At 67.4% G+C, this 56717-nt stretch carries 55 protein-coding genes and 1 pseudogene (2 of these 56 only partly in view); 41 read left to right on the forward strand and 15 right to left on the reverse strand.

Translation table 11 applies throughout. The features are described 5' to 3' along the window. The 4 genes from efp to MJO58_RS10950 form a co-directional block, all read left to right on the forward strand. Window positions 1-537: the 3' portion of an elongation factor P gene (efp, locus tag MJO58_RS10935; protein ID WP_036468528.1), read on the forward strand. Its footprint begins 27 nt before the window's first position; 537 of the gene's 564 nt are visible here — the last part of the coding sequence; its start codon lies beyond the left edge, outside the window; it ends in the stop codon at window positions 535-537. A 2-nt stretch (window positions 538-539) separates the two neighbouring features. Further along, window positions 540-1064 carry a transcription antitermination factor NusB gene (gene nusB / locus MJO58_RS10940; RefSeq protein WP_239722833.1) on the forward strand — a complete coding sequence of 175 codons (525 nt, stop codon included), beginning with the start codon at window positions 540-542 and terminating at the stop codon, window positions 1062-1064. Further along, window positions 1061-1417, forward strand: a complete 357-nt coding sequence (locus MJO58_RS10945; protein WP_090601520.1) for an antitermination protein NusB — start codon at window positions 1061-1063, stop codon at window positions 1415-1417. Before nusB ends, MJO58_RS10945 begins: the two co-directional genes overlap by 4 nt. Before the next feature lie 158 nt (window positions 1418-1575). Further along, window positions 1576-4416: an aminotransferase class I/II-fold pyridoxal phosphate-dependent enzyme gene (locus MJO58_RS10950; protein WP_090601521.1), complete on the forward strand. Its 2841-nt coding sequence runs from the start codon at window positions 1576-1578 to the stop codon at window positions 4414-4416. Window positions 4417-4444: 28 nt separating this feature from the next. Here the strand turns inward: MJO58_RS10950 and MJO58_RS10955 are convergent, their stop codons facing one another. Then, window positions 4445-4777, reverse strand: coding sequence for a hypothetical protein (locus tag MJO58_RS10955; protein ID WP_090601522.1), 333 nt, complete (start codon window positions 4775-4777; stop codon window positions 4445-4447). Between the two features lie 274 nt (window positions 4778-5051). Here MJO58_RS10955 and MJO58_RS10960 point away from each other — a divergent pair, with 274 nt between their 5' ends. The 6 genes from MJO58_RS10960 to MJO58_RS10985 are packed head-to-tail and all read left to right on the forward strand — an operon-like array spanning window position 5052 to window position 11762. Then, the gene (locus MJO58_RS10960) at window positions 5052-5804 is read left to right on the forward strand and encodes a GntR family transcriptional regulator (RefSeq protein ID WP_090601523.1); all 753 of its coding nucleotides are present in this window, start codon (window positions 5052-5054) and stop codon (window positions 5802-5804) included. Next, on the forward strand, window positions 5801-6031 hold the full coding sequence (locus MJO58_RS10965) for a 4Fe-4S dicluster domain-containing protein (RefSeq protein ID WP_090601524.1): 231 nt from the start codon (window positions 5801-5803) through the stop codon (window positions 6029-6031). Before MJO58_RS10960 ends, MJO58_RS10965 begins: the two co-directional genes overlap by 4 nt. Window positions 6032-6056: 25 nt before the next feature. Then, on the forward strand, window positions 6057-7445 hold the full coding sequence (locus MJO58_RS10970) for an ABC transporter substrate-binding protein (RefSeq protein WP_239722834.1): 1389 nt from the start codon (window positions 6057-6059) through the stop codon (window positions 7443-7445). Beyond that, complete coding sequence (locus MJO58_RS10975) at window positions 7442-8317, forward strand: ABC transporter permease (RefSeq protein ID WP_090601526.1); 876 nt, start codon at window positions 7442-7444, stop codon at window positions 8315-8317. Before MJO58_RS10970 ends, MJO58_RS10975 begins: the two co-directional genes overlap by 4 nt. Next, window positions 8314-9066: an ABC transporter ATP-binding protein gene (locus MJO58_RS10980; protein WP_239722835.1), complete on the forward strand. Its 753-nt coding sequence runs from the start codon at window positions 8314-8316 to the stop codon at window positions 9064-9066. Before MJO58_RS10975 ends, MJO58_RS10980 begins: the two co-directional genes overlap by 4 nt. Next, on the forward strand, window positions 9063-11762 hold the full coding sequence (locus MJO58_RS10985; protein WP_239722836.1) for a fumarate reductase/succinate dehydrogenase flavoprotein subunit: 2700 nt from the start codon (window positions 9063-9065) through the stop codon (window positions 11760-11762). Before MJO58_RS10980 ends, MJO58_RS10985 begins: the two co-directional genes overlap by 4 nt. Window positions 11763-11779: 17 nt before the next feature. Here MJO58_RS10985 and MJO58_RS10990 read toward each other — a convergent pair whose 3' ends face one another. The 3 genes from MJO58_RS10990 to MJO58_RS11000 form a co-directional block, all read right to left on the reverse strand. Continuing rightward, window positions 11780-12319, reverse strand: coding sequence for a GNAT family N-acetyltransferase (locus MJO58_RS10990; protein WP_239722837.1), 540 nt, complete (start codon window positions 12317-12319; stop codon window positions 11780-11782). A 4-nt stretch (window positions 12320-12323) separates the two neighbouring features. Next, the gene (locus MJO58_RS10995; RefSeq protein WP_090601530.1) at window positions 12324-13529 is read right to left on the reverse strand and encodes a serine hydrolase domain-containing protein; all 1206 of its coding nucleotides are present in this window, start codon (window positions 13527-13529) and stop codon (window positions 12324-12326) included. 285 nt (window positions 13530-13814) lie between these two features. Then, window positions 13815-14606, reverse strand: a complete 792-nt coding sequence (locus tag MJO58_RS11000; protein WP_090601531.1) for a DUF6065 family protein — start codon at window positions 14604-14606, stop codon at window positions 13815-13817. A 160-nt stretch (window positions 14607-14766) separates the two neighbouring features. On the opposite strand from MJO58_RS11000, the gene MJO58_RS11005 reads away from it, so the two are divergent. Next, window positions 14767-15201: a cellulose-binding domain-containing protein gene (locus tag MJO58_RS11005; RefSeq protein WP_239722839.1), complete on the forward strand. Its 435-nt coding sequence runs from the start codon at window positions 14767-14769 to the stop codon at window positions 15199-15201. A 10-nt stretch (window positions 15202-15211) separates the two neighbouring features. On the opposite strand, the gene MJO58_RS11010 is transcribed toward MJO58_RS11005, so the two are convergent. The 3 genes from MJO58_RS11010 to MJO58_RS11020 are packed head-to-tail and all read right to left on the reverse strand — an operon-like array spanning window position 15212 to window position 19312. After that, window positions 15212-18082: an MMPL/RND family transporter gene (locus tag MJO58_RS11010; protein ID WP_239722840.1), complete on the reverse strand. Its 2871-nt coding sequence runs from the start codon at window positions 18080-18082 to the stop codon at window positions 15212-15214. Continuing rightward, window positions 18079-18507 (reverse strand): MmpS family transport accessory protein, encoded by a 429-nt coding sequence (locus tag MJO58_RS11015; RefSeq protein ID WP_090601534.1) that lies wholly within the window; start codon window positions 18505-18507, stop codon window positions 18079-18081. Before MJO58_RS11015 ends, MJO58_RS11010 begins: the two co-directional genes overlap by 4 nt. Before the next feature lie 7 nt (window positions 18508-18514). Continuing rightward, window positions 18515-19312, reverse strand: a complete 798-nt coding sequence (locus tag MJO58_RS11020; RefSeq protein WP_239722842.1) for a hypothetical protein — start codon at window positions 19310-19312, stop codon at window positions 18515-18517. 622 nt (window positions 19313-19934) lie between these two features. Here MJO58_RS11020 and pyrR point away from each other — a divergent pair. The 12 genes from pyrR to metK all read left to right on the forward strand — a co-directional run bounded on the left by pyrR (window position 19935) and on the right by metK (window position 33185). Continuing rightward, window positions 19935-20507: a bifunctional pyr operon transcriptional regulator/uracil phosphoribosyltransferase PyrR gene (pyrR, locus tag MJO58_RS11025; protein ID WP_239722844.1), complete on the forward strand. Its 573-nt coding sequence runs from the start codon at window positions 19935-19937 to the stop codon at window positions 20505-20507. A gap of 10 nt (window positions 20508-20517) precedes the next feature. After that, window positions 20518-21483 (forward strand): aspartate carbamoyltransferase catalytic subunit, encoded by a 966-nt coding sequence (locus tag MJO58_RS11030; RefSeq protein WP_239722845.1) that lies wholly within the window; start codon window positions 20518-20520, stop codon window positions 21481-21483. Next, the gene (locus MJO58_RS11035) at window positions 21480-22784 is read left to right on the forward strand and encodes a dihydroorotase (protein ID WP_239722847.1); all 1305 of its coding nucleotides are present in this window, start codon (window positions 21480-21482) and stop codon (window positions 22782-22784) included. The genes MJO58_RS11030 and MJO58_RS11035 overlap by 4 nt, the downstream gene beginning before the upstream one ends. Continuing rightward, entirely contained in the window at window positions 22781-23278 is a 498-nt protein-coding gene (locus tag MJO58_RS11040) for a PH-like domain-containing protein (RefSeq protein WP_239722848.1), read from the forward strand. The genes MJO58_RS11035 and MJO58_RS11040 overlap by 4 nt, the downstream gene beginning before the upstream one ends. Further along, window positions 23275-24411 carry a glutamine-hydrolyzing carbamoyl-phosphate synthase small subunit gene (gene carA / locus MJO58_RS11045; RefSeq protein ID WP_090601540.1) on the forward strand — a complete coding sequence of 379 codons (1137 nt, stop codon included), beginning with the start codon at window positions 23275-23277 and terminating at the stop codon, window positions 24409-24411. Before MJO58_RS11040 ends, carA begins: the two co-directional genes overlap by 4 nt. Then, window positions 24411-27776, forward strand: coding sequence for a carbamoyl-phosphate synthase large subunit (carB, locus tag MJO58_RS11050; protein ID WP_090601541.1), 3366 nt, complete (start codon window positions 24411-24413; stop codon window positions 27774-27776). Before carA ends, carB begins: the two co-directional genes overlap by 1 nt. Then, window positions 27773-28600: an orotidine-5'-phosphate decarboxylase gene (gene pyrF, locus MJO58_RS11055; RefSeq protein WP_239722849.1), complete on the forward strand. Its 828-nt coding sequence runs from the start codon at window positions 27773-27775 to the stop codon at window positions 28598-28600. The genes carB and pyrF overlap by 4 nt, the downstream gene beginning before the upstream one ends. Window positions 28601-29053: 453 nt before the next feature. Continuing rightward, the gene (mihF, locus tag MJO58_RS11060; protein WP_003407240.1) at window positions 29054-29371 is read left to right on the forward strand and encodes an integration host factor, actinobacterial type; all 318 of its coding nucleotides are present in this window, start codon (window positions 29054-29056) and stop codon (window positions 29369-29371) included. 112 nt (window positions 29372-29483) lie between these two features. Further along, on the forward strand, window positions 29484-30110 hold the full coding sequence (gene gmk / locus MJO58_RS11065; RefSeq protein ID WP_239723225.1) for a guanylate kinase: 627 nt from the start codon (window positions 29484-29486) through the stop codon (window positions 30108-30110). An 88-nt stretch (window positions 30111-30198) separates the two neighbouring features. Further along, on the forward strand, window positions 30199-30522 hold the full coding sequence (gene rpoZ / locus MJO58_RS11070) for a DNA-directed RNA polymerase subunit omega (protein ID WP_239722851.1): 324 nt from the start codon (window positions 30199-30201) through the stop codon (window positions 30520-30522). 73 nt (window positions 30523-30595) lie between these two features. After that, window positions 30596-31846, forward strand: a complete 1251-nt coding sequence (coaBC, locus tag MJO58_RS11075) for a bifunctional phosphopantothenoylcysteine decarboxylase/phosphopantothenate--cysteine ligase CoaBC (protein WP_090608793.1) — start codon at window positions 30596-30598, stop codon at window positions 31844-31846. Window positions 31847-31973: 127 nt separating this feature from the next. Further along, window positions 31974-33185, forward strand: coding sequence for a methionine adenosyltransferase (gene metK, locus MJO58_RS11080; RefSeq protein WP_090601544.1), 1212 nt, complete (start codon window positions 31974-31976; stop codon window positions 33183-33185). Here metK and MJO58_RS11085 read toward each other — a convergent pair. The 4 genes and pseudogenes from MJO58_RS11085 to MJO58_RS11100 form a co-directional block, all read right to left on the reverse strand. Then, entirely contained in the window at window positions 33182-33745 is a 564-nt protein-coding gene (locus MJO58_RS11085) for a pyridoxamine 5'-phosphate oxidase family protein (protein ID WP_090601545.1), read from the reverse strand. The genes metK and MJO58_RS11085 overlap by 4 nt on opposite strands. 90 nt (window positions 33746-33835) lie before the next feature. Next, window positions 33836-34066 (reverse strand): annotated as a pseudogene (locus MJO58_RS11090) (FAD-dependent oxidoreductase); the annotation flags it as partial. A 3-nt stretch (window positions 34067-34069) separates the two neighbouring features. After that, complete coding sequence (locus MJO58_RS11095) at window positions 34070-35029, reverse strand: alpha/beta hydrolase (RefSeq protein ID WP_090601546.1); 960 nt, start codon at window positions 35027-35029, stop codon at window positions 34070-34072. A 22-nt stretch (window positions 35030-35051) separates the two neighbouring features. Continuing rightward, window positions 35052-36011 (reverse strand): alpha/beta hydrolase, encoded by a 960-nt coding sequence (locus MJO58_RS11100; RefSeq protein WP_239722852.1) that lies wholly within the window; start codon window positions 36009-36011, stop codon window positions 35052-35054. On the opposite strand from MJO58_RS11100, the gene MJO58_RS11105 reads away from it, so the two are divergent. The 3 genes from MJO58_RS11105 (at window position 36010) to MJO58_RS11115 (ending at window position 39458) form a co-directional block, all read left to right on the forward strand. Further along, window positions 36010-36753 (forward strand): lysoplasmalogenase, encoded by a 744-nt coding sequence (locus MJO58_RS11105; RefSeq protein ID WP_090601547.1) that lies wholly within the window; start codon window positions 36010-36012, stop codon window positions 36751-36753. The genes MJO58_RS11100 and MJO58_RS11105 overlap by 2 nt on opposite strands. Before the next feature lie 134 nt (window positions 36754-36887). Further along, the gene (locus MJO58_RS11110) at window positions 36888-38843 is read left to right on the forward strand and encodes a primosomal protein N' (RefSeq protein ID WP_239723226.1); all 1956 of its coding nucleotides are present in this window, start codon (window positions 36888-36890) and stop codon (window positions 38841-38843) included. A gap of 132 nt (window positions 38844-38975) precedes the next feature. Beyond that, a complete protein-coding gene (locus MJO58_RS11115; protein WP_090601548.1) occupies window positions 38976-39458 on the forward strand; it encodes a MarR family transcriptional regulator in 483 nt (160 codons plus the stop codon). Here MJO58_RS11115 and MJO58_RS11120 read toward each other — a convergent pair. Beyond that, window positions 39453-40283: a class I SAM-dependent methyltransferase gene (locus tag MJO58_RS11120; protein ID WP_090601549.1), complete on the reverse strand. Its 831-nt coding sequence runs from the start codon at window positions 40281-40283 to the stop codon at window positions 39453-39455. The two genes, MJO58_RS11115 and MJO58_RS11120, sit on opposite strands and share 6 nt — an antisense overlap. A gap of 152 nt (window positions 40284-40435) precedes the next feature. Between MJO58_RS11120 and fmt the strand changes: the two genes are divergently transcribed. The 4 genes from fmt to ribD all read left to right on the forward strand — a co-directional run bounded on the left by fmt (window position 40436) and on the right by ribD (window position 44616). After that, window positions 40436-41368 (forward strand): methionyl-tRNA formyltransferase, encoded by a 933-nt coding sequence (gene fmt / locus MJO58_RS11125; protein ID WP_239722854.1) that lies wholly within the window; start codon window positions 40436-40438, stop codon window positions 41366-41368. Next, complete coding sequence (locus tag MJO58_RS11130) at window positions 41365-42765, forward strand: RsmB/NOP family class I SAM-dependent RNA methyltransferase (protein WP_239722855.1); 1401 nt, start codon at window positions 41365-41367, stop codon at window positions 42763-42765. Before fmt ends, MJO58_RS11130 begins: the two co-directional genes overlap by 4 nt. Before the next feature lie 121 nt (window positions 42766-42886). Next, window positions 42887-43594, forward strand: a complete 708-nt coding sequence (gene rpe / locus MJO58_RS11135; RefSeq protein WP_239723227.1) for a ribulose-phosphate 3-epimerase — start codon at window positions 42887-42889, stop codon at window positions 43592-43594. A gap of 32 nt (window positions 43595-43626) precedes the next feature. Then, window positions 43627-44616, forward strand: a complete 990-nt coding sequence (gene ribD / locus MJO58_RS11140; protein WP_420845419.1) for a bifunctional diaminohydroxyphosphoribosylaminopyrimidine deaminase/5-amino-6-(5-phosphoribosylamino)uracil reductase RibD — start codon at window positions 43627-43629, stop codon at window positions 44614-44616. On the opposite strand, the gene MJO58_RS11145 is transcribed toward ribD, so the two are convergent. Both MJO58_RS11145 and MJO58_RS11150 read right to left on the reverse strand, forming a co-directional pair. Further along, complete coding sequence (locus MJO58_RS11145; protein ID WP_239723228.1) at window positions 44613-46160, reverse strand: MFS transporter; 1548 nt, start codon at window positions 46158-46160, stop codon at window positions 44613-44615. The genes ribD and MJO58_RS11145 overlap by 4 nt on opposite strands. 5 nt (window positions 46161-46165) lie before the next feature. Continuing rightward, a complete protein-coding gene (locus MJO58_RS11150) occupies window positions 46166-46870 on the reverse strand; it encodes an LppX_LprAFG lipoprotein (RefSeq protein WP_090608802.1) in 705 nt (234 codons plus the stop codon). Window positions 46871-47001: 131 nt separating this feature from the next. On the opposite strand from MJO58_RS11150, the gene MJO58_RS11155 reads away from it, so the two are divergent. The 7 genes from MJO58_RS11155 (at window position 47002) to MJO58_RS11185 (ending at window position 51922) form a co-directional block, all read left to right on the forward strand. Then, window positions 47002-47610 carry a riboflavin synthase gene (locus MJO58_RS11155; RefSeq protein WP_090601554.1) on the forward strand — a complete coding sequence of 203 codons (609 nt, stop codon included), beginning with the start codon at window positions 47002-47004 and terminating at the stop codon, window positions 47608-47610. Beyond that, the gene (locus MJO58_RS11160) at window positions 47607-47876 is read left to right on the forward strand and encodes a hypothetical protein (protein WP_090601555.1); all 270 of its coding nucleotides are present in this window, start codon (window positions 47607-47609) and stop codon (window positions 47874-47876) included. Before MJO58_RS11155 ends, MJO58_RS11160 begins: the two co-directional genes overlap by 4 nt. Before the next feature lie 292 nt (window positions 47877-48168). After that, entirely contained in the window at window positions 48169-48531 is a 363-nt protein-coding gene (locus MJO58_RS11165) for a hypothetical protein (protein ID WP_090601556.1), read from the forward strand. A gap of 460 nt (window positions 48532-48991) precedes the next feature. Continuing rightward, window positions 48992-50269, forward strand: a complete 1278-nt coding sequence (locus tag MJO58_RS11170) for a bifunctional 3,4-dihydroxy-2-butanone-4-phosphate synthase/GTP cyclohydrolase II (RefSeq protein ID WP_090601557.1) — start codon at window positions 48992-48994, stop codon at window positions 50267-50269. Continuing rightward, window positions 50266-50745 (forward strand): 6,7-dimethyl-8-ribityllumazine synthase, encoded by a 480-nt coding sequence (ribH, locus tag MJO58_RS11175; protein ID WP_090601558.1) that lies wholly within the window; start codon window positions 50266-50268, stop codon window positions 50743-50745. The genes MJO58_RS11170 and ribH overlap by 4 nt, the downstream gene beginning before the upstream one ends. A gap of 5 nt (window positions 50746-50750) precedes the next feature. Then, window positions 50751-51212, forward strand: a complete 462-nt coding sequence (locus MJO58_RS11180) for a PH domain-containing protein (RefSeq protein ID WP_239723229.1) — start codon at window positions 50751-50753, stop codon at window positions 51210-51212. Window positions 51213-51244: 32 nt separating this feature from the next. Further along, on the forward strand, window positions 51245-51922 hold the full coding sequence (locus MJO58_RS11185; protein ID WP_239722856.1) for a hypothetical protein: 678 nt from the start codon (window positions 51245-51247) through the stop codon (window positions 51920-51922). Between the two features lie 8 nt (window positions 51923-51930). Here the strand turns inward: MJO58_RS11185 and MJO58_RS11190 are convergent, their stop codons facing one another. Further along, on the reverse strand, window positions 51931-52269 hold the full coding sequence (locus MJO58_RS11190) for a hemophore-related protein (RefSeq protein ID WP_090601560.1): 339 nt from the start codon (window positions 52267-52269) through the stop codon (window positions 51931-51933). A 177-nt stretch (window positions 52270-52446) separates the two neighbouring features. Here MJO58_RS11190 and uvrC point away from each other — a divergent pair, with 177 nt between their 5' ends. The 4 genes in view from uvrC to whiA are tightly spaced (each overlapping or abutting the next) and all read left to right on the forward strand, a layout consistent with a single transcriptional unit that may run on beyond the window. Continuing rightward, the gene (gene uvrC / locus MJO58_RS11195) at window positions 52447-54411 is read left to right on the forward strand and encodes an excinuclease ABC subunit UvrC (protein WP_239722860.1); all 1965 of its coding nucleotides are present in this window, start codon (window positions 52447-52449) and stop codon (window positions 54409-54411) included. Next, complete coding sequence (gene rapZ, locus MJO58_RS11200) at window positions 54408-55340, forward strand: RNase adapter RapZ (RefSeq protein WP_239722861.1); 933 nt, start codon at window positions 54408-54410, stop codon at window positions 55338-55340. Before uvrC ends, rapZ begins: the two co-directional genes overlap by 4 nt. After that, entirely contained in the window at window positions 55337-56413 is a 1077-nt protein-coding gene (locus MJO58_RS11205) for a YvcK family protein (RefSeq protein WP_239722862.1), read from the forward strand. Before rapZ ends, MJO58_RS11205 begins: the two co-directional genes overlap by 4 nt. After that, window positions 56410-56717: the beginning of a DNA-binding protein WhiA gene (gene whiA / locus MJO58_RS11210; protein WP_090608811.1), read on the forward strand. It continues 670 nt past the right edge of the window; 308 of the gene's 978 nt are visible here — the first part of the coding sequence; it begins with the start codon at window positions 56410-56412; its stop codon lies beyond the right edge, outside the window. The genes MJO58_RS11205 and whiA overlap by 4 nt, the downstream gene beginning before the upstream one ends.

Genomic DNA, 56717 nt, shown 5'->3' on the forward strand with positions numbered 1-56717 from the left:
GGACTGGTGCTGGTGATCGACGGCCAGCTGTGGCAGATCATCGAGTTTCAGCACGTCAAGCCGGGCAAAGGCCCGGCCTTCGTCCGCACCAAGCTGAAGAACGTGCTCTCGGGCAAGGTCGTCGACAAGACCTACAACGCCGGCGTGAAGGTGGACACCGCCACGGTCGACCGCCGCGACGCCACCTACCTGTACCGCGACGGCTCGGACTTCGTGTTCATGGACAGCCAGGACTACGAACAGCACCCGCTGCCGGAATCGCTGGTGGGCGACGCCGCCCGGTTCCTATTGGAGGGCCTGCCGGTGCAGGTGGCCTTCCACAACGGCGCACCGCTGTACCTTGAGCTGCCGGTGTCGGTCGAACTCGTCGTCACCCACACCGAACCGGGCCTGCAGGGCGACCGGTCCAGCGCCGGCACCAAGCCCGCGACCGTGGAGACCGGTGCGGAACTCCAGGTGCCGTTGTTCATCAACACCGGCGACAAGCTGAAGGTGGATTCGCGCGACGGCAGCTACCTGGGTCGGGTCAACGCCTGACCATGCCGGACGCGAAATCGCCGAGGCCCAGCAAAGGACGCCACCATGCGCGTAAGCGCGCGGTGGACTTGCTGTTCGAAGCCGAGGCTCGTGGCCTGAGCCCGGTCGAGGCGGCCGACGTGCGGGTCGCGCTGGCGGAATCCAACCCCGACGTCAAGGCACTGCACCCGTACACCGTCGCGGTGGCGCACGGCGTCGGCGACCAGTTCGCCCACATCGACGACCTGATCAGCACCCACCTGCAGGGCTGGACCCTGGACCGGCTGCCCGCGGTCGACCGCGCGATCCTGCGAGTCGCGGTGTGGGAGCTGCTCTACGCCGAGGACGTGCCGGAACCGGTCGCGGTCGACGAGGCCGTGCAGCTGGCCAAGGAGTTGTCCACCGACGACTCACCGGGCTTCGTCAACGGCGTCCTGGGCCAGGTCATGCTGGTGACGCCGCAGATCCGGGCCGCCGCGAAGGCCCTGCGAGGAGCCGCCGCAGCGGCTGCGGCCACCACACCGGAGACCCCCGACCCACCGTCATGACCCGCCTGGAATTCCGCGTCTTCGTCGCCGCCTTGCTGGCTGCGACCGTGGTGCTGGGTGCGGTGATCTGTGCAGCGTATGGGTGGACCATCGTCGCCTCGGTGCTCGCGATCTACGCGCTGGGCGTGGGTGCCTGGCTGCATCACTCGATCGAGCGCCTGATCGTCGCCCGCCGCATCAGCACGGTGCGGACGGCGGCCAAGCCGCTGCAGCCGTTGTTGCCGGTGATGGCCGCGATCATGGGGCTCACTCAGGCGGTGGTGCGCTCGCTCAGCGACGTCGGCGACCTGCCGGCGCGACGGTGGGAGTTGCCTCGCCGGCGAGTCGTGGACAGCGACGAGACCGACCGCTGACGCGACACCGGCGATCCTGAGCGAAAAGATCGCGCACGCAGGCCAGACCGGATAACAATGAGGACGAGCGCTGATTCGTACGAGTCGTTTAGGTCGGTGTCGGGAAATATTCACTGCGGTAGCCGAGTATCGGACACCATCACAGAACAGGTGACGACATGAATCCCTACAGTGCCTACACGCGACGGCTGCGGGTCTCCGCGCTGGCGGCAGTGGCCAATCCGTCGTATACCCGCATCGACACCTGGAACCTGCTCGACGACGCATGCCGTCACCTCGCCGAGGTCGACCTGGCCGGGCTGGACAAGACGCACGAAGTGGCGAAGGTCCGGCGGCTGCTGGACCGCCTCGGCGCCTACGAGCGGTACTGGTTGTATCCCGGGGCCGGCAACCTGGCGACCTACCGCGCTCACCTCGACGGCCTGTCCACGGTGCGGCTGGCCGAGGAGGTGTCGCTGGCGGTGCGCCTGCTCAGCGAATACGGCGACCGCACAGCACTTTTCGACACGTCCGCCCCGCTGGCCGACCAGGAGTTGGTGGCCCAGGCCAAGCAGCAGCAGTTCTACACCGTACTGCTCGCCGACGACTCGCCGAATACCGGACCCGACTGCCTGGCCGAAGCCCTGCGGGCACTGCGCTGCCCGTCCGACGACGTGCAGTTCGAGCTGCTGGTGGTGCCCAGCGTCGAGGACGCCATCACCGCCGTCGCGTTGAACGGCGAGATTCAGGCCGCGATCATCCGCCACGACGTGGCGTTGCGGTCCCGTGACCGAGTGCCGTTGATGAACACCCTGCTGGGCGCCACCGACGACGCGGTCGGACGCGACAGCGGCAGCGACTGCATCGAATGCGGCGACTGGATCCGTGAATTGCGGCCGCACATCGACCTTTATCTGCTCACCGACGAGTCGATCGCGGCGGGCAATGACGAGGAAAACGACGTCTACGACCGGACGTTCTACCGGCTCAACGACGTCACCGATCTGCACAGCACGGTGCTAGCCGGTCTCCGAAATCGTTTCGCCACACCGTTTTTCGACGCCTTGCGAGCGTACGCGGATTCGCCGGTCGGGCAATTCCATGCGCTGCCCGTCGCGCGCGGCGCCAGCATCTTCAACTCCCGTTCACTGCAGGATATGGGGGAGTTCTACGGCCGCAACATCTTCATGGCCGAGACCTCGACCACATCGGGCGGCCTGGACTCGCTGCTGGACCCGCACGGCAACATCAAGAAGGCGATGGACAAGGCCGCGCGCACCTGGCACTCCAACCAGACGTACTTCGTCACCAACGGGACGTCGACGGCCAACAAGATCGTCGTGCAGTCACTGACCCGGCCGGGCGACATCGTGCTGATCGACCGCAACTGCCACAAGTCGCACCACTACGGTCTGGTGCTGGCCGGCGCCTACCCGCTGTACCTGGACGCATATCCGTTGCCGCAGTTCGCAATCTACGGGGCGGTCTCGCTGCAGACCATCAAGAAGGCATTGCTGGACCTGGAGGCGGCGGGTCAGCTGGACAAGGTGCGCATGCTGTTGCTGACCAACTGCATCTTCGACGGCGTCGTGTACAACCCGCTGCGGGTGATGGAGGAAGTGCTGGCGATCAAGCCGGACATCTGCTTCCTGTGGGACGAGGCGTGGTACGCGTTCGCGACGGCCGTTCCATGGGCCCGGCAGCGCACCGCGATGGTGGCCGCGGACCGCTTGGAGCAGATGCTGGCGTCGCCGGAATACGCTGCGGAATACCGTGATTGGACCGCTTCGATGGAGGGGATCCCCCGGTCGGAGTGGGTCAACCACCGGCTGCTGCCCGACCCCGGCAAGGCGCGGGTGCGGGTATACGCGACGCACTCCACCCACAAGTCGCTGTCGGCGTTCCGGCAGGCGTCGATGATTCACGTGCGCGACCGCGATTTCAATTCGCGTGCCCGCGACGCGTTCGGTGAGGCGTTCTTGACGCACACCTCGACGTCGCCGAACCAGCAACTGCTGGCCTCCTTGGACCTGGCGCGCCGGCAGGTCGACATCGAGGGGTTCCAGTTGGTTCGGCAGACCTACGACATGGCACTGGTGTTTCGGCACCGCGTCCGCAAGGACCGGTTGATCAGCAAGTGGTTCCGCATCCTCGACGAAGCCGACCTGGTGCCCGAGGAGTTCCGGGCGTCGGCGGTCAGTTCGTATCGCGAAGTCCGGCAGGGCGCGTTGGCCGAGTGGAACGAAGCCTGGCGGTCGGATCAGTTCGTGCTGGACCCGACGCGCGTCACCCTGTTCCTCGGCAACACCGGGATGAACGGGTACGACTTCCGCGAGAAGATCCTGATGGACCGGTTCGGGATCCAGATCAACAAGACGTCGATCAACAGCGTGCTGCTGATCTTCACGATCGGCGTCACCTGGTCGAGCGTGCACCACCTGCTCGACGTGCTGCGCCGGGTCGCCACCGACCTCGATCGGGAGCGGGAGTTGGCCAGTGTGGCCGACTGGACGCTGCACCAGCGCCGCGTCGAGGAGATCACCGAGGATCTGCCGCACCTACCCGACTTCAGCGAATTCGACATCGCGTTCCGCCCGGTGGACGCTTGCGCGTTCGGTGATATGCGCGCGGCGTTCTACGCCGGCTACGAGGAGTCCGACCGCGAGTACGTGCAGATCGGCAGCGCCGGTCGCCGGATCGCCGAGGGCCGCAAGCTGGTATCCACCACGTTCGTGGTGCCCTACCCGCCCGGTTTCCCCGTGCTGGTCCCGGGGCAGGTCGTCTCGAAGGAGATCCTGTATTTCCTGGCGCAGCTCGACGTGAAGGAAATCCACGGCTACAACCCGGATCTCGGATTGTCGGTGTTCACCGTGGAGGCGCTGGACCGCCTGGAGGCCCAGCGCAGCGCGGCGACCGCCGCGGTAGGCACCGCGTACCCGTCGTTCGAACTGCCCCCGGATGCGTCCGTCCTGAACGGCGGGCGCAACGGCGACCGCGTCAAGCAGACCGAGGACGTCTGACGTTCGTTGCGGCTTACGGTCGCCGGGGCTACGCGGTCAAGGACTTGACGATTTGCCCGCCTCCGAGCGACTTTGCGCGTGCGCGTAGTGCGAGCACGCGTTGATGGATTCGATGCTCTGTGCCGCGCGGCATCCAGCCGGGCCCATAACGGCCGCGGGCCAATCGCACTACTCGTACATAGCGGATCTCCCAACGCAGCGCGTCGGAGATCGACTTCGACGGACGCTCGCCGGCGTCAAAGTTGTGGTACGCCAGCGCTCGGATCAAATCGGGGATCGTCGCAGCACCGTGCAGGGCCAGCTGCCACGTGAGCACGTAGCGGAGTTCAATTCCGCGGAGTCGTAACGAGTTGGTTGTCATCCTCCGAACTGTCCCATTGCACTCCGACATCCTCGAGGTTGTCGCTCGGAGGCGGGCAAAACGTCGTGTCCCGCGCGCGACACACCAGCACCGCCTACCGTTCGGCTCATCGGGATCGCAAAGGCTGCGATTTTCCTTAGGTGGCGCAATCGTCGACGGGCCCTGGGTTTTGGCTGTTCGTAGCCGAATGTGAACCGGCGCAATACGCGCGGCCGCCCCTCAGGCCCGGATCGGCGCCCCCGAAAATGCCCTTGAGCTGAATTAGCGTGGCGGCGTGGCCGAGGCGATACCCATTCGCGGACCCCGGGCCGACCGTGCCCGCCGGGTCGCCGACGTGTTGCGCCAGCAGATTCACGCCGCGGCCTATCCGGACGGTCTGCCCGCCGAAAGCGAACTGGCAGCCGAATTCACCGTGTCCCGCAACACCATCCGCGAGGCACTGGGCATCCTCAAGCACGAGGGCCTGATCGACCGTGGACCCAAGGTCGGCACCCATGTCGCGCAACGCAAGTACGACCACCGGATCGACTCCCTGCTCGGCCTGAAGGAAACCTTCAAGCACATCGGCGAAGTCCGCAACGAGGTGCGCGCCGCCATGCCGGTGGTGGCTCCGCCGGCGGTGGCCCGCCGGCTGCGACTTGAGCCCGGGCAGCAGGCGGTGTTCATCGAGCGGTTGCGCTACCTCGGTGACCTGCCGCTGAGCCTCGACCTGACCTACCTGGCCCCGGATATCGGAACCCAGATCCTGGACCATCCGCTGGAGACCAATGACTTGTTCGCGCTGATCGAGCAAGTGAGCGGACACCGGCTGGGCGAGGCATCGCTGGCGCTGGAGGCGATCCCCGCGGATGTCCATTCGGCGGCCACCCTGCAGGTGCCCGACGGATCGGCGCTGCTGATGCTCGAGCGTCTCACCAGTCTCGACGATGGCAGGCCCGTCGACCTCGAGTACATCCGGATGCGCGGCGATCGAATCACCATGCGCGGCTCGCTATTGCGAGCCGAGCCGATAAGGAGCAAGCCATGACGCTGGTCAACAACAACCGAGTCGACGTGCCGGTCACGATCGACGAGTCGCTGTGTATCGACGGCTGTACCCTCTGCGTCGACGTCTGTCCGCTCGACGCGCTGGCCATCAACCCCGACACCGGCAAGGCGTACATGCACGTCGACGAATGCTGGTACTGCGGCCCTTGCGCCGCCCGCTGCCCGACCGGTGCCGTCACGGTCAACATGCCGTATCTACTTCGCTGAAATAACCTACAGCCCAGGATCTTTCATGAAACGACACGCCACTGCGCTGTTGTCGGTCGCCGCCGTGATCATCGCGGCCGTGTCCGGCTGCTCGCTGGAATCACTGTCGGCGTCCTCCGGTGTGGTCAACGTCGTCATCGGTTACCAGTCCAAGACCATCAACACCGTGACCGCCGGGACGCTGCTGCGCGCCCAGGGCTACCTGGAACACCGGCTCGCCGACATCACTACCCGCACCGGCACCAAATACGCGGTCCGGTGGCAGGATTACGACACCGGCGCCCCGATCACCGCGCAGATGCTGGCCGAGAAGATCGACATCGGCTCGATGGGGGATTACCCCATGCTGATCAACGGCTCCAAGACGCAGAGCAATCCGCTGGCGAAGACCGAAATCGTTTCGATTACCGGGTATAACCCGAGGGGTGCGCTGAACATGGTGGTGGTGGCGCCCGGTTCGTCGGCCGCCACGTTGAACGACCTGGCCGGTTCGAAGGTCTCGGCCAGCGTCGGATCAGCCGGCCACGGCACGCTGATGCGGGCCCTGGACAGGGGCGGCATCAAGGGCGTCGAGGTGCTCAACCAGCAGCCGCAGATCGGCGCATCTGCACTGGAATCTGGTCAGGTACAAGGCCTTTCGCAGTTCGTTGCATGGCCAGGGTTGTTGGTGTTTCAGGGCAAGGCCAAACTGCTGTACGACGGCGCCGAGCTGAACCTGCCCACCCTGCACGGTGTGGTGGTCCGCCGGTCATATGCGGCGTCGCATCCGGAGGTGTTGGGCGCGTTCCTGCAAGCTCAACTGGACGCCACCGACTTCCTCAACCAGAAACCGCTGGAGGCGGCCCGCATCGTCGCCCAGGCCAGCGGGCTGCCGCAGGAAGTGGTGTACCTCTATAACGGCCCCGGCGGCACGTCATTCGACACCACGCTCAAACCCTCACTGGTCGAGGCGCTGAAAAACGATGTGCCGTACCTGAAGTCGATCGGCGACTTCGCCGACCTCGACGTGACTTCCTTCGTCCAGGACGCTCCGCTGCGCGCTGTGTTCGGCGCCCGAGGCCGTAACTACGACACCACCCGGGCCGCGACCGCCAACCCGTCGCTGCTCAGTGGAGACCCCGCGCAGGCTAGCGAACTCTGGCTGGACGGAACCGATTCCACGCAGACCGTCGCCAATCCGACCAGCCTGCTGCGGGCGGTGCGGGACGCGACCGCCCACGGTGCCAAAGTCCGTGCCGCCTATGTCCCCGACGCCGAGCTGGGCACCCGATGGTTCGCCGATAGGGCGGTCTGGGTGCAAGACGGCCGGAACTACCTGCCGTTCGGAACCCCGGCCGGCGCGCATCGTTATCTCGCCGCCCACCCCGGCGGCACCATCGTGAACTACCAACAGGCCCTTGGAGGTTCGGTATGACTGCTTTCCTGACCGGCGATCCGGCGGCCCCGGTCACCGGCCACGTGGTCGAGGCGGTCCCGGCGGCCGGCACACCGCGGCGAGTCACCTCGCCTTGGCAGTGGCGGCTGCTGCGGCTCGCGTCGGTCGCCGCCGCGGTCGGCTTGTGGCAGGTGCTCACCGCCGATAAGGTGCGCCTGCTGCTGCGATTCGACACACTGCCGACCGTCACCGAGATCGTCCACGCGCTGGGGCGCCGGCTGGGAACTTACGAGTATTGGCTTGACCTGGCGCAGTCGTTGATTCGCATTCTCACCGGCTTCGGGCTGGCCGCGGTGATCGGCGTCGCTACGGGGGTGCTGCTGGGCCGTTCCCGGTTGTTCGCCAACACCTTTGGTCCACTGGCCGAATTGACCAGGCCCATCCCGGCGATCGCGATGGTTCCGGTCGCGATCCTGCTGTTCCCGACCGACGAGGCCGGCATCGTGTTCATCACCTTCCTCGCGGCCTACTTCCCGATCATGGTCAGCACCCGGCATGCGGTCCGGGCGTTGCCCACGCTGTGGGAAGACTCGGTGCGCACCCTCGGTGGCAACCGGTGGGACGTACTGAAACAGGTGGTGTTGCCGGGCATCCTGCCGGGTGTGTTCGGCGGCTTGTCGGTCGGCATGGGGGTGGCGTGGATCTGCGTGATCTCCGCCGAGATGATCTCGGGTCGCCTCGGCATCGGCTATCGCACCTGGCAGGACTACACCGTGCTGGCCTACCCGCAAGTGTTCGTCGGCATCATCACGATCGGTGTGCTCGGATTCGTAACAGCCGCGGCCGTCGAAGTCATCGGCCGCCGGGTCACCAACTGGCTGCCGCGTGCCCAGGAGGAGAGCAGGCGATGACCCTAGAAAATGTCGGTATGAGTCTCGAATTGGATCGAGTTCGGTTGTCCTACACCGGAGATCCGGTGATCGACGGGCTGAGCCTGTCCGTGCGCCCGGGCGAGATCCTGGTGCTGACCGGTCCCTCGGGCTGCGGCAAGTCGACGGTGCTGCGTGCCCTCGCGGGCCTGCTGCGCCCCGATGGCGGCCGCGTGCTGGCCGACGGTGCCGACGTGACCACCACGTCGGGGGACCGGGGCATGGTTTTCCAGGACAACGCCTTGCTGCCGTGGCGCACCGTGCGATCCAACATCGAGTTGGCCCTGCGGCTTCGAGGTGTGCCGCGATCCGGGCGCCGCGCGGAGGCCGACCGCTGGATCGCCGAACTCGGTCTCATCGGCTTCGGCGACTACCTGCCCAAGAGCCTGTCCGGCGGCATGCGCCAGCGGGTCCAGCTGGCCCGCGGCCTGGCGGGGGCGCCGCGCGCGGTGATGATGGACGAGCCGTTCGGCGCGCTGGACACCCAAACCCGCACGGCCATGCAGCGGTTGCTGATCGACACCTGGAGTGCTCATCCGACCACGATCGTCTTCGTGACCCACGACGTCGACGAGGCGCTGCTGCTGGGTGACCGGATCGCGGTGCTGGGCAAGGCCGGCCAGCCGTTGCGTGCCCTGATCGACGTGCCGGAGCCGCGCGTCGATCAGCAGCGGTCCGCGCTTCGCGCTGAAGTCATTGCGGCCCTGGACCATTCGGCGGTGGCCGCATGATGGTGATTCCAGATATGACGCCGGTGCGCCTGGACTGTGACGTGCTGGTCATCGGCGGTGGAACCGCGGGAACGATGGCGGCACTGTCGGCCGCCGAAAGCGGCGCACAGGTCCTGCTGCTGGAGAAGGCCCACGTGCGACATTCCGGTGCGCTGGCGATGGGCATGGACGGGGTCAACAACGCCGTCATCCCGGGCAAAGCGGAGCCGGAGGACTACGTCGCGGAGATCACGCGCGCCAACGACGGAATCGTCAACCAGCGCACCATCTATCAGACGGCCAGCCGCGGATTCGCGATGGTGCAGCGACTGGAACGTTACGGGGTGAAGTTCGAGAAGGACGAGCACGGCGAGTACGCGGTGCGCCGGGTGCACCGTTCGGGTTCCTACGTGTTGCCGATGCCCGAGGGCAAGGACGTCAAGAAGGCGCTGTACCGGGTGCTGCGGCAACGGTCGATGCGGGAGAAGATCCAGATCGAGAACCGGCTGATGCCGGTGCGGGTGCTGGTGGACGACTGTTCAGGGCAGCGTCGTGCCGTCGGGGCCGCGGCATTGAACACGCGCACCGGCGAATTCGTCGCGATCGGCGCCAAGGCGGTGATCCTGTCGACCGGGGCGTGCGGGCGGCTCGGGCTGCCCGCGTCCGGCTACCTGTACGGCACCTACGAGAACCCGACCAACGCCGGCGACGGGTACGCCATGGCCTACCACGCGGGCGCGGAACTGTCCGGCATCGAGTGTTTTCAGGTCAACCCGTTGATCAAGGACTACAACGGCCCCGCCTGTGCGTATGTGGCGAACCCGTTCGGTGGCTACCAGGTCAATGCGGACGGCGAGCGGTTCGTCGACTCCGATTACTGGTCGGGGCAGATGATGTCCGAGGTCAAGAGCGAAATCGACTCCGCGCGCGGGCCGATCTATCTCAAGGTGTCCCACCTGCCGGACGAGACGCTCACCGCGCTGGAAAACATTCTGCACACCACCGAGCGACCCACCCGGGGCACCTTCCACGCCAACCGCGGCCACGACTATCGCACCCACGATATCGAGATGCACATCTCCGAAATCGGCTTGTGCAGTGGACATTCCGCGTCCGGAGTCTGGGTCGACGAACACGCCCGGACCACGGTGCCGGGGCTGTACGCCGCGGGCGACCTGGCGTGTGTCCCGCACAACTACATGATCGGGGCCTTCGTGTTCGGCGACCTCGCCGGCACGCACGCCGCCTCGACACGCTCGGAAGTGGCTGCGCCACAGCAACTCCCGGAGGATCAACTCGCCGACGCGCACGAGCTGATATACCGGCCACTGCGACACCCGGACGGGCCGCCGCAGCCGCAGGTCGAGTACAAGCTGCGACGGTTCGTCAACGACTATGTGGCCCCGCCGAAGACGGCGGCCAAGCTGTCGATCGCGGTGCGCACTTTCGACCGGATGCAAGACGAGATCGCCGCGATGGGGGCCCGTAATCCGCACGAGCTGATGCGCGCCGTCGAGGTGTCGTTCATCCGGGACTGCGCCGAGATGGCCGCGCGATCGTCGCTGACCCGTACCGAATCACGCTGGGGCCTTTACCACGAACGCGCCGATCTGCCGGTCCGCGACGACAGCGAGTGGGGCTATCACCTGAACCTGCGCAAGGGACCCGACGGCGAGATGGCATTCCTCAAGCGCCCCGTGGCCCCGTACCTGGTGTCGGTCCCTGAGCTGGACGCTCTGCCACCGGTGGACCAGACGGTGCGCGAGGTGCAGCAGCCGCCGCTGGTCGGCGGCAAGGCCCCGACCACCGCGGGCTCGCGAATCGCTTCGGCGGCAACCACATTCGAGCCGCCGTCACCGCGGATCGCCGAGGTGCTCGCCCTCGAGGAGCCGACGATCACCGAGCTGCAACCGTATCTGGCCGACGCCGATCCCGGGGTGCGCCGCACCGCCGTCGCGACACTCACCGAATGCATTCCCGACGGCTATGCTCCCGCGCTGTTCGCCGCGCTCGACGATGCCGATCCCGGGGTGCGGCGCACCAGCGCCGAGGGGATCCGCGAACTGGTCGAGGTGCTGCCCGACCCGGCCGGTGTCGAGCCGTATCTGCGGTCTCACGACACGGTGGTGCGGGCGGCCGCGGTCTACCTGCTGTCCGCGCGCCGGGCCGGTGCGATCGACCAATATCGCCGCGCGCTCGACGATTCCGACCATCGGGTGCGGATCGAGGCGGTGCGCGCGCTGGTCTCGGTCGACGACGTCGACGGAGTAGAGGTGGCCACCCGCGACGAGAGCCGGGAGGTCCGGATCGCCGCAGCCGCCGGCCTGGCCACGCTGCGCTCCGGCGTCGCGGCCGTCAGCGCGTTGATCGCCGATTCCGATCCGTTGGTGCGCGCCGCCGCACTCGCGGCCCTCGGTGAATTAGGGTGCAGCCAAGAGGATTTCGCTGCCGTCGAGCGCGCGTTGCGGGCGCCGGCGTGGCAGATCCGCGAGGGCGCGGCTCGTGCGCTCAAGGGCGCCGCGACTGAACTGGCGGTGCCGAGACTGGCCGATGCGCTGTGCGATGCACACCTCGACGTGCGCAAGGCGGCCGTGCTCAGCCTGACCCGCTGGGCCGATCAAGCGGCGGCCCGTGACGCGCTCGGCATCGCGCTCAAGGACAGCGACGCCGACGTGCGGGCCTATGCGCGCCGGGCGTTGGACGTGCAGAACGCGTAGTCGCCGACGCCGCGCACTCAGCGCAGGGCCATGCCGTAGAGCAGGGCGTCGCGCGGCTCGGGTCCGATCGTGGGGTAGACGGCGTGGTGATCCAGCCGGGCCTCCAGCACAAACCCGGCTCGCTCCAGCAAGCGCGCGGACCGTACGTTGTCGACCGCGCAGGTCGCCCAGACGCGCAGCAGCTCGGGGTTGGCACGCAGCTCGGTCAGCAGCAGGTCCAGCACCTCGGACATCAGACCCTTGCCCCACCATTTCCGGCCGATGCAGTAACCGATCTCGACCGAGTCGGGTGCCGAGCGCCGGCAGCTGGTCAGTCCGATGACGTCGCCGCTGTGCCGCAGCTCGACGGCCCAGGTTCGCTCTTCGGCACTGGCATTGAGCTTCTCGGCGATCACCCGCCGCGTGGTAGCCACGTCGGGATGCGGGGACCACAGCAGATATTTCGTGACTGCACGATCTCGGGCGACCCGTTGGTACAGCGCACCGGCATCCGCGAGGGTGGGCAGCCGCAGGACGAGCCGCGGGCCGACGATGCGATCGGGCGGGTGGTCGGCCACGGCGCTAAAGGTCGAGCGCCTGATAGGTGCGACGGACGAATTTCGGTTGTACCGCTTGTAGTTTCGCGAGCGTGGTGTTGCCGGCTACGGCCGCCGCTACGTCCGCGGACATGTCCGGCATGTTCTGGACCAGATACAGCAGAACCAGATCCGCGGCCGGGTCGGCCTGCCACCACGTTCCGTAGGCGCCGGGCCAGCTGAAGGTCCCGAGCCCGCCCGGCCCGAACAGCGGGGCGCTCTTGGCCGGATCGGTCACCACCGACAGGTTGAGCCCGAATCCGCGGCCGACCCAATACGGCGCGCCCAGGAAGTCGTGCCGCTTGTGCTCGTCGGTGAGCCGGTCGGTCCGCATGAGGCGCACCGATTCGGGGGACAGGACCCGCACACCGTCGATCGTCCCGTCGCCGAGCAGCATCCGCACGAACCGCAGGTAGTCGTCCGCCGTCGACAACAATCCGCCGCCGGCGTTGGGGAAGCTGGGCGGCGTGATGTGCGGCGGCCCCATCACGTCATGATGCAGTCGGCTCTGTCCGTCGAGCCGGTACATGGTCGCCGCGCGACGGCGGCCTTCCGGGGACACGCAGAACCCCGTGTCGGGCATACCGATCGGGCCCAGCACCCGTTCGTCGAGGACCTGGTCGAACGGCTTGCCCTCGATGCGCGCCGCGATGACGCCCAGCAGGTCGATGGAATGGCTGTAGGTCATCCGTTCGCCGGGTTGATGCACCAGCGGGAGCTTGGCCAGCTCGCTGACCCACGCGTCCGGGCCCTGGTTGAACGGCAGCCGCAGGTAGGCCCGCGAGATCGGCCCCGATACCGAGAATCCGTAGGCCAGGCCGCTGGTATGGGTCAGCAGATCCTCGATCAGGATCGCCCGGTTGACGGGGTGCGTGCGGTCCAGCGGACCGTGCCGGTCGTCGAGCACCCGCAGGTCGGCCAGCTCCGGTACCCAGTGCGTGATCGGGTCTTTGAGCGTCAGCTTGCCCTCGTCGACCATGCTCATGATCGCGGCCACGACGACCGGTTTGGTCATCGACGCGATGCGAAACAGCGTGTCTCGCTGCATCGGCAAGCCAGCGCCGACATCCCGGTAACCGATCTCGTTGACCTGCAGGACTTCTCCGTGCTGCCATACCAGCGTCACCGCACCGGCGAGCAGGCCGGCGTCGCACGCCTCGCGGATGGAGGCCTGATTGCCATCGAGATTCACCCGGTCAGGGTAGCCCGTGCCCGGTTAGCCGTTTTGCGCGCGTAGTCCGCGGACCCCTGCCGGTGCCGGAACAATCGGGGGTGCGTTGTCACGGGTCGTGAATCCGATCAACGGACGGGGCGTGCCGTTGGGCGTGTCACTCACTCCCGCCAGATTAAGAGGGCAACCTGGGAATTCCCCAAAACCGGCGCTACGCCTGGTCATCGAGGGACAACATCAGGTGTCAGCCCATTTCGCCGATGGTAATCCGATGCAAAATCGCTGTGCGCCTTGGCTGTCCGCGGGCTACTGCTGCTTCTCGTCGGGTGGCTGAGCAAATGGACGAAGGCGGCGACGAGTCTGGTGATCCGGTGCCCCGGCCTCGCCGTCCCGGTGTTTGCCTCGGGTGTAGTCGCCCTGCCAGTCCACTCGTTCGCCGGCGGCTACCCGCGCCAATTGCTCGGCATGCTTTGTCGCGTCGCGTTCGCGAAGGAACAGCTGGTGTTTGCGCTGCAACTCTTCATCGGCCGCGATGGGCCTGATTTCGGGCGCGAACTCTTCGAGCTCGCCGCGGCGCTGCGGGACGATCATGCAGATCGGCTCGTCGACTTCGAATCGGACCGGCATGGATTTGCGGGTGATCTTCCAATTGATACTGAAACTCGCGCTTGCCCAGTCGGTTTCGACGACGCCCTCCAACGCGCACACGCCGTCTTTCGGATAGTTTGCCGGTCCGCGGACCAACAGGTTGTAGCCCGGGGGAGTGCGAAAAAGCATCGGCAGCCGCCAGGTGAAGATGCCGTTGCCGAAATGGCTGGCGGGCAGGAACTGATCGGCGACGTAACGATCGGGTTCGATCATGACGTCCATACCCTCTTGGGCTATCCAGGTGGCGGTGAAGGCGCACGGATTGCGCAGCTCCCAGCCGCTTTGGTTGGCGATGAGCATCGGCAGACACCGGCTGGGCCAACCCTTGTCCGCCTCTGACTGCGCCGTCATCCACGCCCGGCTCGCCGGTGCCGGGGTGATCGGCGGCGCGTTGTCGCCGGTGATGAACCCGATCAGCGGGCGGACTGGCCCGTCGGCGTTGTCACTCACGCGAGTCAGATTAGCTGCGAACCCATTGCCGTGCCCACGGCGCATGGGGCCGACGCACTGCAGGCCTGAGATTTCATAACGGTTTCGGTTGAGCAAAGTTGCTGCAGCTTACCCGCGATGCACGGACCAATATTTCCTGTCCGGCTATAGCGTTGGTCCTATGGCCGGACTTGTCAGAGATGTGAAGCGCTGTCGCACAGCGCTTCACGTAGCCGTGTCGGTATCGGTGGCTGCCGTCCTCGCGCTCGCCACCACCCCGGTGGCTCATGCGGCCGCGGCCATGGCGACGTTGCAGGTGGAACATACGTGGCAGACCGGTTTCATCGCCCACTTCAGCGTCACCAACCCGAACATGGCGCCGATGGCCGACTGGAGGATTGACTTCGATATGCCGGTCGGGCAATCCGTCCTGCACGCGTGGAATAGCACCGTTACCCAATCCGGCACGCACTTTGTGGTCACCCCCGCGAACTGGGATCGCGAGATCGCGCCCGGCGGTACGGCCACGGGTGGTTTCCGGGGCGCGCTGAGCGGTACCTATACGCCGCCGTCGAACTGTGTGGTCAACGAGCAATATCCCTGCACCGTGGGGTAGCCGCCGAACGTCATTCGGCGGTGGGTGCACTCGACGCGTACTCGGCGGCCGGACGCTGATCGACCGCGGATGGGCGAGGGGGCCGCGACGCGGCGTGGGTGCGGACCTGGCGGGGCCACCAGAACCAGCGTCCCAGCAGTGTCGCCGCGGCCGGCATCATGAACGAGCGCACGATCAGGGTGTCGAACAACAACCCGATCATGATCGTGGTGCCGATTTGGCCGACGACGCGCAGATCGCTGGTCCCCATCGCACCCATCGTGAACGCGAACACCAGGCCGGCGGTGGTGACGACGCCGCCGGTGCTCCCCATCGACCGGATCATTCCCGTCTTGAGTCCGGCGCCGATTTCTTCCCGGAACCGCGCGGCCAGCAGCAGGTTGTAGTCCGACCCGACGGCCAGCATCACGATGATGGCCATCGCAAGCACCAGCCAGTGCAGCGGCATGTGCAGCAGGTGCTGCCAGATCAGCACCGATAGGCCGAACGACGACCCCAACGAGATCGTGACCGTTCCCACGATCACGGCGGAGGCGACCACACTTCCGGTGATCGCCAGCATGATCATGAAGATCAGGCAGAGTGACGCGACCGCGGCGATCATCAGGTCATACATAGACCCGTCGCGCTCGTCCTTGTCGGTGGACGCCGTGCCGGTGAGATAGATGTTGGCGGCCGCCAGCGGAGTGCCCTTGACGGCCTCGTCCGCCGCCTGCCGGATGCCGTCGATATGTGAAATCCCCTCGGCCGTCGCGGGATCGCCCTTGTGCGTGATGAAGAACCGCGCCGAGCTGCCATCGGGGGACAGGAACATGCTCAGTCCCCGCTTGAAGTCCGGATTTTCGAACGCCTCGGGCGGAAGGTAGAAGAAATCGTCATTCTTCGCGCCGTCGAAGGCCTGTCCCATCACGGTCGCGTTGCGAGTCAAGGCGTCCATCTGCGTGATTAACCCGGAGAAGGTGCTGGTCGCCGTTTGAGCGAGGTCCTTGACGGTCTGCATCGCCGCGATCAGCGGAGGCATCTGCGCCAGCATCTGCGGCATGATCTCGTCGAGTTGATCGGTGTGGTGTGCCAGGTTGCCGACATCCTCGCTGAGCCGGTCGATGCCGTCGACCCCGTCGAACAACGACCGCAGCGACCAGCACAGCGGAATGTCGAAACAGTGTCGCTCCCAATAGAAATAGCTTCGGACCGGCCGCCACACGTCTTCGAAATCGGACAGGTGATCGCGCAATTCACCGGTCGTGTCCTGCATCTGCCTGGTATCGCCCGCCATGCCATGCGTCACGTTCGCCAGGCGGCGCGTCAAGTCCTGGATATGCAATGAGACATCGATCATGTGTTGCAGCTCGTTGGTCATCCGGGACATGTCGGCCACCCGATTCCGCAGATTCTTGAGGTTCTCGATCGTGACGGCACTTTGCGCGCTGATCTGGAACGGGATCGAGGCATGGTCGATCGGCGAGCCCAGCGGCCGGGTAATGCCTTGCACCCGTGCGATACCGGGTGTGTGGAAGATGCTGCGGGCAATCCGGTCCAGGACAAGCATGTCCGTCGGATTGCGCAGGTCGTGATCGGCCTCGATCATCAGCAGCTCGGGCTCCATGCGGGCCGCTGCGAAGTGCCGGTCCGACGCCTGGAAGCCGATATTCGACGGGGTGTCGGCCGGCAGGTAATAGCGCCCGTTGTAGCCGGTCTGATAGCTGGGCAGGGCGATCAGACCGATCAGCGATACTAGGATCGACGCGACCAGCACCGGGCCCGGCCACCGCACGACGATGGTGCCGATCCGGCGCCAACGCCGGGTGCTCACATTGCGTTTGGGGTCGAATGCCCCGAAGCGGCTGGCGACGGCGATGACGGCGGGCGCCAGTGTCAGCGACGCCGCGATCACCACCAGAACCGAGATCGAACACGGCCACCCGAGCGTATTGAAGACCGGAAGGCGGGTGAAGCTAAGGCAGTACATCGCCCCGGCGACGGTCAACCCGGAAGCCAGGATCACGTGGGCCGTTCCGTGAAACATGTCGTAGTAGGCGGCCGCTCGGTCCATTCCGGCCGAGCGAGCCTCCTGGTAGCGGCCGATCAAAAAGATCGCGTAGTCCGTAGACGCCGCTATCGCCAGTGCCACAAGCACATTCACGGCGAAGGTAGATAGCGCGATGACGTCGTTGTTGGCCAGCGTAGCGATGACGCCCTCGGCGGTGAGCAACTCAACGCCCACCGTCAGCAGCACCAACAGCACGGTGGTCAGCGAGCGATACGCGATGAACAGCATCAGCGCGATCACGACGACGGTGATCAGGGTGATTTTTTCCAGGCTGCGGTCGCCATAGGTATGGGTATCGCCATTGAGCGGACCCGGACCGGTCACGTACGCCTTGATCCCGGGCGGCGGCGGCACGCCGTCCACGATGCGTTCGACGGCGACGACGGATTCGTTTGCCACCGAGCTGCTTTGATCGCCGGTGAGGTACAGCTGGACGTAGGCGGCTTTACCGTCGGCGCTCTGCGATCCCGCCGCGGTCAGGCTGTCGCCCCAGAAGTTCTCGACATGCTCGACGTGGGCCTTGTCCTCGGAGAGTTTGGCGATCAGCGTGTCGTAAAACCGATGTGCACTATCGCCCAGCTTGTCTCGGCCCTCCAGCACCACCATCGCCGTGGTGTCCGAATTGAACTGCTGAAAGTTCTTCCCGATGCGCTTCATGGCGATCAGGGACGGCGCATCGTGGGCGCTGTACGAGACGGCGTGTGTTCCGGCGACTTCGGACAGCACCGGCGTCGCCGTGTTCAGCACGGCGCACAGTGCCACCCAGAACAGGATGATCGGCAGCGCCAGCCACCGGATCGTCCGGCCGGTCGTAATCGCGCGCCCGCTCATGCCGACTTCACTAGGCAGCTGGTCGCAGCATTGTGTGAGCTCACGGTAAGTTCGTCGCGCACAACACCATTGACGGTGATGCGGCATCCAAGGCTGGCGCTGTCGCCCTGCGCTACCACATTGGCCACCACGGCACTGAGCGTGGTATCGATGCGCAGCGTCCACGGCACCGTTGCGTTTTCGACCTCTCGCGGCTGCGCGTCGGCATCCAGATAGTGGATGCTTGCCGTTGCGCCGGGCGGGCCGAAGATCTCGTAGACGACGTGTTTGGGATTGAACGCGACGATCGCGTCGGCATTGCTCTTGTCTGAAACATGTTGCTGTGAGCCGAAAACCCCGTGCAGCCGGGAAACGACGATGGTACCGACCACCACGACGATGACCATGACGATCGGTACCCAGATGCGTCGGAGAATGCCGGTCATAGAGCCTTCATCGAGCCAGTCGTGCGCGCAGGGCCCGCACGAATCCGGTGGCGAGGTCCGCCAGGTCGCCGTGAACCCACACCACCAGGGCATCGCCCTCAGCGAAGCCGGGGTTGAGTTCGGTGTAGAACTGCACGTCGGGTTCGTGATCGAGCCGGCGCAGGCGCGACACATCGCGCGGCACCCCGACACCCTGTACCACCCAGGGGTCCTCGCCCATCGGGACGTAATGCCGGCGTGCTCCCAGCGCACGTACCAACGCTTCGACATGGGCAGGCGTCGGGGTCGTGCGGCTCGGGTACAACCGGGGCATCGTCAGCGCGAATCGGCGGTAGACCGCCGCGGTGGTGCACCGGGTCATGTACGCCACCCGCAGGCGTGGATTACGCAATTTGGTGATCAGTCCCTCGCGGAGCAGAAAGAGCGCGCCCGAGGCTCCACCGTGATACCCCGGGCGGAAGAACATGCCCCCGCACAACGCCGCGTGGATGCGACCGCAGTGTTCGATCTTCTCGGTGCTGGCGTAGCAGAATCCCGCGAGCTCATCGTGCGCGCCGTAAAAGAGCGCGAGGCGAACTTCGCCGGCACCGAAGACCGCCAGCCGCTCGAATTCGTCACTCGTGCAGCCGCGCATCGTTTCGGAGTAGATGGCGTAGAGCCGATCGACCAGCGCGGCCCGCTGTCCGGGCTGCAGCGATTGCGATCGCAGGTACTGTCTGCGCACGATCGCTTTGGCCGCGGCGGGGCGCGGCGAAGCGCTGGCGGTGATGACCTGTGCGCAATCGATCGGACCGAGCGATGCCACGGCACACGACTCATTAGCATGCGAACGCGCGCTGCGCATGGAAACTCCTATATCGGATTTAAAATTGCGGACAAGTGAGGGGTTTGCCCGCCCGCGCTAGGAATCTTTGCATTAGGTGGGAAGGTTCGCAACTGATAATTCTTGATGAATTCACGCAGTCGCGTTAATGAAGTCGGCTGCGAAATCCGCTCGCATCGGCCTTCGTCATGGCCGCGGTCACTACGGTGTCAAAACCCGTTATTGCCAGCTAAACCCGGATATCCGACGAGATCGTGACCCGGCCGGCGATATGCTTGGGCTCGATGATTAGCCCGCTTAAACTACTTGTCGGTCGTTGGTAACCGGGTATTCCCCTGGCATTGCCCTGAGTGGTTGTGAATTCTCGCCATTATACGTAGATTCAACAGGTTCGCTATTGATGTGCATTCCGCGATATTGCGATAATTCTCTGAACTGCGGATAGCCATTTTTGTTTCGGCGAAGTAGCGCGGTCATCACAGGCCGCTCGGACCGGCGGGCGCGTCCCCCGTCGTCGGGCGAGCCGCGAAATGCTACGCTGCCCGACAGTCGACATCCTTTAACGATCCGTCCGGAGAGGCGGAGAAGGAGGTCAGGGTTTCGCATGAGTGCCGCGGGTGATTCCGCATCCGGCCGCGAATTGATGTCGGCGGCCGACGTCGGCCGAACGATTTCTCGTATCGCCCATCAGATCATCGAAAAGACCGCGCTCGATGGTCCCGACGCGCCACGCGTGGTGCTGTTGGGAATCCCGACCCGCGGGGTCAGTCTGGCCGCTCGGCTGGCCGCCAACATCAGGGAATTCTGCGGCGTCGACGTCGGTCATGGCGCACTCGACATCACTTTGTACCGTGACGATTTGATGACCAAGCCGCCCCGGCCGCTGGAGGTCACCTCGATCCCGGCCGGGGGCATCGACGACGCGTTGGTGATTCTCGTCGACGACGTGCTGTATTCCGGTCGCTCGGTGCGCTCTGCGCTCGACGCGCTGCGCGACGTGGGCAGACCGCGAGTCGTACAACTGGCGGTACTGGTCGACCGCGGCCATCGGGAGCTGCCGGTGCGTGCCGACTACGTGGGTAAGAACGTGCCGACCTCGCGAACCGAGAGCGTGCACGTGCAGCTGCGCGAGCACGACGATCGCGACGGCGTCATCATCTCGCGGGGCTCCGAATGAAGCGAGAGCCATGACCCGACATCTGCTGGCCGCCGGCGACCTCAGCCGCGACGACGCCACGGCGATCCTCGACGACGCCGACCGGTTCGCACAGGCGCTGGTCGGGCGTGAGGTCAAGAAACTCCCCACCCTGCGTGGGCGCACCGTGGTGACGATGTTCTACGAAAACTCCACGCGCACCCGGGTGTCGTTCGAGGTGGCCGGGAAGTGGATGAGCGCCGACGTGATCAACGTCAGCTCGTCCGGGTCGTCGGTGAGCAAAGGGGAGTCGTTGCGCGACACCGCATTGACGCTGCACGCGGCCGGTGCCGACGCGCTGATCATCCGGCACCCGGCCTCTGGAGCCGCGCACCTGCTGGCCGACTGGACCGCGCACTCCAACAGCGAACACGGTGGCCCGTCAGTGATCAACGCCGGCGACGGCACCCACGAACATCCGACACAGGCGCTGCTGGACGCGCTGACCATCCGCCAGCGCCTCGGCGAGATCGAGGGCCGGCGCGTGGTGATCGTCGGCGACATCCTGCACAGCCGGGTCGCGCGCTCCAACGTGATGCTGCTGGCAACGCTGGGCGCCGAGGTGGTGCTGGTGGCGCCGCCGACCCTGCTGCCGGTCGGTGTCGACAGCTGGCCGGCCACCGTCTCCTATGACTTCGACGCCGAGCTGCCCGCCGCCGACGCCGTGCTGATGCTGCGGGTGCAGGCCGAGCGGATGAACGGCGGGTTCTTTCCGTCGGTGCGCGAATACTCGGTGCGCTACGGCCTTTCGGACCGGCGCCAGGCCATGCTGCCCGGCCACGCGGTGGTGCTGCACCCCGGCCCGATGGTGCGCGGCATGGAGATCGCGTCCTCGGTCGCGGACTCGTCGCAATCCGCGGTGCTGCAACAGGTTTCAAACGGTGTGCACGTGCGGATGGCCGTGCTGTTCCACGTACTGGTGGGCACCGAATCGGTCGGAAGCGAGGGGGCCGCGTGACTGTGCTGCTGCGCGGGGTTCGGTTGTACGGCGAGGGCGAGCGCGTCGACGTTCGGGTCGACAGTCCCGGTTTTGAGGGCCAGATCGCCGAAATCGGGACCGGTCTCGACATTCCCGAGACCGCCGACGTGATCGACGCCACGGGCCAGGTGCTACTGCCGGGGTTCGTGGACCTGCACACCCACCTGCGCGAGCCTGGCCGCGAATATGCCGAGGACATCGAAACCGGTTCAGCAGCAGCCGCTTTGGGCGGATTCACGGCGGTGTTCGCGATGGCGAACACCAAACCGGTGGCCGACAGCCCGGTGGTCACCGACCATGTCTGGCATCGCGGCCAGCAGGTCGGCCTGGTGGACGTGCACCCCGTCGGCGCGGTCACCGTCGGATTGGCCGGCACCGAGCTCACCGAGATGGGCATGATGGCCGCCGGTGCCGCACAGGTGCGGATGTTCTCCGACGACGGCAACTGCGTTCACGATCCGCTGATCATGCGCCGCGCCCTGGAATACGCCACCGGGTTGGGCGTGCTGATCGCCCAGCATGCCGAGGAGCCGCGGCTGACCGTGGGCGCGGTGGCACACGAAGGACCCACCGCCGCCCGGCTCGGACTCGCGGGATGGCCCAGGGCCGCCGAGGAATCGATCGTCGCGCGTGACGCGCTGCTGGCCCGCGACGCAGGCGCCCGCGTGCACGTCTGCCACGCCTCCACCGCGGGCACCGTCGAGCTTCTGAAATGGGCTAAGGGTCAAGGTATTTCAATCACCGCCGAGGTGACGCCGCATCATCTGATGCTCGACGACACCCGGCTGGCCGGCTATGACGGAGTGAACCGGGTTAATCCGCCGCTGCGAGAGGCGTCCGACACGATCGCGTTGCGTCAAGCGCTGGCCGACGGGGTAATCGACTGCGTGGCCACCGACCATGCCCCGCACGCCGAGCACGAGAAATGTTGTGAGTTCTCCGCGGCCCGCCCCGGCATGCTCGGCCTGCAGACGGCGCTGTCGGTGGTGGTGCAGACGATGGTGGCGCCCGGGCTGCTCAGCTGGCGCGATGTCGCCCGGGTGATGAGTGAAAACCCTTCGCGCATAGTCGGATTGCCCGATCATGGGCGGCCGCTGGAGGTGGGGGAGCCGGCCAACCTGACCGTGGTGGACCCGGATGCGACCTGGACGGTCACCGGGGGTGAGCTGGCCAGTCGCTCGGCCAATACTCCGTACGAGTCGATGACGTTGCCCGCCACCGTGACGGCCACGCTGCTGCGCGGCAAGATCACGGCTCGGGACGGGAAGAGCCCCGCATGAATTCTTCGACGCTGGTGGGGTCGCTGATCTTCGCGGCCGTGCTGGTCGTGGTCATCGCGGTGGTCATCCAGATGATGATGCTGGGCTGGCGCCGACGCGCCCGGCGCCAGGACGAGCTGATCGGCGACCTGCCAGGGGTGCCCGACGTGGTGGGCCCGGCGACGACGACGCTGCGCGGCGTCTACCTCGGTTGCACGCTGGCGCCGGAGTGGAACGAACGGATCACCTCGGGCGATCTCGGGTATCGCAGCAGGGCGGTGCTGAGCCGCTACCCCGAGGGCATCCTGCTGGAACGCAGCCGCGCCAACCCGATTTGGATTCCCCAGCAAGAGATTACCGAGATACGCACCGAGCGCGGCATGGTCGGCAAGGTCGGCGCCCGCAACTCGATACTGGCGATCCGGTGGCGGCTGCCCGCAGGTGTCGAGGTCGATATCGGATTCCGGGCCGGCAACCGCGACGAATACGACGGCTGGCTGGAGGAGGCGGCGTGACGGGTAAGGCTCAACTGGTACTCGAGGACGGCCGCGTCTTCACAGGCACATCGTTCGGCAAGATCGGCCAGACCCTGGGGGAGGCCGTCTTCTCCACGGGCATGTCGGGCTATCAGGAGACGCTGACCGACCCCAGCTATCACCGCCAGATCGTGGTGGCCACCGCGCCGCAGATCGGCAACACCGGCTGGAACGGCGAGGACGCCGAAAGCCGGGGTGACAAGATCTGGGTCGCCGGTTATGCGGTCCGCGATCCGTCACCGCGCGCCTCGAATTGGCGTGCCACCGGGACGCTCGAGGACGAGCTGATCCGCCAGCACATCGTCGGGATCGCCGGCATCGACACCCGCGCGGTGGTGCGCCATCTGCGCAGCCGCGGCTCGATGAAGGCCGGGGTGTTCTCGGGTGACGCGCTCGCCGAGCCGGACGAGTTGCTGGACCGGGTGCGCGACCAGCAGTCGATGCTCGGCGCCGATCTGGCCGGCGAGGTCAGCACCCCGGGCGCCTACGTCGTAGAACCCGAAGGCCCGCGGCAATTTACGGTCGCCGCTCTGGACCTGGGGATCAAGACCAACACGCCGCGCAACTTCGCCCGGCGCGGAATCCGCAGCCACGTGTTGCCGGCGTCGGCCACCTTCTCCCAGATCGCCGACCTGCACCCGGACGGGGTGTTCTTGTCCAACGGGCCCGGCGACCCGGCTACCGCCGACCACGTCGTCGCACTCACCCGCGAGGTGCTGAACGCCGGAATCCCGTTGTTCGGCATCTGTTTCGGCAATCAGATTCTGGGCCGGGCGCTCGGCCTGTCCACCTACAAGATGGTCTTCGGTCATCGCGGCATCAACATCCCGGTCATCGACCACGCCACCGGGCGGGTCGCGGTCACCGCGCAGAACCACGGCTTCGCACTCGAGGGTGAGGCCGGCCAGCAGTTCGACACGCCGTTCGGCCAGGCGATCGTCAGCCACACCTGCGCCAACGACGGAGTGGTGGAGGGTATCAAACTGCTTGATGGACGGGCATTTTCGGTGCAATACCATCCGGAGGCCGCCGCCGGCCCGCACGATGCCGAGTATCTGTTCGACCAATTCGCCGACCTGATGGCATCCCACGACAGCGGAAGGGGCCGCTAGTGCCACGTCGCACCGACCTGCGCCACGTGCTGGTGATCGGCTCCGGGCCGATCGTCATCGGTCAAGCCTGTGAATTCGACTACTCGGGCACCCAGGCGTGCCGGGTGCTGCGGGCCGAGGGCCTGCAAGTCAGCCTGGTGAACTCCAACCCGGCCACGATCATGACCGACCCCGAATACGCCGACCACACTTACGTCGAACCCATCACCGCCGCCTTCGTGGAGAAGGTGATCGTCCAGCAGGCCGAGCGCGGCAACAAGATCGATGCCCTGCTGGCGACCCTGGGCGGGCAGACCGCGCTCAACACCGCGGTCGCGCTGTACGAGAACGGGGCGCTGGAGCGCCACGGCGTCGAGCTGATCGGTGCCGACTTCGACGCCATCCAGCGCGGCGAGGACCGGCAGATGTTCAAGGACATCGTCGCCAAGGTCGGCGGTGAATCCGCGCGCAGCCGAGTGTGTTTCACTTTTGCCGAGGTCCGGGAGACGGTCGAAGAGCTCGGTCTGCCGGTCGTCGTGCGACCCAGCTTCACGATGGGCGGCCTGGGTTCGGGCATGGCGCGCTCGGTCGAGGAGGTCGACCGGATGGCCGGGGCCGGGCTGGCCGCCAGTCCCAGCGCCAATGTGCTGATCGAGGAATCGATCTATGGCTGGAAGGAATTCGAGCTCGAGCTGATGCGCGACGGCAACGACAACGTCGTGGTGGTGTGCTCGATCGAGAACCTCGACCCGATGGGCGTGCACACCGGCGACTCGGTGACCGTCGCGCCGGCCATGACGCTGACCGACCGGGAATACCAGCGGATGCGCGACCTGGGCATCGCGATCCTGCGGGAGGTCGGCGTCGACACCGGCGGTTGCAACATCCAATTCGCGATCAACCCGACCGACGGCCGGCTGATCGTCATCGAGATGAACCCGCGGGTATCCCGTTCCAGCGCACTGGCTTCCAAGGCCACCGGCTTCCCGATCGCCAAGATCGCCGCCAAGCTGGCCATCGGCTACACCCTCGACGAGATCGTCAACGACATCACCAAGGAAACCCCGGCCTGCTTCGAGCCCACTCTGGACTACGTCGTGGTCAAGGCACCGCGGTTCGCCTTCGAGAAGTTCCCCGGGGCCGATCCCACCCTGACCACCACGATGAAATCCGTCGGCGAGGCGATGTCGTTGGGCCGCAACTTCGTCGAGGCGCTCGGCAAGGTGATGCGCTCGCTGGAAACCGACCGCGCCGGCTTCTGGACGAAGCCCGACGAGCAGGGCGACGTCGAAGAGGTGCTGACGCGGCTGCAGACGCCGACCGAAGGCCGGCTGTATGACATCGAGCTGGCGTTGCGGCTGGGCGCTTCGGTGGAGCGGGTCGCCGACGCCGGCGGGGTAGACCCGTGGTTCGTCGCGCAGATCGGCGAGTTGGTGGCGCTGCGCGCGGAGCTGGCCGCCGCCCCGGTGCTCGACTCCGATCTGCTGCGCCGCGCCAAGCACAGCGGATTGTCGGACCGCCAGATCGCCGCCCTGCGGCCGGAACTGGCCGGGGAGAACGGCGTGCGCTCGCTGCGTGAGCGCCTCGGCATCCACCCCGTGTACAAGACGGTGGACACCTGCGCGGCCGAGTTCGAGGCCAAGACTCCTTACCACTACAGCAGCTACGAACTCGACCCCGCCGCCGAGACCGAGGTCGTCCCGCAGACCGAGAAGCCCAAGGTACTGATCCTCGGCTCGGGGCCGAACCGGATCGGGCAGGGCATCGAATTCGACTACAGCTGCGTGCACGCGGCAACCACGTTGAGCCAGGCCGGTTTTGAAACCGTCATGGTCAACTGCAACCCCGAGACGGTGTCCACCGACTACGACACTGCCGACCGGCTCTACTTCGAGCCGCTGACCTTCGAGGATGTCCTCGAGGTGTTTCGCGCCGAAGCGGAGTCGGCCAGCGGGGGTCCGGGCGTGGTGGGCGTCATCGTGCAACTCGGCGGTCAGACCCCGCTGGGACTGGCCCAGCGGCTCGCCGATGCCGGTGTTCCGATCGTCGGCACCCCGCCGGAGGCCATCGACCTGGCCGAGGACCGCGGCGCCTTCGGTGACGTGCTGAGCGCGGCGGGACTGCCGGCCCCCAAGTACGGCACCGCAACGACTTTCGCGCAGGCCCGCCGGATCGCCGACGAGATCGGCTACCCGGTGTTGGTGCGACCGTCCTACGTGCTGGGCGGGCGCGGCATGGAGATCGTCTATGACGAGGAGACGCTGAAGAGCTACATCACCCGCGCCACCCAGTTGTCTCCCGAGCACCCGGTGCTCGTCGACCGCTTCCTCGAGGACGCGGTCGAAATCGACGTCGACGCACTGTGTGACGGCTCCGAGGTGTACATCGGCGGCATCATGGAACACATCGAGGAGGCCGGAATTCACTCCGGCGACTCGGCTTGCGCGCTGCCGCCGGTCACGCTGGGCCGCAGCGACGTCGAAAAGGTCCGCCGGGCGACCGAGGCGATTGCGCACGGGATCGGGGTGGTCGGGCTGCTCAACGTGCAGTACGCGCTCAAGGACGATGTGCTCTACGTCCTGGAGGCCAACCCGCGCGCCAGCCGCACCGTGCCGTTCGTGTCGAAGGCCACCGCGATCCCGCTGGCGAAGGCGTGTGCCCGGATTATGTTGGGCACCACCATCTCTGCGCTTCGCGAGGAAGGCATACTGGCGGCGACCGGAGACGGGGCCAACGCGGCCCAGGACGCTCCGATCGCGGTCAAGGAGGCGGTGTTGCCCTTCCATCGGTTCCGTCGCGACGACGGGTCGGCCATCGATTCGCTGCTGGGCCCCGAGATGAAATCCACCGGCGAGGTGATGGGCATCGACCGGGACTTCGGCACCGCCTTCGCCAAGAGCCAGACCGCCGCGTACGGATCGCTGCCGGCCGAAGGCACGGTGTTCGTGTCGGTCGCCAACCGCGACAAGCGATCGCTGGTGTTTCCCGTCAAGCGCCTGGCCGACCTCGGCTTCCGGGTACTGGCTACCGAGGGCACCGCGGAGATGTTGCGTCGCAACGGAATTCCCTGCGACGAGGTGCGCAAGCACTTCGAGCCACCGCAGCCCGGGCGCCCCGCGATGTCGGCGGTCGACGCGATCAGGGCGGGGGAGGTCGACATGGTGATCAACACGCCCTACGGGAACTCTGGTCCACGCATCGACGGATACGAAATCCGTTCCGTCGCGGTGTCGGTCAATATTCCCTGCGTGACGACCGTGCAGGGCGCATCGGCCGCCGTGCAGGGCATCGAGGCCGGTATCCGCGGTGATATCGGGGTGCGTTCGCTACAGGAGCTGCACAGCGCGATCTCACCCTTGGGCCCGACCGAAAAGCAGGCTCGATGACGGGGTTTGGCGTCCGGCTGGCCGAGGCCAAGGCGCGCCGCGGGCCATTGTGTCTGGGCATCGACCCACACCCCGAGCTGCTGCGGGCGTGGGAGCTGCCCGCCACCGCCGACGGTGTCTCCACGTTCTGCGACATCTGTGTGGAGGCCTTTGCCGGCTTCGCCGTCGTCAAGCCCCAGGTGGCCTTCTTCGAGTCGTACGGCTCGGCCGGCTACGCGGTGCTGGAACGCACGATCGCCGCGCTGCGCTCGGCCGGGGTGCTGGTGTTGGCCGACGCCAAGCGCGGGGATATCGGCACCACGATGGCGGCCTACGCCGCGGCCTGGGCCGGCGACTCACCGCTGGCCGCCGACGCCGTGACCGCCTCGCCGTATCTGGGGTTCGGCTCGTTGCGCCCGCTGCTGGAAGCCGCCGCAGCGCACGACCGCGGGGTGTTCGTGGTGGCGGCGAGTTCCAACCCGGAGGGTGCGACCGTGCAGCGTGCCACCTTCGACGGCCGCGCGGTGTCCCAGCTCGTCATCGACCAGGCGGCGGTGGTCAACCGGGCGTCGAACCCGAACGAGCCCGGATACGTCGGCGTGGTCGTGGGCGCGACGGTTTTCGAGGCGCCCGACGTCAGCGCGCTGGGCGGGCCGGTGCTGGTTCCGGGCGTCGGCGTGCAGGGCGGCCGTCCCGAGGCCCTGGCGGGCCTGGGTGGGGCCGCTCCGGGCCAATTGCTGCCCGCCGTGGCACGCGAGGTGCTGCGGGCCGGACCGAGCGTCTCGGACCTGCGCGCAGCGGGCCAACGAATGCTGGACTCGGTCGCCTACCTAGGCGCGCCATAGCGGGTCCGTCGGCGCCCCGGTTAACAGCGTCGGAATCTTTCGCCACCGACTTCGGCCCGACGACCAGGTGTTTGTCCGCGCCGCGACACGCGCGACACGCCACGGCAAATCGTGATCCCCGGCACGAGCCCCTGCGGCTATCCATCGGCGTCAACCGCGACGCTCCCGCACCGCGCCGCGGTACCGCCCCGCCCAACAATAAAACAGCAGCTAGGAGCCATAATCCTGATCCTCGCCCGGACGGCTCGGCGGCCGCTCGCGGGCCGAATCCGGGCGCTCCCAGCGATGCCGAAGCATGCCGAGGAGAGCATGTGTGAGCGCGGCACAAGCTGGGCATTTAACCTCGTAACCAGGGGGTCGGGTTAGATTTCGTCAGGAAGCGTGAGTACGGTCGTCTCCGCTGGGCCCAAGTACCCGGCAGAGACACGAGATTGATCTAGATACGGAGGAATCGTGGCCCTTCCCCAGTTGACCGACGAGCAGCGCGCGGCCGCGTTGGAGAAGGCGGCTGCCGCACGTCGAGCACGAGCAGAGCTGAAAGACCGTCTCAAGCGCGGTGGCACCAACCTGACCCAGGTGCTCAAGGACGCCGAGAGTGATGAAGTCCTGGGCAAGATGAAGGTATCTGCGCTGCTTGAGGCGTTGCCGAAGGTGGGCAAGGTCAAGGCGCAGGAAATCATGACCGAGCTGGAGATCGCTCCGACCCGCCGTCTGCGTGGTCTCGGCGACCGTCAGCGCAAGGCCCTGCTGGAAAAGTTCGGCTCCGCCTAGTTCGCCGACGATGCAGGCCGAAAGGCCTGAGGAGAAGGCGGACACTCAAGCCCAGCCGACCTGCGGCGATGCGGGCCAGTTGGCCCTCGGGCGCGCCGACCCAGGAGCGCCGGTGAACGTCGACGAAGGACCGGACGCCGAGCACCGCGCACGCCCTGAGCCATCCGGCAAGGGGCGTGTGGTGGTGCTGTCCGGTCCCTCAGCGGTCGGCAAGTCAACAGTGGTCCGGTGTCTGCGAGAGCGGGTACCGAACCTGCATTTCAGTGTCTCGGCTACGACGCGGGCGCCGCGGCCGGGCGAAGTCGACGGCGTCGACTACCACTTCGTCAGTCCGGCCCGTTTCCAGCAACTCATCGACGAGGGCGCCCTGCTGGAGTGGGCCGAGATCCACGGTGGACTGCAGCGATCGGGTACTCCGGCGGCACCGGTCCGGGCCGCGATGAGCTCGGGATTTCCGGTGCTCATCGAGGTGGACCTGGCCGGAGCCCGGGCGATCAAGAAGGCGATGCCGGAGGCCATCACCGTGTTCCTGGCCCCGCCCAGCTGGGCGGATCTGGAGGCCCGGCTCCTCGGGCGTGGCACCGAAACGCCGGAGGCCATGACGCGCCGCCTGCAGACCGCCCGGGAGGAACTGGCAGCTCAAGACGACTTCGACCAGGTCGTGGTCAACAGTCAATTGGAGTCTGCGTGCGCGGAATTGGTATCCTTGCTGGTGGGAAACGCGCCTGGGCCGGCCTGAACCGACTCGTCCGACGCGATCAAGAATCGAAGTTTCCAGTTATTTCAACCGCTCTTCAACGAGACCGAGCGCCAGGAGAAAGTCTTACGTGAGTATTTCGCAGTCCGACGCGTCGCTGACCGTCGTGGATCAATTCGATCCTTCGGCGGGTGGACCGCGCGCCTACGACACCCCGCTGGGCATCACCAACCCGCCTATCGACGAACTGCTCGACCGCGTGTCGAGCAAGTATGCGCTGGTGATCTACGCGGCCAAGCGCGCCCGGCAGATCAACGATTACTACAACCAGCTCGGCGAGGGCATCCTCGAGTACGTCGGCCCGCTGGTTGAGCCGGGGCTGCAGGAAAAGCCGCTCTCGATCGCGATGCGTGAGATCCACGCCGACCTGCTCGAGCACACCGAGGGCGAGTAACAGGACGGGGCCGGGCGCCGTGATCAGGTCTGAGTGCCACTTCAACGAAGAAGGGCCGGCTTAGGTGGATCGGGTGGATCGCAAGCGGATCGTCGTCGGTGTCTCCGGCGGTATCGCCGCCTACAAGGCGTGCACCGTCGTCCGGCAGCTCGCCGAGGCGGGCCACGAGGTCCGCGTCATCCCGACCGAATCCGCGCTGCGCTTCGTCGGCGCCGCCACGTTCGAGGCCCTGTCCGGGCAGCCGGTGCATACCGGCGTCTTCACCGACGTCCCCGAGGTGCCGCACGTCCGGCTTGGTCAGCAGGCCGACCTGGTCGTGGTGGCGCCGGCCACCGCGGACCTGTTGGCCCGCGCCGTCCACGGCCGCGCCGATGATCTGCTGGCCGCGACGCTGCTCACAGCGCGATGTCCGGTGCTGTTCGCCCCGGCGATGCACACCGAGATGTGGTTACACCCGGCCACCGTCGACAATGTGGCGACATTGCGCCGTCGGGGCGCTGTAGTGCTGGAACCGGCGTTCGGACGGCTCACCGGCACGGACAGCGGCAAAGGACGGCTTCCCGAGGCCGAAGAGATCACCACCCTGGCCCAGCTGCTGCTGGAGCGCGGTGACGCGCTGCCCTACGACCTGGCCGGCCGCAAGCTCCTGGTGACCGCCGGCGGCACCCGCGAGCCGATCGACCCGGTGCGCTTCATCGGCAACCGCAGCTCGGGCAAGCAGGGCTACGCCGTGGCACGGGTCGCCGCCCAGCGCGGCGCCGAGGTCACGCTGATCGCGGGCCACACCGTCGGGCTCATCGACCCGGCCGGCGTCGAGGTGGTGCACATCAGCTCGGCGCAGCAGCTCGCTGACGCGGTGTCGAAGCACGCGCCCGCCGCCGACGTGTTGGTGATGGCGGCCGCGGTCGCTGACTTCCGGCCCGCGCGCGTTGCCGCCGCGAAGATCAAAAAGGGTCCGAACGATGCCGACGACGCCCCGACCATCGAGTTGGTGCGCAATGACGACGTGCTGGCCGGCGCGGTCCGGGCGCGAGCGCACGGTGAGCTGCCCAACATGCGGGCCATCGTCGGGTTCGCGGCCGAGACCGGCGACGCCAACGGCGACGTGCTGTTCCACGCGCGAGCGAAGTTGCGGCGCAAGGGATGTGACCTGTTGGTCGTCAATGCGGTTGGCGACGGCAGGGCGTTCGAGGTGGACAGTAACGACGGCTGGCTGCTGGCGTCCGACGGAACCGAGGCCGCGCTGCAGCACGGATCGAAGACGCTGATGGCCAGTCGCATCGTTGACGCCATCGTCACTTTTCTGCAGGGCGAGAGCGGATAGCCCGCTCAATGCCCCCCGCGGATGGTTGCTAGAAAGGTTGCAATCACGACCGGCTTCGCCGGTCGGGCTGCAGACGCTTAAAATAATTTGTCTAGCTAACGTTTAGGCAAGACGGAAGGATGACAGGGTGAGCGAAAAGGGTCGGCTGTTTACCAGTGAGTCGGTGACCGAGGGGCATCCCGACAAGATCTGCGACGCGATCAGCGACTCGGTCCTCGACGCGCTTTTGGCGGAGGATCCGCGCTCACGTGTCGCGGTCGAGACGCTGGTGACCACCGGGCAGGTGCACGTGGTCGGCGAGGTTACGACGACCGCCAAGGCGGCGTTCGCCGACATCACCAACACGGTGCGCGCCCGGATCCTCGATATCGGCTACGACCACTCGGATAAGGGCTTCGACGGCCTGACCTGCGGTGTGAACATCGGCATCGGCGCGCAGTCGCCCGACATCGCCCAGGGCGTCGACACCGCCCACGAAGCCCGCGTCGAGGGCGCGGCGGACCCGCTGGACTCCCAGGGCGCCGGCGACCAGGGCCTGATGTTCGGTTACGCGATCAACGACACCCCGGAGCGGATGCCGCTGCCCATCGCGCTGGCCCACCGGCTGTCGCGCAAACTCACCGAGGTCCGCAAGAACGGAACGCTGCCGTACCTGCGTCCGGACGGCAAGACGCAGGTCACCATCGCCTACGAGGACGACGTCCCGGTCCGGCTGGACACCGTGGTCGTCTCGACCCAGCACGCCGACGGCATCGACCTGGAGAAGACGCTGGACCCCGACATCCGTCGGCACGTGCTGCAGACCGTGCTCGACGAGCTGGCTCACGACACCCTGGACTCGTCGGGGACGCGGGTGCTGGTCAACCCGACCGGCAAGTTCGTGCTCGGCGGGCCGATGGGTGATGCGGGCCTGACCGGCCGCAAGATCATCGTCGACACCTACGGTGGCTGGGCGCGCCACGGCGGTGGCGCCTTCTCCGGTAAGGATCCGTCCAAGGTGGACCGGTCGGCCGCGTACGCGATGCGCTGGGTGGCGAAAAACATCGTTGCGGCGGGGCTGGCGGAGCGTGTCGAGGTGCAGGTGGCCTACGCGATCGGCAAGGCCGCCCCGGTCGGGCTGTTCATCGAGACGTTCGGCACCGCCACCGTCGACCCGGTCAAGATCGAGAAGATCGTGCCCGAGGTGTTCGACCTGCGGCCCGGCGCGATCGTGCGCGACCTGGACCTGCTGCGCCCGATCTACGCGCAGACCGCCGCGTACGGCCACTTCGGCCGTACCGACATCGAGCTGCCGTGGGAGCAGCTGAACAAGGTCGACGACCTCAAGCGCGCCATCTAGCCCGGCAGGGGGTGGTCGGCGTCCAGCGCGGGCAGTCCGTCGATGCTGTGCAGATTGCGCCCGATGGAGCGCTGGTAGGTCTCGGTGCTCGCCTTGGCGTGATAGGTCTCGAGCACCGGCCGTTCGTCGACGAGCTCGTAGTACGGCACCGCGTATCCGCAGGCGTCCGCGATCCGCTCCAGGTCGACGACGATCGCGGCCCGCACGCCCGCATGCTGGTCGCCGAAATGGTTTAGCAGACTGGGGAATTCGGTGTCGTCGGGTCGCACGACGCGTCCGGTGCCGAACAGTCGCAGGATCCGCGAGTTCCGGGTGAACGAGCAGAACATCAGGGTGATCCGGCCGTTGTCGCGCAGGTGCGCGATCGTTTCCACGCCGCTGCCGAACAGATCGAGGTAGGCCACGCGGTGATCGTCGAGTACCGCGAAGGTGTCGCGATATCCCTTGGGGGAGAGGTTGATTCGGCCCCCTTCTGAGGGAGCGGTGGCGACGAAGAACACGGCCTGGCTGTCGATGAATTCGCGCAGCGACTCGTCGAGACGCGAAAACTCCTTGGCCACGCCGCAAGCTTAGCGGGCGCTGAATCGATAGTCGTCGAGGTCGAAACGACGACTGCGCCAGTATGCCTCCAAGGTGGTGGCCGGACGCAGCGGCGCATAGGTGCGCGACCAATGCCGGCTCTGCTCGAAGGAGAACTGATAGGAGAACGACGGAATATCCACGCCGATCCCGGGATAGGTGTTCCAGTGCCAGGTGCCGCCGACTCCGTCGCCGGCTTCGATCACGAGGTAATCGCAGAGTCCGGCCTCGTCGAGCTTGATCGCGGCGCCGATGCCGGCGAATCCGGCTCCGACGATCACGGTGTGGTAGTCGGGCTGCATCTGCTAGGGGTACAGCGCCTTCCGTAGCGCCGTCAACCCGCGGTCGGTGGCCGCGGCGGCCGCGGGGATCACGGGCGCGAAGTTGACGAAGCCGTGCACCAGGGTCGGCTCGTTGCTCAGCTCCGCCGCAACGCCCGCAGCATTGAGCATGGCGGCATAGCGCGCACCGTCGTCGCGCAGCGGGTCGTGTTCGGCGGTGCCGATGAAGGCCGGTGGCAAACCCGACAGGTCGGCGTTGGCCGGCGCAAGCGTGGCGGGCAGCACCGTCGGGTCGGTGACGTCGATCTCCGGGGGCAGGTACCAGGTGAGGAAGGCCTCGATCACCTCGCGGTCCAGGATGGGCGCGAAGGCGTTCTCGGTGTGCGACGGCAGCGAAAGATCCGCGGTCACTACCGGATACCACAGCAGCTGGAACACCAGGTCCGGCCCGGCGTTGTCGCGGGCCAGCACCGCCAGGACCGCGGCCAGGTTGCCGCCCGCCGAATCCCCGGCCACCGCAATGCGGCTCGGGTCGCCGCCCAGAGTGCCGGCGTGCGCGCCGACCCACTGCAGTGCGGCCCAGGCGTCGCTGACGCCGGCGGGATACGGATGCTCCGGCGCGAGCCGGTAGTCCACGGATACCACGATGGCCTCGGCGCCGACCGCGTGCGCGCGGGCGACGTGGTCGTGGGTGTCCAGGTCGCCCAGACAGAAGCCGCCGCCGTGAAAGAAGACGACGACGGGGTAGGTCTCGGCCGGAGTGGGCGGCCAGTAGATCCGGACCGCGATGTCGTTGCGCTCCCCGTGGCCGATCGTCCGGTCTTCAATCCGCAGGTCGGGCAGCAATTCCGGCGGCACCTTGAGCATCTTGAGCCGCTCGCGCGCGAGCTCGACACCGTCGTCCGCGTTGAACGTCGTCGGGAACAGATCGAGCAACGCTTTCAACGTCGGATCGATCTCAGGCCGGGCGGTGGGTTCAATCATTCGTCCACCGTACGCCCGCTGTTCACCTATACAGCGCATTCCTTAGCGCCGCGAGCCCCCGATTCGCCCCGGCCGTGGCGGCGGGAACCACGCCCGCATAGCCGAGGTAGCCGTGCACCATGGTCTCGGCGTTGTGCACCTCGGCGGGAACGCCCGCGGCGGCCAGCGCCTTGCCGTAGGTGATGCCGTCGTCGCGCAGCGGGTCGTAGCCGGCGACGCCGATGTAGGCCGCTGGCAGGCCGGCCAGGTTCTTCGCCCGCCCGGGCGCCATGCCCACCGGCGGATTGGACAAGTCGAGATCGCCTGCGTACCAACGAGAGAACTGCGCGATAGCCTTGGTGTCGAGAATCGGCGCGGTCGCATTCTCGGCGAAGGACGGCAGTGACTGGTCCCACATCACCGACGGATACCACAACAGCTGGAAGGCAATCGACGGTCCGCCCTCGTCGCGGGTCTGCTGGGCGACCGCCGCGGCGATGTTGCCGCCCGCCGAATCCCCGGCAACGGCCAGCCGATCGGTGTCGGCACCCAGCTCGGCACCGTGCTCGGCGACCCACCGCGTTGCCGCCCAAGCGTCTTCCACGGCAGCGGGATACGGATGCTCGGGAGCCAGCCGGTAATCGACGGACACCACGATCGCATCGGCGCCCACCGCGTGCTCGCGGGCGGTGCCGTCGTGGGTGTCCAAGTCGCCGATCACGAACCCGCCGCCGTGGAAGTAGACGACGACGGGCAGCATGGCGTCACCGGAATCGGTTGGCGGCCAATAGATTCTAATGTCGATAGCACCAGCCGAGCCGTCGATGGTGCGGTCCTCGACGCGCAATTCGGGGTGCACCGGCCGGCGCGGCAGATCGCGGAACCGCTGGCGCGCAGCGTCGATGCCGTCGTCGGTGGATAGCCGGAACGGAACCGCGTCGAGTACCTTCAGCAAGATGGGGTCGATAGGAGGTTTCTCGTCGGCTTTGTCAAAGCTGGGCATGGAGGTACCGTACGCACCCCGCGTGATGGCCGGCTGCTGGGTGGCAGCCTGCTGGGCGGGCATCGCCTACGGCGTGTATTTGACCGTGATCGCGGTGCAGTCTCCGCCGGGAACCGAGCTCACCGGGCATTGGGTGCTGCAGCCACCGTTCAAGGCGTTGATGGCCGTGCTGCTGAGCGTCGCCGCGTTCGCGCATCCCATCGTCAGCGAGCGGCGCTGGCTGATGCCTGCGATGCTGCTGTCGGCCACCGGCGACTGGCTGCTGGCGATCCCGTGGTGGACGATGTCATTTGTCTTGGGGCTGGCGGCATTTCTGTGCGCGCACCTGTGCATCATGGGCGCGCTGGCTCCGTTGGTGGTCAAAGAGTCGCTGACGCGAACTCGCATCGCGGTGATGGCGGTGCTGTGCGTGACGGCGATCGCGCTGCTGGCGTGGTTCTGGCCGCACCTGGGCCCGGAGAACTTGACGATCCCGGTGGCGGTGTACGTGGTCGTGCTGACCGCGATGGCGTGCACCGCGATAGCGGCCCGGCTGCCGACGATCTGGGTGGCGGTAGGGGCGGCGTGCTTCATGGGGTCGGACGCGATGATCGCGATCTCCCGGTTCATCCTGGGCAATGAGGCGCTGGCGGTGCCGATCTGGTGGCTGTATGCGGCGGCGCTGATCCTGATCACGGCGGGGTTCTTCTTCGGTCGCGACGTTGCCGCCGCTGACAATGACCGCGAGCCTGTCGAGGGCTGACTGTCGGTGGTTGCCGCTACGATGTGGCCACGGACGGTAATGATGTTGATTGACAACACGTTTGGCGACTCGAGGGCGCGGTGAGTACCCCGCGCGCACCCCTCGAAACCGAACCGATCGCCCGCGTGCTGCCGATGCTGTCGGTGCCGCACCTGGATCGCGAGTTCGATTACCTGGTGTCGGCCGAGCAGTCCGACGATGCCCAGCCGGGGGTACGAGTGCGGGTCCGGTTCCACGGCCGTCTGGTCGACGGGTTCGTGCTGGAGCGCCGCAACGACACCGACCACGTCGGCAAGCTGGGCTGGCTCGATCGCGTCGTGTCCGCCGAGCCGGTGCTCACCCCGGAGATCCGCCGGCTGGTCGATGCCGTCGCGGCGCGTTACGCCGGGACCCGCCCGGACGTGTTGCGCCTGGCCGTCCCGGCCCGGCACGCCAGGGTGGAGCGGGAAGCCACGGCGATCCGGCCGCCGCCGGTCGTGGCGCCCGTCGACCCGTCCTGCTGGGAGGTCTACGGTCGCGGCGATCAGTTCCTGACCGCGTTGGCCGAGTCGCGGGCCGCGCGCGCCGTGTGGCAGGCGCTGCCGGGGGAGCAGTGGGCGGACCGGTTCGCCGAGGCGGCCGCGCAGACGGTCCGCAGCGGGCGCGCGGTGCTGGCGATCGTGCCCGATCAGCGGGATTTGGACGCGTTGTGGCTGGCCGCGACCGCCCGGATCGGCGAGGACAGCGTGGTCGCGCTGTCCGCGGGATTGGGACCGGCGGCGCGCTACCGGCGCTGGCTGGCGGCGTTGCGGGGCCAGGCGCGGCTGGTGATCGGTACGCGCAGTGCGGTTTTCGCGCCGCTGAACGACCTGGGGCTGGTCATGGTCTGGTCCGACGCCGACGACAGCCTGGCCGAGCCGCGGGCGCCCTACCCGCATGCCCGCGAGGTGGCGATGCTGCGTGCGCATCAGGCGCGGTGCGCCGCACTGATCGGCGGCTACGCCCGCACCGCCGAGGCCCAGGCACTGGTGCGCAGCGGCTGGGCCCACGACATCGTCGCGACGCGGCCGGTGGTGCGGGCCCGCACGCCGCGGGTGGTCGCCCTCGACGACACCGGCTACGCCGACGAACGCGACCCGGCGGCGCGCACCGCACGGATTCCGTCCATCGCGCTGCGCGCCGCCCGGACGTCGCTTCAGGCGGGAGCGCCGGTGCTGATCCAGGTGCCGCGCCGGGGTTACGTGCCGTCGCTGGCCTGCGGGCGCTGCCGCGCCATCGCCCGGTGCCGGCACTGCACCGGGCCTTTGGCACTAGCGGAGTCGTTGCAGGAGCGCGGACCCGGGGCGGTGTGCCGGTGGTGCGGACGCGGCGAGCCGGTGCTGCGGTGTGCCCGGTGCGGGTCGGAGACGGTCCGCGCGGTGGTGGTCGGGGCCCGGCGCACCGCCGAGGAGCTGGGCCGTGCGTTCGCCGGCACGCAGGTCATCACCTCGTCGGGCGATGCGATCGTGGCCGAGGTCGCCGCCCATCCGGCGCTGGTGGTCGCCACGCCGGGCGCCGAACCCCGCGCGGACGGCGGGTACGGCGCGGCGCTGCTGCTGGACACCTGGGCACTGCTGGGCCGTCAGGATTTACGCGCCGCCGAGGATGCGTTGTGGCGCTGGATGAGTGCGGCGGCGCTGGTGCGGGCCCGCGGCGACGGCGGTGTGGTGACGGTGATCGCCGATTCATCCATTCCCACAGTGCAATCGCTGATCCGATGGGATCCAGTGGGCCACGCCGAGAGCGACCTGACGGCGCGCAGCGAGGTCGGATTGCCGCCCAGCGTCCATATGGCGGCCATCGACGGCAGCACCGACGCGGTGACGGCATTGCTCGACGAGGCCCACTTGCCCGCCGGCGCCGAGCAGCTCGGGCCGGTCGACCTGCCGCCCGGGGTGCGGCGTCCGCCGGGCACCCCGGCCGGCGTCCCGGTGATCAGGATGCTGGTCCGCGTCCCCCGCGAGCAGGGTCTGGAGTTGGCGGCGAGCCTGCGTCGCGGCGTCGGCGTGCTCAGCGCCCGGCAATCGCACGAGCCGGTGCGGGTGCAAATCGACCCGCCGCAAATTGGTTAGCTCGACTTTGCTGGCTTGCCGTTTTCTCGTTGGCTGGGCGGATCGCCTACCGTAGCGATAGTATTCATAAGCAATAGTTACTTCTTACGGCATTCGTAGGCTGTCAGCGGCCTTAGGAAAAGGGGAGCCACGATGTCCACGGAAAACACGATGGAAGCCAGCGAGTCGCTCGACGTCATCACCGATGCGTTGCTCACCGCGTCGCGGTTGCTGGTCAGCCTGTCGGCCCGGTCGATCGCGCAGGTCGACGAGAACATCACCATCGCACAGTTCCGCACCCTGGTGATCCTCTCCAACCGGGGCCCGGTCAACCTGGCCACGTTGGCCAACCTGCTGGGGGTGCAACCGTCGGCCACCGGACGCATGGTCGACCGGCTCGTCGCGGCCGGACTGATCGACCGGCTGCCGCACCCCACGTCCCGGCGTGAGCTGATCGCCGCCCTGACCAAGCGGGGCCGGGAGGTGGTGCGTCGGGTCACCGCCCATCGGCGCGCCGAAATCGCTGCCATCGTCGAGAAGATGCCGGCGGCCGAGCGTCACGGACTGGTGCGCGCCCTGACGGCCTTCACCGCGGCCGGCGGAGAGCCCGACGCCAACCTGGACATCGACCTATGAAGGGCCGCAAACCTTTTCGGCGGTGAAGAGTAGGTATTCCCATCGCATGGTGTCGTCGGCCAGATATTCCTCGGCCAACTCGATCAGTTGCGCGTCCAGCTCGGCCGCCAGCACCCGATTGCCGCCGATGTTGGTGTAGGCCTCGATCGTCGGGCCGTAGTGATTCTTGAAGTACTCGTGAACGGCTGTGGCACAGTCGAATCGGTTGACCTCCAGCATGCCCCGCACCGCTGCGACACGACGGATCCGGTCGCCGAGCAATCCGGCGACATAGGTTTCGCGTCCCCACAGAGCCGCCGGAGCGACCGCCGGCGAGAGACTGGGGCGGTAGGGCCTGATCGTCGCCAGCATCCGGCCGAAGAAACCTTGCGGGGTCCAGCTGATTACGCCGATCGTTCCGCCGGGCCGGCAGACCCGGACCAGTTCGTCGGCCGCGAGCTGGTGATTGGGCGCGAATTGCACACCGATCGCCGACATCACGACGTCGAACTCGCCGTCACCGAACGGCAGCGCATGCGCGTTGGCTTCCCGGTAGTCCAGCGTCAGCCCTTGCGCCGCGGCCCGCGCTTGGGATCGCGCCAGCAGTTCCGGTGTGAGATCGGTGGACACCACGGTAGCGCCCGTTTTGGCGGCGGGCAGCGAGATATTGCCCGAGCCGGCTGCGACGTCGAGCACCCGGACATCGGGGCCAATGCCGGTGGCAGCGACCAGAATCGGGCCCAGGGGAGCCATCACCTCCTCGGCCATCAACGCATAGTCGCCCAGCGCCCACATGGCGCGATGGGTGGCCGCAAGGTCTTCCGGGATGGTCACGTCGAGAGTCATCAGTCCTCCTGGGTGTTCGGAAACGAGCTGCGCACCCGACGTCGTTGTCGTCGGTGGCATCGGCCACCGTGAGTATGTCCGCTAGAAATAGTATGCATGAGCAATGGTCCGTCCGCCAGCGGCCGGCGGACCGCGGTTCCTAGACTGTCGGGGTGCGTCTAGTCTTCGCCGGTACCCCCGAACCCGCGCTCCCCGCGCTGCGTCGCCTCATCGAGTCACCCCGCCACGAGGTCGTTGCGGTGCTGACCCGCCCCGACGCCGCGTCCGGGCGGCGTGGTAAGCCGGAGCCGTCACCGGTGGCCCGCGAGGCACTCGACCGCGGTATTCCCGTGCTACGCCCGGAGCGGCCGAATTCGCCGGAGTTCGTCGCCGAACTGTCGGAGTTCGCCCCGCAGTGCTGCCCGGTGGTGGCCTACGGTGCGCTGTTGCGCGACGGCCTGCTCGCCGTTCCCCCGCACGGTTGGGTGAACCTGCACTTTTCGTTGCTGCCGGCCTGGCGCGGTGCGGCGCCCGTGCAGGCCGCGATCGCCGCGGGGGACGCGATCACCGGGGCGACGACCTTTCGGATCGAACCCAGCCTGGACTCCGGACCGGTGTACGGCGTCGTGACCGAGACCATTCGGCCGACGGATACCTCGGGTGATCTGCTTGAGCGACTTGCCATTTCGGGTGCGGCCCTGCTGTCGGCCACGCTGGACGGCATTGCCGACGGGACACTGACCCCGCAACCGCAGCCGTCCGAGGGCGTCAGCATTGCGCCGAAGATCACCGTCGAGGAAGCCCGGGTCCGCTGGGATCTGCCGGCCGCGGTGGTCGAGCGCCGGATCCGTGCCGTCACGCCCAGCCCGGGGGCCTGGACGATGATCGGCGACCAGCGGATCAAACTGGGGCCGGTGCAGATCGACGCGGATGTTCCAGAGGCATTGCCGCCCGGCGTAATTCACGTGGACCGCAAGAACGTACGCGTCGGCACCGGCTCGGAACCGGTGCGGCTGAGCCAGATTCAGCCGCCCGGCAAGAAACTCATGAACGCCGTCGACTGGGCGCGCGGCGCCCGCCTCGACGCCGCCGCGCGGGCCTCATGAGTCCAGCACCCCATCAGCGCCGGCCGCCCAAGCGACGCAAGCCGCTGGATCCGGCCCGGGCCGCCACCTTTGCGGTGTTGCGGGCCGTCAGCGAGCGCGACGCCTACGCGAACCTGGCCCTGCCCGCGCTGCTGCGCGAGCGCGGCGTCACCGGACGCGACGCGGCGTTCGCCACCGAGCTGACCTACGGCACCTGCCGCACCCGCGGTCTGCTCGACGCGGTCATCGGCGCCGCCGCCGAACGTCCGCCGGAGGCGATCAACCCGGTGCTGCTCGACCTGCTGCGGATGGGCACCTACCAATTGCTGCGCACCCGGGTCGACGCGCATGCCGCGGTGTCGACCACCGTCGAACAGGCTGGTATCGAATTCGATTCGGCGCGAGCCGGTTTCGTCAACGGCGTACTGCGGACGATCTCCGGGCGGGACGAGAAGTCCTGGGTGGACGAGCTGGCCCCCGACCCGTCGCGCGATCCGGTCGGCCACGCCGCGTTCGTGCACGCGCATCCGCGCTGGATCGCCCAGGCGTTCGCCGACGCACTCGGTGCCGACGCCGGTGAACTCGAGGCCGCCCTGGCCAGCGACGACGAACGGCCCCTGGTGCACCTGGCCGCGCGCCCGGGCGTGCTCACCGCGGCGGAACTGGCCTCCGAATTGGGCCTAGCGGTCGGCGGCACCGTCGGCCGCTATTCGCCGTATGCGGTGTACCTGCCCGGTGGCGACCCCGGGCAGCTGGCGCCGGTGCGCAACGCGCAAGCGCTGGTGCAGGACGAGGGCAGTCAATTGGTGGCGCGCGCGCTGACGTTGGCGCCGGTCGACGACGACACCGGCCGCTGGCTCGATCTGTGCGCCGGCCCCGGCGGCAAGACCGCGCTGCTGGCCGCCCTGGCCGCCGAGCATGGCGCCCGGGTCACCGCGGTCGAGCCGTCGTCGGGTCGCGCGGACCTCGTCGTCGAGAACACCCGCGGGCTCGACGTCGACGTGCTGCGGGTCGACGGTCGCCAGACCGGCCTCGAGCCCGGCTTCGACCGGGTGCTGGTCGACGTGCCCTGCACCGGGCTGGGCGCGCTGCGCCGCCGGCCGGAGGCCCGTTGGCGCCGGCAGCCGGCCGATGTGCCGGCGCTGGCCAAGCTGCAGCGTGAGTTGCTGGCCGCCGCGATCGCGCTGACCCGGCCCGGCGGCGTGGTGCTCTACTCGACCTGCTCGCCGCATCTGGCCGAAACCACCGGCGTGGTGGCCGACGCGCTGCGCCGTCATCCGGTGCAGGCGTTGGACACCCGGCCGCTGTTCGAGCCCGCCGAGCTGGGCACCGCATCCGGACCTCAGGTGCAGCTGTGGCCGCACCGGCACGGCACCGACGCGATGTTCGCCGCGGCGTTACGCCGCGTAGCGGGGTAACGCCCCGGCGACACGACAGGCCACCGCGCCGCGGCGTTACGCCGCGTAGCGGGGTAACGCCCCGGCGACACGACAGGCCACCGCGCTGCCGCGCTGCGCCGCCTTCGGCACCCTCAGTAGTCTGGCGCACATGGCTGGCAGCACTAGCCCTTCCCAAGGACCCCTGATAGCCCCGTCGATCCTGGCCGCCGATTTCGCCCGGCTCGCGGACGAGGCGGCCGCCGTGGTCGGCGCCGACTGGTTGCACGTCGATGTGATGGACGGCCACTTCGTGCCCAACCTGACGATCGGTCTGCCGGTGGTGGAGAGCCTGCTGGCCGCCACGCGCATTCCGATGGACTGCCACTTGATGATCGACGATCCGGACCGGTGGGCACCGCCCTACGCCGAGGCCGGTGCCTACAACGTCACCTTCCACGCCGAGGCCACCGACAACCCGATCGGCGTGGCTCGCGATATCCGGGCCGCGGGCGCCAAGGCCGGGATCAGTGTCAAGCCGGGCACCCCGCTGGAGCCGTATCTGGAAATCCTGCCGCAGTTCGACACCCTGCTGGTCATGTCGGTCGAGCCGGGCTTCGGCGGCCAGAGCTTCATCCCCGAGGTGCTGAGCAAGGTCCGCATCGTGCGCAAGATGGTCGACGCGGGGGAGTTGACGATCCTGGTCGAGATCGACGGCGGCATCAACGCCGACACGATCGAACAAGCCGCCGAGGCCGGGGTCGACTGCTTTGTCGCCGGGTCCGCGGTCTACGGCGCGCGGGACCCGAAGGCCGCGATCGAGGCGCTGCGACGCCAGGCCGGTGCCGCGTCGCCGCATCTACGGCTGTGAGTGATCAGCCTATCGAAAGCCTGGACGCCGCCATGCGTTTGGCGATCGAGCAGTCGTATCTGGTCAAGGGCGGCACCTATCCGAATCCTCCGGTCGGAGCGGTGATTCTGGATGTCGGCGGTCAAGTTGTCGGCGTCGGCGGCACCGAGCCGGCCGGTGGCGACCACGCCGAGGTGCTGGCGCTGCGCCGGGCCGGCGCCCTGGCCGTCGGTGGCACCGCGGTGGTCACGCTGGAGCCCTGCAACCACTACGGCAAGACGCCGCCGTGCGTGAACGCGCTGATCGAAGCCGGCGTGCAAACCGTCGTTTACGCCGTCACCGATCCGAACGAGATCGCCGCGGGCGGCGCGGCCCGGTTGTCGGCGGCGGGCGTCGAGGTGAGATCCGGTGTGCTGGCCGACGAGGTCGCCGGCGGGCCGCTACGCGAGTGGCTGCACAAGCAGCGGACCGGATTGCCGCATGTCACATGGAAATACGCCAGCAGCCTAGACGGTCGCAGTGCGGCCGCCGACGGCACCAGCCGGTGGATTTCCAGCGAGGCCGCCCGCTTGGACCTGCACCGTCGCCGCGCCGCCGCCGACGCGATCGTCGTCGGGACCGGCACCGTCCTGGCCGACGATCCGGCGTTGACCGCCCGGCTGCCCGACGGCTCGCTGGCCGACCAGCAGCCGCTGCGCGTCGTGGTTGGCATGCGCGAAATACATTCCGAGGCAAAGGTTCTCAACGACGAATCGCGCACCATGGTGATTCGCACCCACGATCCGCTGGAGGTGCTCAAGGCGCTCTCGGACCGCACCGATGTCCTGCTGGAGGGCGGTCCCACCCTGGCGAGCGCCTTCTTGCGGGAAGAGGCGATCGACCGGATCCTGACCTACGTCGCCCCGGTCCTGCTGGGCGGGCCCGTCACCGCCGTCGGCGATGTCGGGGTGCCCACCATCGCGCGGGCGTTGCGGTGGCGCTTCGACGGCGCCGACCGGATCGGCCCGGATCTGCTGCTCAGCCTGGTGCCGCAGCGCGGCTAGCGCTCACCGAGGGAGACCGCTTCGGGCTCGGCGACTTCCGGCTCCTCGGCGTGCTCCCGGCGGCTGCCGAGCAGCAGGCCCAGCAGCGCGCCCACCACACAGATGACGACGGTGGCCGCGAAGATGTCGCCGTACATCAGGGCGAACGCCTTCAAATATAAGGTGGCCTGGGCCGCGATTCGTTGCAGCAGCGTCGCGTCGGGCGGGATCTGCGCGGTCAGCCCTGCGATGATCTGGTTGAACCGGTACAGCCCCCAGGCGCTCAGCGCCGCGACGCCGATCAGCATGCCCGTCATCCGGGCCACCACCACCGCCGCGGAGGCGATGCCGTGCTGGGCCGACGGCACCACCCGCAGCGCGGCCGAGGTCAGCGGTCCGATCACCAGGCCGAGTCCCAGACCGGCCACCAGCAGGTCGCTGTGGACCAGCGGCAAGCTCACCCCAAAGATGTCGTGGTGCTGTGTCATCACGTCCATGCGCCAGTAGTGGATCAGCCAATAGCCGTACGCCGCGATCAGCAGCCCGATGAAGGTCATCGCGCGGTCGCCGATCCGGGTCGCGATGAATCCGCCCAGCACCGCCCCGATCGGCAGTGCGATCAGGAACCACAGCAGCAGGCCCGCGGCCTGTGACTGCGACATCTGCAGCACGCCCTGGCCGAACAGCTCGACGTTGACCAGGGTCACCATCAGCGCGGCACCGGCGGCCACCGATGCGCCGAGCGAGGCCAGGAACGGCCGGAAGTGCACCCCGCTGGGTTCGATCAGCCGGGTGCGGGAGAAGCGCTCCCAGAGGATGAACACCACCCCGACCACAACGGCCCCGATGACCAGCGGCAACCCGTAGCTGGGCAGGATCGTCTTGCCATCGGGCGCCGGGTTGTACAGCCCGATGACCGCCAGCCCGAGCGCGACGGCAAGCAGCACACCACCGACGACGTCGACCTTTTCCGGCTCCTCGGCGCGCTGGTGCGCCGGCAGGCTGAACTGGATCATCACCATCGCGATCAAGGTCAGCGGCACGTTGATCCAGAACACGTAGCGCCAGTCGTGGAACAGCCAGACGATGAAGATCCCGTAGAGCGGACCGAGCACGCTGCCGAGCTCCTGCGCGGCGCCGATGCCGCCCAGCACGCTGGCCCGGTTGCGTTGCGCCCACAAATCGGCGCCGAGGGCCAGCGTGACCGGCAACAGCGCACCGCTGGCGATGCCCTGCACGGTGCGGCCGGCGACCAGCAGGTGGAAATCGCCCCACTGCCCCGCCAACGCGGTGATCACCGAGCCGACGATGAAAAGCGCCAGGCTGATCTGCAGCACCAGTTTGCGGCCGAAGCGATCGGAGGCCCGCCCCAGCAGCGGCATCGCCGCGATGTAGCCGAGCAGATACATCGTGATGATCCAGGTGATGCGCTGCAGCTGGTTCACCGGGATATGAACGTCGCTCATGATGTCGCGCATGATCGTGACGACGACATAGGCGTCCAGGGCGCCCAGCAGTACGGCGAGGCTGCCCGCGCTGATCGCGATTCCGCGTCCCGGTCGCATGCTCATCAGCTCACCGGAGGCTTGGTGACGGTGACCGGCTTGCCCCAGTCCGACAGCGTGATCTGGACGGAATTGCCCTGGCTCTTCTGCAAGTTGGCCTGGACCAGCTGATGGTCACCGCTCTCCTGGATCCAGACGGTGGCCGGGAGCGGCTGGCTCGCGCTCATGCTGGGGATGACTTTGTTCACCGCATCCGGGGCGACATTTCCGCTGATCTTGATCGTGGTCTGACCGTTGATCGTCTCGCGGTCCTCGGCCTTGGCGTTGCTGAAGTTCGCCAGCACGTTGGCCAGGCCGTTGTCCGGGCTCAGCAGCACCGAGACGTCGTAGACGTCGGAGGCCTTGCCGAAGTCGCTCCACTTGTTCGGGGTGAGCGTGGCGTACAGCACCGAGTCGTAGACGACGAAGTTGGCGTCGATGTCGGAGCCCGCCATCGACAGCTGCGCATTGCCCGACGCGGCGGTGCTCGGGACGGTGGTCAGGTCGCCGGTGAGTTGCTTGATCGGTAGCCCGGGAATCTTGCCCTGCGTCGTCAGCACCAGGTGCACGCTCTTGACGGTCTTGGTGACTTCCGCGGACTGCTTGACCAGAGTCGTGGCGTCGGGCAACGGGCCACCGCTGGGCTTCGAACCCGACGAGCAGCCCGCGATCAAGGCGGTGGCGAGGGTCAGGGAAGCGAGGACGGCCGTGAGACGGCGGCGTGTCTGCATACCGTGCATCGTAGAGGAGCGGGATGAGCGGACTTGGGGACGCGGGGTCTGCTCGGGCCCGCGACGAGGGCGTTTCGCGTGTCGGCCGTGGCCGCTCACCAGGCAAAGCGGCGGCGAATTAGCCTGGTGCAATGTTCACCGGAATTGTCGAGGAACTCGGCGAGGTCACCGGCCGCGACGTGCTCGCTGACGCCGCCCGGCTGACCATCCGCGGGCCCGTCGTCACGGCCGACGCCGGCCACGGGGATTCGATCGCCGTCAACGGCGTGTGTCTGACCGTCGCCGAGCTGCTCGCCGACGGCCAATTCACCGCCGACGTGATGGCCGAGACGTTGGACCGGTCCAACCTCGGCGGTTTGCAGGTCGGCAAACGGGTCAACCTGGAGCGCGCCGCCGCGGTCAACAGCCGGCTCGGCGGGCACATCGTGCAGGGGCACGTCGACGGCACCGGCCAGGTGGTGGCCCGCACGCCGTCGCAACATTGGGAAGTGGTGCGCATCGAAATCCCCGCGGCGGTCGCTCGCTATGTCGTGGAGAAGGGGTCGATCACCGTCGACGGGATTTCGTTGACGGTTTCCGGGCTCGGCGCGCAGCCGCGCGACTGGTTCGAGGTCTCGCTGATCCCCACCACGCGGGAAATGACGACCCTCGGCGCTGCCCCGGTCGGCACCGAGGTGAACCTCGAAGTCGACGTGATTGCCAAATATGTCGAGCGATTGATGACGGCACGAAACCGATGAGGGCCGTCGCCGCAATCGGCGCCGCGCTGTGCCTGGCGTCGGTGTGGGGCAGTGGCACCGCGTACGCCAACGCAAATCAGGAACAACAGGCGTGTGCGCTGATGGACGATCCCGCCGGGCATGATCTGGGCTATCAGCCCGCCGAATATGCCTTCATGGTGTTGCGCGGCCAGATGACCGCCGGCGACGCCCGGAACGTGATCGCGCTGGCCACCCAGGACTTCTGCCCCAATCACGTCATCGATCTGCCGGCCAGCTGGCGTTAGCCGCCAAAACTGCTCTGCCGCAAGCGAATTAGGCGAGTCGAAGCGGACTGGGGCGGCCGTCGAAAAGCCGTTGAAAAGCCATCGAGGGCGGGGCGACTCGCTTGCCGGGTGCCGGTTATCGGCGATTCGCCGGCGCGGCCCCGCCCAGGGTCGAACATTACGGTTTGGTAACAATAGTCACGATCCCACTACACCATGGCGACACGCCTGTTCTAAATCCCCACGCAGCCGTTTGCAGGTCCATACTCATCGCATAGGCCGGCCGCCTTTACCACGCGAAGGAGCTGCAAAAATGTCCGTCGAAAGGTTGGCCGAGGCCGTCTACGAAGACCTCGCATTCGAAGCCGTTGCGACCCTTGCCGGCCGGAAGGCCGAAGCGCAATCGCGAGCGGTGTGGAGCAGAGAAGTCAACGACACCACGCTGACGATCGTCGAGCACCGGGTGCGCGACTACACGAGCTACGAGTTGGTCGGTGACGATGGGCGCGACGTGTCGCTCGGGCGGTTTTCCAGCTACCCCGCCGCCACCGCCGCGGTCAGCAAGTGGACGCACTTCATCGAGGCCGGCGGTTCGGTCGGCCGGTGGCTGGCCCACTACGCGGTCGATTGCGGCGGCGGCGTGGTGATCCAGATGCCGCTGAGGCGCACCGTTTAGCAGTTCCGGCGCAGGCCGCTGTTAGGCCCGCTGTCCGGCCGCGTGTGCATTGACGGCGTCGAGTGTGCACTCGGGGCGCCGACAAGCCGAGACATCCCGCCGCCAGCGCGCATCGAAAACCATGAATGCACAGTCGACGCCCGTTCCGGGCTGTGCGGGCATATCGACCTTCGTGCGCTCAACAATTCCGGTAAGAATCGTCACAACTCGCCTCGTCCTCGAGGCGCACCGGTACGCGGTCGCCGCTGCTCAGAGCGGGTGCTGACAAGGCGCAACCCCGGTGCACGCAGGTACTGGGGAGCACGTTCGGCGCGGTCGCCCCGAGCGTCACGCGAATTCGCGACGTCAGTATCGAGATGGGCCCCGAAGAAGGGGCAATAACGCGGTGCCGCGCGTGGTTCATACTTGATGCAATGCGCGGGCTTCGCGTGTTGCTCGGCACGACAGCAAGGCAGTACAGATGACGAGGTTGGACTCCGTCGAGAGGGCGGTTGCCGACATTGCGGCCGGTAAAGCCGTCGTCGTCATCGATGACGAGGAACGTGAGAACGAGGGCGACCTGATCTTCGCCGCCGAGAAGGCGACGCCGGAGATGGTGGCGTTCATGGTGCGCTACACCTCGGGCTACCTGTGCGTCCCGCTGGACGGCGCGATCTGCGACAAGCTGGGCCTGCTGCCGATGTACGCGCTCAACCAGGACAAGCACGGGACCGCCTACACCGTCACCGTCGATGCAAGAAACGGTGTCGGCACCGGGATTTCGGCCTCCGATCGCGCCACCACGATGCGGTTGCTGGCCGACCCTTCCAGCGTCGCCGAAGACTTCACCCGCCCGGGCCACGTAGTTCCGTTGCGCGCCAAGGACGGCGGTGTGCTGCGCCGGCCCGGCCACACCGAGGCCGCCGTCGACCTGGCCCGGATGGCGGGCCTGCAACCCGCCGGTGCGATCTGCGAAATCGTCAGCCAGAAGGACGAGGGCTCGATGGCCCAGACCGACGAGCTGCGCGTGTTCGCCGACGAACACGATCTCGCGCTGATCACCATCGCCGACATCATCGAATGGCGGCGCAAGCACGAAAAGCACATCGAGCGAATCGCCGAGGCACGCATCCCTACCCGGCACGGCGAGTTCCGTGCCATCGGGTACGCCAGCATTTACGAGGAAGTCGAACACGTCGCACTGGTCCGCGGTGACATCGCCGGGCCGAACGGCGAGGGCGACGACGTATTGGTGCGGGTGCACTCCGAGTGCCTGACCGGTGACGTGTTCGGCTCACGGCGATGCGATTGCGGACCCCAGCTAGACGCGGCGATGGCCATGGTCGCGCGAGAGGGACGCGGCGTCGTGCTCTACATGCGCGGTCACGAGGGCCGCGGTATCGGCCTGATGCACAAACTGCAGGCCTACCAGCTGCAGGACGCCGGCGAAGACACCGTGGACGCCAACATCAAACTCGGATTTCCGGCCGACGCAAGGGATTACGGCATCGGCGCACAGATCCTGTCGGATCTCGGCGTGCGGTCGATGCGGCTGCTCACCAACAACCCGGCCAAACGGGTTGGGCTGGACGGCTACGGGCTGCACATCATCGAGCGCGTCTCGCTGCCGGTGCGGGCCAATGCCGAGAACATTCGCTACCTGATGACCAAACGCGACAAGATGGGACACGATTTGGCCGGGCTGGACGACTTCCACGAATCCGTCCATCTGCCAGGCGAATTCGGTGGTGCTTTGTGAGTGGAGGCGGCGAGCCGGCAGTCAAAGTACTCGACGCCTCCGATCTTCGCCTCGGTATCGTAGCCAGCTCGTGGCACGGACCCATCTGCGACGCGCTGCTGGCGGGCGCCCGTAAGGTGGCTGCGGAGTCGGGCGTCGTCAATCCGACGGTGGTCCGGGTGCACGGGGCGGTGGAACTTCCGGTGGTGGCTCAGGAGCTGGCCCGCAACCACGATGCCGTCATCGCCCTCGGTGTCGTGATCCGGGGCGCCACACCACATTTCGAGTACGTTTGCGATGCGGTAACCCAGGGTTTGACCCGCGTGTCGCTGGACGCCGCCACCCCGGTCGGCAACGGTGTGCTCACCACCAACACCGAGGAGCAGGCCCTGGACCGGGCCGGGCTGCCGACGTCGGCGGAGGACAAGGGCGCCCAGGCGGCCGGGGCCGCGCTGACCGCCGCGCTGACGTTGCGTGACCTGCGCGCTCGGTCGTGAGCCGACTGTCGTCCCGCGAGGGTTGGGATGTCGAACTACGTCCGCATTGGACGCCGCTATTTGCCTACGGCGCAGCATTTCTGGTCGCGGTGGCGCACATTGTCGTCGGCCTGCTGCTCAAGATGGGCTCCAGCGGGGTGATCTTCCAAACCGCCGATCAGGTCGCGATGGCGGTGCTGGGGCTGGTCATCGCCGCCCTCATACTCTTGTTCACCCGGCCCCGGTTGCGCATCGGGCCGGCGGGGCTCTCGGTGCGAAACCTGTTGGGAGACAGGCTAGTTGCATGGTCAGACCTGGTCGGCGTGTCGTTTCCGGCCGGCAGCCGCTGGGCTCATATCGACCTGCCCGACGACGAGTACATCCCGGTAATGGCGATCCAGGCCGTCGACAAGGACCGGGCCGTGGACGCGATGGATTCGGTACGGTCGCTGCTGGCCCGCTATCGGCCTGACCTGCGCGCGCGCTGAACAACGAGAGCGACGTGTCGTAGGATCGCCCGATGGCACGTCAACTGCGGGGGGGCGTCGCATCGTTGCTGATCGCGATGGCGATGTGCGCGTGCACCACCTCGGTCGGCGGCCGTGCGCTCCGGGCTCCCGAACAATCTGGCGGTCCGACGTCCGTCGCCCCGTCGCCCGCGGGGATTCCGGCGCGCGACTTGCTGCTGCAGGACGGCGACACCACGCCGTTCGGTGTGGCGAGCGCGGTTCCGGTAGGCGATACCTACTTCACCAGCGTGCAGCCCCCCGAGTGTTCCGCGGCGCTGCTGTTCAAGGGTTCGCCGCTGCGGCCGCCCCGCTCCTCAGACCACGCCGAATCGGAATACAAGTTCACCGGCCCGGCGCTCTATGCCGAATCCGCCGACGTCTACGACAAGAAGCTGAATTCCCACGAGGTGGTGTGGAAGGGCTTCGGCGCGGTGTCGAAGTGCCATGGCGAAGCCATCGGCCATTCGTCGCTCGGCGATTTTCGGCCGATGCGGCTGGCTTCGTTCGGCACGCCGTCGGACGGCGTCCTGATATGGACCATGGCCCGCCCGGATTGGACCTGCGATTACGGGCTGGTCGTGGTCCCGCGCATCACACTGCTGCTGTCGGCCTGCGATGCCAAACCCGGGTTTCCGATGGCCGACTGGGCGGCGAAGCGACGAGCGCAGCTAGACAGCCGACCCGCCTGATACAGAGGTCAGTAGTTTTTGCAGCTGATCATCATCTGCCGGAAGATCGGGAACGCCTGGTCGGCTCCCGGGTTGTTCTGGATCGCCTTCAGCAAGTTCACCCGCTGGTCCGGCGTCGAAGCCATGAACTGCTGCAGGAATTGCTGGTTTGGCGGCGACTGGTCCAGGTACTGAGCGGCCATCGGGTTCTCGGCGTGCACCGCCCGCATCGCCTGGTCATACGTGCAGGTCGTGTTCACCATTGGGCCGATGTCGGGGGTAGCCGACGCGATCCCCGCCCCGGCGCTCAGCGACAATGCCAGGCACCCAACCCCGACGGCCAGCCCGGCCAACGGTCGTTTGCTCATTTGTAAGCTCCCTCCAGCTGTTGCCACCCACTGTAGCGTCACAAGCTAACCGGTTGCTTAGCCCGAACCGGATGCTCCCAAACCGCCAGGTGTGTTCGCGGCGGGCGAAAACCGGCCGATTTGCGCCACGCGAACCCGATCCGCCGCGGCCCGTTTAGCGGCTACTAGCCTGGATACGTGCCAGATCCCGCCACTTATCGTCCGGCTCCCGGGTCCATTCCGGTCGAGCCGGGTGTCTACCGATTCCGGGACACGCACGGGCGGGTGATCTACGTCGGCAAGGCCAAAAGCCTGCGCAGTCGGTTGACGTCATATTTCGCCGACGTCGCGAATCTGCACCCGCGCACCCGGCAGATGGTGACTACCGCGGCCAAGGTCGAGTGGACAGTCGTCAACACCGAAGTCGAGGCCTTGCAGCTGGAATACAACTGGATCAAGGAATTCGATCCGCGTTTCAATGTCCGTTACCGCGACGACAAGTCGTACCCGGTGCTGGCGGTGACCCTCAACGAGGAATTTCCCCGGCTGATGGTGTATCGCGGCCCGCGCCGCAAGGGGGTTCGCTATTTCGGCCCGTACTCGCACGCCTGGGCGATCCGGGAGACGCTGGATCTGCTCACCCGGGTGTTCCCAGCACGGACCTGTTCCGGCGGAGTATTCAAGCGGCACAAGCAAATCGACCGTCCCTGTCTACTCGGCTACATCGACAAATGCTCGGCCCCCTGCATCGGCAGGGTCAGCGAGGAGCAACACCGCCAGATCGTCACCGACTTTTGCGACTTCCTGTCCGGCAAGACCGACCGGTTCGCCCGCGAGCTGGAACAGCAAATGCACGCGGCAGCCGAGCAACTCGACTTCGAACGCGCGGCGCGGCTTCGCGACGACATCGGCGCACTCAAACGGGCGATGGAGAAGCAGGCCGTCGTGCTTGGTGACGGCACCGATGCCGACGTGGTGGCGTTCGCCGACGACGAGCTCGAGGCGGCGGTGCAGGTGTTTCACGTGCGCGGCGGCCGAGTTCGCGGTCAGCGCGGTTGGATCGTTGAAAAGTCAGCTGAGCCAGGCGATTCCAGCGAAGAGCAGTTGGTCGAGCAGTTCCTGACGCAGTTCTACGGCGACCAGGCGGAACTGGACTTCCAAACCGGTCAAGCGGCCGACGAATCCGTCAATCCGGTTCCGCGCGAGGTGCTGGTGCCGTGCCTGCCGTCCAACGCCGAGGAGTTGGCCAGCTGGTTGTCCGGACTGCGCGGCTCGCGGGTCGTGCTGCGGGTGCCGCGTCGCGGTGACAAGCGGGCACTGGCCGAGACCGTGCAACGCAACGCGAAAGAAGCTCTGCAGCAACACAAGCTGAGGCGAGCCGGCGACTTCAACGCCAGATCCGCAGCGCTGCAGAACATTCAGGACGCGCTGGGGCTGGCCGACGCGCCGCTGCGGATCGAGTGTGTCGACATCAGCCACGTGCAGGGCACCGACGTGGTGGGTTCGCTGGTGGTTTTCGAGGACGGCCTGCCGCGCAAGTCGGACTACCGTCACTTCGGAATCCGGGAAGCCGCCGGGCAGGGGCGCTCCGACGACGTCGCCTCCATCGCCGAGGTGACCCGGCGCCGGTTCGTGCGGCACCTCAGCGACCAGAGCGACCCGAATATGCTTTCCCCGGAAGGGAAGTCACGCCGGTTCGCTTATCCGCCCAATCTGTACGTTGTCGACGGCGGCGCGCCGCAAGTCAATGCGGCCAGCGCGGTGCTCGAGGAGCTCGGCATCACCGACGTCGCGGTGATCGGGCTGGCCAAGCGACTGGAGGAGGTGTGGGTGCCCTCGGAGCCGGATCCGGTCATCATGCCGCGCAACAGCGAGGGACTCTATTTGCTGCAGCGGGTGCGTGACGAGGCGCACCGGTTCGCGATCACCTACCATCGCAGCAAGCGATCCAAGCGAATGACCGCCTCAGCGCTGGATTCGGTGCCAGGATTGGGAGAACATCGCCGCAAGGCGCTGGTCACTCACTTCGGATCGATAGCTCGCCTCAAGGAGGCCACCGTCGACCAGATCACCGCCGTGCCGGGTATCGGCGTGGCAACGGCCACGGCCGTCCTCGAGGCGCTACGACCCGAGCAGCCCGAACAACCCGGAGCCTCGGCATGACGAGTCACGACAGCGAGCAGCGATCCGTGCGCGCGGACCGGGCCGACGGCCACCCGGCTGACGCCGCCGGGATCGATGTCGTTCTGGTCACCGGATTGTCGGGCGCGGGGCGGGGGACCGCGGCCAAGGTGCTCGAGGACCTCGGCTGGTATGTCGCCGACAACCTGCCGCCCCAGCTGATCACCCGGATGGTGGATTTCGGGCTGGCGGCCGGCTCACGGATCACGCAGCTCGCCGTCGTGATGGACGTGCGATCGCGCGGATTTACCGGCGACCTCGACGAGGTCCGCAACGAATTGGCCACCCGCAACATCAACCCGCGCGTGGTTTTCATGGAAGCCTCCGACGACATGTTGGTGCGCCGCTACGAACAGAACCGCCGCAGCCACCCGCTGCAGGGCCAGCAGACGCTGGCCGAGGGCATCGCGGCCGAGCGCCGGATGCTGGCACCGGTTCGCGCGACCGCAGATCTGATCATCGACACGTCCACACTGTCGGTGCGGGGCCTGCGGGAAAGCATCGAGCGTGCCTTCGGCGGTGACACGAGCACGTCGACGAGTGTCACCGTTGAGTCGTTCGGCTTCAAGTATGGCCTGCCGATGGACGCCGACATGGTGATGGATGTGCGATTTCTGCCGAACCCGCATTGGGTCGACGAATTGCGACCACACACCGGCCAGCACCCCGCCGTACGTGACTATGTGTTGGGCCAACCGGGGGCGGCGGAGTTTCTCGACGCTTACCATCGACTGCTATCTCTGGTTGTCGACGGCTACCGCCGGGAGGGCAAGCGCTACATGACGGTCGCGATCGGCTGTACCGGCGGCAAACATCGCAGCGTTGCGATCGCCGAGGCATTGATGCAGTTGTTGCGGGCCGATGAGCAACTGTCGGTGCGGGTGCTGCACCGGGATCTGGGCCGCGAATGAGTCCACCACAGAGCGAGGGCATCGTCGCGCTGGGCGGTGGACACGGCTTGTATGCGACGTTGTCGGCGGCGCGCCGGCTCACGCCCTACGTCACGGCCGTGGTGACCGTCGCCGATGACGGCGGCTCGTCGGGCCGGCTGCGCAGCGAATTGGACGTGGTGCCGCCGGGTGATCTGCGAATGGCGTTGGCGGCGTTGGCATCTGACAGTCCTTATGGGCGGCTGTGGGCGACCATCATGCAACACCGATTCGGCGGCAGCGGGGCCCTGGCCGGCCATCCGATCGGCAACCTGATGCTGGCCGGCCTGTCCGAGGTGCTGGCCGATCCGGTCGCGGCTCTCGACGAACTCGGGCGCATCCTCGGCGTCAAGGGCCGGGTGCTGCCGATGTGCCCGATCGCGCTGCAGATCGAGGCCGATGTGTCCGGCCTGGAGGCCGATCCGCGGATGTTCCGGGTGATTCGCGGTCAGGTCGCCGTCGCGACCACACCGGGCAAGGTGCGCCGCGTGCGGCTGCTTCCGCCGGACCCACCGGCGACCCGGCAGGCCGTGGACGCGATCATGGCCGCCGACTTGGTGGTGCTGGGGCCCGGATCCTGGTTCACCAGCGTGATCCCGCACGTGCTGGTTCCGGAGCTGGTCGCGGCGCTGCGCGCCACCTCGGCCCGCCGCGCCCTGGTGCTGAACCTGGTGGCCGAACCGGGGGAGACGGCCGGGTTCTCGGTGGAGCGCCATCTGCACGTGTTGGCCCAGCACGCCCCCGGGTTCACCGTCAACGACATCATCATCGACGCCGATCGGGTGCCGAGTGAGCGCGAACGCGAGCAACTGCGCCGCACCGCGACCCTGCTAAAGGCCGAGGTCCACTTCGCCGACGTGTCCCGACCTGGTACACCTTTACATGATCCGGGCAAGCTTGCGGCGGTCCTGGACGGGGTCCGAACGGGCCGCACGGGTCCAGCAGCGCCTTCGGCGAAGGCCACCGCAGAGATTCGGGTTGACGGTGAAAGTTCAACGACGGGCGTGAACGGACCAGCTGGCAGCGGACCAAGGGGTGACGACGCGTGGCGATGACGACCGAAGTCAAGGACGAGTTGAGCCGCTTGGTAGTGAAATCGGTCAGCGCGCGTCGAGCCGAGGTCACCTCCTTGCTGCGCTTCGCCGGTGGGTTGCACATCGTGGGCGGCCGGGTGGTCGTCGAGGCCGAGGTGGACCTGGGCAACATCGCCCGCCGGTTGCGCAAGGACATCTTCGACCTCTACGGCTACAACGCGGTCGTGCATGTGTTGTCGGCCAGCGGGATTCGCAAGAGCACCCGGTACGTGCTGCGGGTGGCCAACGACGGCGAGGCGCTGGCCCGCCAGACCGGGCTGCTCGA

Source organism: Mycobacterium lentiflavum, assembly GCF_022374895.2.
GTDB classification, from domain to species: Bacteria; Actinomycetota; Actinomycetes; order Mycobacteriales; family Mycobacteriaceae; genus Mycobacterium; species Mycobacterium lentiflavum.

Excerpts from the sequence above, each read along its gene's own strand:
- nusB (WP_239722833.1), top strand. The coding sequence starts at position 540 with ATGCCGGACGCGAAATCGCCGAGGCCCAGCAAAGGACGCCACCATGCG.
- MJO58_RS10945 (WP_090601520.1), top strand. The coding sequence starts at position 1,061 with ATGACCCGCCTGGAATTCCGCGTCTTCGTCGCCGCCTTGCTGGCTGCG.
- MJO58_RS10950 (WP_090601521.1), top strand. The coding sequence starts at position 1,576 with ATGAATCCCTACAGTGCCTACACGCGACGGCTGCGGGTCTCCGCGCTG.
- MJO58_RS10955 (WP_090601522.1), bottom strand. The coding sequence starts at position 4,777 with ATGACAACCAACTCGTTACGACTCCGCGGAATTGAACTCCGCTACGTG.
- MJO58_RS10965 (WP_090601524.1), top strand. The coding sequence starts at position 5,801 with ATGACGCTGGTCAACAACAACCGAGTCGACGTGCCGGTCACGATCGAC.
- MJO58_RS10970 (WP_239722834.1), top strand. The coding sequence starts at position 6,057 with ATGAAACGACACGCCACTGCGCTGTTGTCGGTCGCCGCCGTGATCATC.
- MJO58_RS10975 (WP_090601526.1), top strand. The coding sequence starts at position 7,442 with ATGACTGCTTTCCTGACCGGCGATCCGGCGGCCCCGGTCACCGGCCAC.
- MJO58_RS10980 (WP_239722835.1), top strand. The coding sequence starts at position 8,314 with ATGACCCTAGAAAATGTCGGTATGAGTCTCGAATTGGATCGAGTTCGG.
- MJO58_RS10985 (WP_239722836.1), top strand. The coding sequence starts at position 9,063 with ATGATGGTGATTCCAGATATGACGCCGGTGCGCCTGGACTGTGACGTG.
- MJO58_RS11005 (WP_239722839.1), top strand. The coding sequence starts at position 14,767 with ATGGCCGGACTTGTCAGAGATGTGAAGCGCTGTCGCACAGCGCTTCAC.
- MJO58_RS11010 (WP_239722840.1), bottom strand. The coding sequence starts at position 18,082 with ATGAGCGGGCGCGCGATTACGACCGGCCGGACGATCCGGTGGCTGGCG.
- MJO58_RS11015 (WP_090601534.1), bottom strand. The coding sequence starts at position 18,507 with ATGACCGGCATTCTCCGACGCATCTGGGTACCGATCGTCATGGTCATC.
- pyrR (WP_239722844.1), top strand. The coding sequence starts at position 19,935 with ATGAGTGCCGCGGGTGATTCCGCATCCGGCCGCGAATTGATGTCGGCG.
- MJO58_RS11030 (WP_239722845.1), top strand. The coding sequence starts at position 20,518 with ATGACCCGACATCTGCTGGCCGCCGGCGACCTCAGCCGCGACGACGCC.
- MJO58_RS11040 (WP_239722848.1), top strand. The coding sequence starts at position 22,781 with ATGAATTCTTCGACGCTGGTGGGGTCGCTGATCTTCGCGGCCGTGCTG.
- pyrF (WP_239722849.1), top strand. The coding sequence starts at position 27,773 with ATGACGGGGTTTGGCGTCCGGCTGGCCGAGGCCAAGGCGCGCCGCGGG.
- MJO58_RS11095 (WP_090601546.1), bottom strand. The coding sequence starts at position 35,029 with ATGATTGAACCCACCGCCCGGCCTGAGATCGATCCGACGTTGAAAGCG.
- MJO58_RS11105 (WP_090601547.1), top strand. The coding sequence starts at position 36,010 with ATGGAGGTACCGTACGCACCCCGCGTGATGGCCGGCTGCTGGGTGGCA.
- MJO58_RS11100 (WP_239722852.1), bottom strand. The coding sequence starts at position 36,011 with ATGCCCAGCTTTGACAAAGCCGACGAGAAACCTCCTATCGACCCCATC.
- MJO58_RS11110 (WP_239723226.1), top strand. The coding sequence starts at position 36,888 with ATGCTGTCGGTGCCGCACCTGGATCGCGAGTTCGATTACCTGGTGTCG.
- MJO58_RS11115 (WP_090601548.1), top strand. The coding sequence starts at position 38,976 with ATGTCCACGGAAAACACGATGGAAGCCAGCGAGTCGCTCGACGTCATC.
- MJO58_RS11120 (WP_090601549.1), bottom strand. The coding sequence starts at position 40,283 with ATGACTCTCGACGTGACCATCCCGGAAGACCTTGCGGCCACCCATCGC.
- MJO58_RS11130 (WP_239722855.1), top strand. The coding sequence starts at position 41,365 with ATGAGTCCAGCACCCCATCAGCGCCGGCCGCCCAAGCGACGCAAGCCG.
- ribD (WP_420845419.1), top strand. The coding sequence starts at position 43,627 with ATGCGTTTGGCGATCGAGCAGTCGTATCTGGTCAAGGGCGGCACCTAT.
- MJO58_RS11145 (WP_239723228.1), bottom strand. The coding sequence starts at position 46,160 with ATGCGACCGGGACGCGGAATCGCGATCAGCGCGGGCAGCCTCGCCGTA.
- MJO58_RS11150 (WP_090608802.1), bottom strand. The coding sequence starts at position 46,870 with ATGCAGACACGCCGCCGTCTCACGGCCGTCCTCGCTTCCCTGACCCTC.
- MJO58_RS11155 (WP_090601554.1), top strand. The coding sequence starts at position 47,002 with ATGTTCACCGGAATTGTCGAGGAACTCGGCGAGGTCACCGGCCGCGAC.
- MJO58_RS11160 (WP_090601555.1), top strand. The coding sequence starts at position 47,607 with ATGAGGGCCGTCGCCGCAATCGGCGCCGCGCTGTGCCTGGCGTCGGTG.
- MJO58_RS11165 (WP_090601556.1), top strand. The coding sequence starts at position 48,169 with ATGTCCGTCGAAAGGTTGGCCGAGGCCGTCTACGAAGACCTCGCATTC.
- MJO58_RS11170 (WP_090601557.1), top strand. The coding sequence starts at position 48,992 with ATGACGAGGTTGGACTCCGTCGAGAGGGCGGTTGCCGACATTGCGGCC.
- MJO58_RS11185 (WP_239722856.1), top strand. The coding sequence starts at position 51,245 with ATGGCACGTCAACTGCGGGGGGGCGTCGCATCGTTGCTGATCGCGATG.
- MJO58_RS11190 (WP_090601560.1), bottom strand. The coding sequence starts at position 52,269 with ATGAGCAAACGACCGTTGGCCGGGCTGGCCGTCGGGGTTGGGTGCCTG.
- rapZ (WP_239722861.1), top strand. The coding sequence starts at position 54,408 with ATGACGAGTCACGACAGCGAGCAGCGATCCGTGCGCGCGGACCGGGCC.
- MJO58_RS11205 (WP_239722862.1), top strand. The coding sequence starts at position 55,337 with ATGAGTCCACCACAGAGCGAGGGCATCGTCGCGCTGGGCGGTGGACAC.